General features: G+C 62.8%; 45 protein-coding genes. 36 read left to right on the forward strand and 9 right to left on the reverse strand.

Annotated features, from left to right (window positions below; all coding sequences use genetic code 11):
• Nucleotides 1-265 precede the first annotated feature (265 nt).
• The 6 genes from cuyB to B5D32_RS01730 all read left to right on the forward strand — a co-directional run bounded on the left by cuyB (nt 266) and on the right by B5D32_RS01730 (nt 5,931).
• On the forward strand, nt 266-1,009 hold the full coding sequence (gene cuyB, locus B5D32_RS01705) for a cysteate racemase (RefSeq protein ID WP_242943380.1): 744 nt from the start codon (nt 266-268) through the stop codon (nt 1,007-1,009).
• A 267-nt stretch (nt 1,010-1,276) separates the two neighbouring features.
• Entirely contained in the window at nt 1,277-3,298 is a 2,022-nt protein-coding gene (gene metG, locus B5D32_RS01710; protein ID WP_078783364.1) for a methionine--tRNA ligase, read from the forward strand.
• Between the two features lie 8 nt (nt 3,299-3,306).
• Nucleotides 3,307-4,251: a DMT family transporter gene (locus B5D32_RS01715; RefSeq protein WP_078783365.1), complete on the forward strand. Its 945-nt coding sequence runs from the start codon at nt 3,307-3,309 to the stop codon at nt 4,249-4,251.
• Nucleotides 4,248-5,039, forward strand: coding sequence for a TatD family hydrolase (locus tag B5D32_RS01720; protein WP_078783366.1), 792 nt, complete (start codon nt 4,248-4,250; stop codon nt 5,037-5,039). Before B5D32_RS01715 ends, B5D32_RS01720 begins: the two co-directional genes overlap by 4 nt.
• A gap of 112 nt (nt 5,040-5,151) precedes the next feature.
• Nucleotides 5,152-5,385: a methylenetetrahydrofolate dehydrogenase gene (locus tag B5D32_RS01725; protein ID WP_078783367.1), complete on the forward strand. Its 234-nt coding sequence runs from the start codon at nt 5,152-5,154 to the stop codon at nt 5,383-5,385.
• A 69-nt stretch (nt 5,386-5,454) separates the two neighbouring features.
• The gene (locus B5D32_RS01730; protein ID WP_078783368.1) at nt 5,455-5,931 is read left to right on the forward strand and encodes a GNAT family N-acetyltransferase; all 477 of its coding nucleotides are present in this window, start codon (nt 5,455-5,457) and stop codon (nt 5,929-5,931) included.
• Between the two features lie 2,029 nt (nt 5,932-7,960).
• Here the strand turns inward: B5D32_RS01730 and argS are convergent.
• From argS to B5D32_RS01750, 4 genes are all read right to left on the reverse strand, one after another.
• Nucleotides 7,961-9,718: an arginine--tRNA ligase gene (gene argS, locus B5D32_RS01735; protein WP_078783369.1), complete on the reverse strand. Its 1,758-nt coding sequence runs from the start codon at nt 9,716-9,718 to the stop codon at nt 7,961-7,963.
• Nucleotides 9,719-9,799: 81 nt separating this feature from the next.
• A complete protein-coding gene (locus B5D32_RS01740; protein WP_078783370.1) occupies nt 9,800-10,237 on the reverse strand; it encodes a YwiB family protein in 438 nt (145 codons plus the stop codon).
• A gap of 165 nt (nt 10,238-10,402) precedes the next feature.
• On the reverse strand, nt 10,403-11,218 hold the full coding sequence (gene murI, locus B5D32_RS01745) for a glutamate racemase (protein WP_078783371.1): 816 nt from the start codon (nt 11,216-11,218) through the stop codon (nt 10,403-10,405).
• The gene (locus B5D32_RS01750; RefSeq protein WP_078783372.1) at nt 11,218-12,327 is read right to left on the reverse strand and encodes a D-alanine--D-alanine ligase family protein; all 1,110 of its coding nucleotides are present in this window, start codon (nt 12,325-12,327) and stop codon (nt 11,218-11,220) included. Before B5D32_RS01750 ends, murI begins: the two co-directional genes overlap by 1 nt.
• Before the next feature lie 1,113 nt (nt 12,328-13,440).
• Here B5D32_RS01750 and B5D32_RS01755 point away from each other — a divergent pair.
• The 26 genes from B5D32_RS01755 to B5D32_RS01880 all read left to right on the forward strand — a co-directional run bounded on the left by B5D32_RS01755 (nt 13,441) and on the right by B5D32_RS01880 (nt 47,320).
• Nucleotides 13,441-14,358 carry a helix-turn-helix domain-containing protein gene (locus B5D32_RS01755; RefSeq protein ID WP_078783373.1) on the forward strand — a complete coding sequence of 306 codons (918 nt, stop codon included), beginning with the start codon at nt 13,441-13,443 and terminating at the stop codon, nt 14,356-14,358.
• Nucleotides 14,359-14,647: 289 nt separating this feature from the next.
• The gene (gene infC / locus B5D32_RS01760) at nt 14,648-15,214 is read left to right on the forward strand and encodes a translation initiation factor IF-3 (protein ID WP_370756331.1); all 567 of its coding nucleotides are present in this window, start codon (nt 14,648-14,650) and stop codon (nt 15,212-15,214) included.
• 29 nt (nt 15,215-15,243) lie between these two features.
• A complete protein-coding gene (gene rpmI, locus B5D32_RS01765) occupies nt 15,244-15,450 on the forward strand; it encodes a 50S ribosomal protein L35 (RefSeq protein WP_078783375.1) in 207 nt (68 codons plus the stop codon).
• 57 nt (nt 15,451-15,507) lie between these two features.
• Entirely contained in the window at nt 15,508-15,861 is a 354-nt protein-coding gene (gene rplT / locus B5D32_RS01770; protein WP_078783376.1) for a 50S ribosomal protein L20, read from the forward strand.
• 276 nt (nt 15,862-16,137) lie between these two features.
• On the forward strand, nt 16,138-16,905 hold the full coding sequence (locus tag B5D32_RS01775) for a TrmH family RNA methyltransferase (protein WP_078783377.1): 768 nt from the start codon (nt 16,138-16,140) through the stop codon (nt 16,903-16,905).
• A 154-nt stretch (nt 16,906-17,059) separates the two neighbouring features.
• Nucleotides 17,060-18,160: a DNA-processing protein DprA gene (locus tag B5D32_RS01780; protein ID WP_078783378.1), complete on the forward strand. Its 1,101-nt coding sequence runs from the start codon at nt 17,060-17,062 to the stop codon at nt 18,158-18,160.
• Between the two features lie 204 nt (nt 18,161-18,364).
• The gene (gene topA / locus B5D32_RS01785; RefSeq protein ID WP_078783379.1) at nt 18,365-20,449 is read left to right on the forward strand and encodes a type I DNA topoisomerase; all 2,085 of its coding nucleotides are present in this window, start codon (nt 18,365-18,367) and stop codon (nt 20,447-20,449) included.
• A 124-nt stretch (nt 20,450-20,573) separates the two neighbouring features.
• Nucleotides 20,574-21,887 (forward strand): methylenetetrahydrofolate--tRNA-(uracil(54)-C(5))-methyltransferase (FADH(2)-oxidizing) TrmFO, encoded by a 1,314-nt coding sequence (trmFO, locus tag B5D32_RS01790; protein WP_078783380.1) that lies wholly within the window; start codon nt 20,574-20,576, stop codon nt 21,885-21,887.
• Nucleotides 21,884-22,909, forward strand: coding sequence for a phosphate acyltransferase PlsX (gene plsX / locus B5D32_RS01795; protein ID WP_078783381.1), 1,026 nt, complete (start codon nt 21,884-21,886; stop codon nt 22,907-22,909). The genes trmFO and plsX overlap by 4 nt, the downstream gene beginning before the upstream one ends.
• Nucleotides 22,910-23,045: 136 nt before the next feature.
• Nucleotides 23,046-23,711, forward strand: coding sequence for a ribonuclease III (gene rnc / locus B5D32_RS01800; RefSeq protein WP_078783382.1), 666 nt, complete (start codon nt 23,046-23,048; stop codon nt 23,709-23,711).
• A gap of 140 nt (nt 23,712-23,851) precedes the next feature.
• The gene (gene smc, locus B5D32_RS01805; protein WP_078783383.1) at nt 23,852-27,409 is read left to right on the forward strand and encodes a chromosome segregation protein SMC; all 3,558 of its coding nucleotides are present in this window, start codon (nt 23,852-23,854) and stop codon (nt 27,407-27,409) included.
• Nucleotides 27,410-27,518: 109 nt separating this feature from the next.
• Nucleotides 27,519-28,517 (forward strand): signal recognition particle-docking protein FtsY, encoded by a 999-nt coding sequence (gene ftsY / locus B5D32_RS01810; RefSeq protein WP_078783384.1) that lies wholly within the window; start codon nt 27,519-27,521, stop codon nt 28,515-28,517.
• A complete protein-coding gene (gene rdgB, locus B5D32_RS01815; protein WP_078783385.1) occupies nt 28,514-29,143 on the forward strand; it encodes an RdgB/HAM1 family non-canonical purine NTP pyrophosphatase in 630 nt (209 codons plus the stop codon). The genes ftsY and rdgB overlap by 4 nt, the downstream gene beginning before the upstream one ends.
• 161 nt (nt 29,144-29,304) lie before the next feature.
• Nucleotides 29,305-29,607: a YhbY family RNA-binding protein gene (locus tag B5D32_RS01820; RefSeq protein WP_078783386.1), complete on the forward strand. Its 303-nt coding sequence runs from the start codon at nt 29,305-29,307 to the stop codon at nt 29,605-29,607.
• A complete protein-coding gene (nadD, locus tag B5D32_RS01825) occupies nt 29,604-30,203 on the forward strand; it encodes a nicotinate (nicotinamide) nucleotide adenylyltransferase (RefSeq protein ID WP_078783387.1) in 600 nt (199 codons plus the stop codon). The genes B5D32_RS01820 and nadD overlap by 4 nt, the downstream gene beginning before the upstream one ends.
• A 196-nt stretch (nt 30,204-30,399) precedes the next feature.
• A complete protein-coding gene (yqeK, locus tag B5D32_RS01830; RefSeq protein ID WP_078783388.1) occupies nt 30,400-30,966 on the forward strand; it encodes a bis(5'-nucleosyl)-tetraphosphatase (symmetrical) YqeK in 567 nt (188 codons plus the stop codon).
• Nucleotides 30,967-30,996: 30 nt separating this feature from the next.
• Entirely contained in the window at nt 30,997-32,931 is a 1,935-nt protein-coding gene (locus tag B5D32_RS01835) for an LCP family protein (protein ID WP_078783389.1), read from the forward strand.
• Nucleotides 32,932-33,128: 197 nt separating this feature from the next.
• Entirely contained in the window at nt 33,129-33,503 is a 375-nt protein-coding gene (gene rsfS / locus B5D32_RS01840) for a ribosome silencing factor (protein ID WP_078783390.1), read from the forward strand.
• Between the two features lie 200 nt (nt 33,504-33,703).
• Nucleotides 33,704-36,247 carry a leucine--tRNA ligase gene (gene leuS / locus B5D32_RS01845; protein WP_078783391.1) on the forward strand — a complete coding sequence of 848 codons (2,544 nt, stop codon included), beginning with the start codon at nt 33,704-33,706 and terminating at the stop codon, nt 36,245-36,247.
• 307 nt (nt 36,248-36,554) lie between these two features.
• The gene (locus tag B5D32_RS01850; RefSeq protein ID WP_078783392.1) at nt 36,555-37,499 is read left to right on the forward strand and encodes a glycosyltransferase family 2 protein; all 945 of its coding nucleotides are present in this window, start codon (nt 36,555-36,557) and stop codon (nt 37,497-37,499) included.
• A gap of 3 nt (nt 37,500-37,502) precedes the next feature.
• Nucleotides 37,503-39,068, forward strand: coding sequence for a glucosyltransferase domain-containing protein (locus B5D32_RS01855; protein ID WP_078783393.1), 1,566 nt, complete (start codon nt 37,503-37,505; stop codon nt 39,066-39,068).
• A 9-nt stretch (nt 39,069-39,077) separates the two neighbouring features.
• Nucleotides 39,078-40,403 (forward strand): MATE family efflux transporter, encoded by a 1,326-nt coding sequence (locus tag B5D32_RS01860; RefSeq protein WP_078783394.1) that lies wholly within the window; start codon nt 39,078-39,080, stop codon nt 40,401-40,403.
• A 173-nt stretch (nt 40,404-40,576) separates the two neighbouring features.
• Complete coding sequence (locus B5D32_RS01865; protein WP_078783395.1) at nt 40,577-43,348, forward strand: GH25 family lysozyme; 2,772 nt, start codon at nt 40,577-40,579, stop codon at nt 43,346-43,348.
• 495 nt (nt 43,349-43,843) lie between these two features.
• On the forward strand, nt 43,844-45,466 hold the full coding sequence (locus B5D32_RS01870) for an MBL fold metallo-hydrolase RNA specificity domain-containing protein (protein WP_078783396.1): 1,623 nt from the start codon (nt 43,844-43,846) through the stop codon (nt 45,464-45,466).
• A gap of 2 nt (nt 45,467-45,468) precedes the next feature.
• The gene (locus tag B5D32_RS01875; RefSeq protein WP_078783397.1) at nt 45,469-46,797 is read left to right on the forward strand and encodes a hypothetical protein; all 1,329 of its coding nucleotides are present in this window, start codon (nt 45,469-45,471) and stop codon (nt 46,795-46,797) included.
• Nucleotides 46,781-47,320: a DUF5662 family protein gene (locus tag B5D32_RS01880; protein WP_276327512.1), complete on the forward strand. Its 540-nt coding sequence runs from the start codon at nt 46,781-46,783 to the stop codon at nt 47,318-47,320. Before B5D32_RS01875 ends, B5D32_RS01880 begins: the two co-directional genes overlap by 17 nt.
• A gap of 43 nt (nt 47,321-47,363) precedes the next feature.
• Here B5D32_RS01880 and B5D32_RS01885 read toward each other — a convergent pair whose 3' ends face one another.
• Complete coding sequence (locus tag B5D32_RS01885; RefSeq protein ID WP_078783398.1) at nt 47,364-48,617, reverse strand: SGNH/GDSL hydrolase family protein; 1,254 nt, start codon at nt 48,615-48,617, stop codon at nt 47,364-47,366.
• A 166-nt stretch (nt 48,618-48,783) separates the two neighbouring features.
• Nucleotides 48,784-49,437 carry an ECF transporter S component gene (locus tag B5D32_RS01890; protein ID WP_078783399.1) on the reverse strand — a complete coding sequence of 218 codons (654 nt, stop codon included), beginning with the start codon at nt 49,435-49,437 and terminating at the stop codon, nt 48,784-48,786.
• 122 nt (nt 49,438-49,559) lie between these two features.
• On the opposite strand from B5D32_RS01890, the gene pdxR reads away from it, so the two are divergent.
• Entirely contained in the window at nt 49,560-50,951 is a 1,392-nt protein-coding gene (pdxR, locus tag B5D32_RS01895) for a MocR-like pyridoxine biosynthesis transcription factor PdxR (protein WP_078783400.1), read from the forward strand.
• 447 nt (nt 50,952-51,398) lie between these two features.
• On the opposite strand, the gene glyA is transcribed toward pdxR, so the two are convergent.
• Together glyA and hisB are read right to left on the reverse strand one after the other, a co-directional pair.
• Nucleotides 51,399-52,655, reverse strand: a complete 1,257-nt coding sequence (glyA, locus tag B5D32_RS01900) for a serine hydroxymethyltransferase (RefSeq protein ID WP_078783401.1) — start codon at nt 52,653-52,655, stop codon at nt 51,399-51,401.
• 112 nt (nt 52,656-52,767) lie between these two features.
• Entirely contained in the window at nt 52,768-53,355 is a 588-nt protein-coding gene (hisB, locus tag B5D32_RS01905; protein ID WP_078783402.1) for an imidazoleglycerol-phosphate dehydratase HisB, read from the reverse strand.
• A 211-nt stretch (nt 53,356-53,566) separates the two neighbouring features.
• Between hisB and dnaK the strand changes: the two genes are divergently transcribed.
• The 3 genes from dnaK (at nt 53,567) to B5D32_RS01920 (ending at nt 56,522) form a co-directional block, all read left to right on the forward strand.
• On the forward strand, nt 53,567-55,345 hold the full coding sequence (dnaK, locus tag B5D32_RS01910; RefSeq protein ID WP_078783403.1) for a molecular chaperone DnaK: 1,779 nt from the start codon (nt 53,567-53,569) through the stop codon (nt 55,343-55,345).
• Between the two features lie 159 nt (nt 55,346-55,504).
• The gene (locus B5D32_RS01915) at nt 55,505-56,200 is read left to right on the forward strand and encodes an AzlC family ABC transporter permease (protein WP_242943381.1); all 696 of its coding nucleotides are present in this window, start codon (nt 55,505-55,507) and stop codon (nt 56,198-56,200) included.
• Nucleotides 56,190-56,522: a branched-chain amino acid transporter permease gene (locus B5D32_RS01920; protein ID WP_078783404.1), complete on the forward strand. Its 333-nt coding sequence runs from the start codon at nt 56,190-56,192 to the stop codon at nt 56,520-56,522. The genes B5D32_RS01915 and B5D32_RS01920 overlap by 11 nt, the downstream gene beginning before the upstream one ends.
• 179 nt (nt 56,523-56,701) lie before the next feature.
• Here the strand turns inward: B5D32_RS01920 and B5D32_RS01925 are convergent, their stop codons facing one another.
• Nucleotides 56,702-57,445, reverse strand: a complete 744-nt coding sequence (locus B5D32_RS01925; RefSeq protein WP_078783405.1) for a TVP38/TMEM64 family protein — start codon at nt 57,443-57,445, stop codon at nt 56,702-56,704.
• Between the last annotated feature and the right edge of the window lie 226 nt (nt 57,446-57,671).

Raw genomic sequence — 57,671 nt, forward strand, 5'->3', positions numbered from 1 at the left:
AAGCGTGCGGGCCGGGCATGCCCGGCCCCTACTGGGTGGTTAAAGGAAAGCAGTCGGCAACAGGCAGGAATCCCTCCGGCGCTGCGGCGCCACCTCCCTTTGACAAGGGAGGCAGGGGGGCGGTCTGCAATATAATTGAATTGAAATTAGGTTCCACCACAGACACCTTGCATGAAAATGCAGGGCGTTTTTTATTGCGAATCTCCCGAAAACCGTCGCCCTTGCCCTTGCATAATTTCCGCGTTAGCCTTATAATATACTGTAAGTGTACTATAAGGAGGGGTGTGCCACGCTGCAGACAAAACCACAAAAACAGGTGCTGGGAATCCTGGGAGGGCTGGGACCCGCGGCCAGCTGTTATCTGTATCAGATGCTGATCGACCACACACCCGCGACGTGCGACCAGGACCATATCGACATTGTCATCTCGTCCCGCGCGTCGACACCGGACCGCACAGCGTTCATCATGGGTAAAAGCAAGGATGACCCGTTTGCTGTGATGGAGCAGGATGGCTTCAGCCTGGTACACTACGGCGCAACGGTGCTGGCGATTCCATGCAACACAGCGCACTATTTTTATGACCGCCTGGCCGAGGCACTGCCCGTGCCTGTGCTGAATATGCCGCGGCTGACTGTAGCGGATGCTAAGGCGGCAGGCTGCACAAAGCTGGGCATTCTGGCAACGGACGGCACGCTGGCCGCCGAGACGTATCAGCTCGCCTGCCAGGCGCAGGGCATTGATTGGGCGATACCGTCGGAGGAGCACCAGCAGGAGGTCATGTCGGTCATTTATGACGACATCAAGCAGGGCAAACGCGCTGATATGGCAAAGTTCGGCGCGGCGGTGCACGACCTGAAAAAGCAGGGCTGCGACATGGCCGTGCTGGGCTGCACAGAGCTGAGCCTCGTTAAGCGGGACGAGCACTTGGGCAAGTTCTTCATCGACAGCACCGAGGTGCTGTGCAGGCACGCGCTGGAGGCGTGCGGGGTGAAGCCGATAGGGTTCTAAAGGTGCGGGGCGGCGGCCAGAGGACCGACCGCCCTACGGGGGACACAGAGGCAACCCGGAATGCCCATTACGGCGGCATACGGCCAGAACCCTTCCGGCCATCGCTGCGCTCGGCCACCTCCCCTGTGAGGGGAGGCTTTTGCGGGCTTCGCCCGAATAAAGCACACACTGCTTGCGGGACGTCGGGGACGCCGCCCTCTGCAAGGCACGTCATAAACGTAAAAAGCACACCACACCGGTTTGTTTATATAAGGAGAGAAATCACAGATGAATCAGAAAAAATTCTACATTACAACGCCGATCTATTATCCCAGCGATAAGCTGCACATCGGCCATACCTACTGCACCGTCGCTACCGACGCTATGGCCCGCTACAAGCGGCTGCAGGGCTACAACGTCAAGTTCCTGACCGGCACCGACGAGCACGGCCAGAAGATCGAGCTGAAGGCCAAAGAGGCCGGCGTTACGCCGCAGCAGTTCGTCGATAACATCGTCGAGGGCCCCAAGGGCGTCAAGGATCTGTGGAAGCTGATGAACATCAGCTATGACCGCTTCATCCGCACCACCGACGACTACCATGTTGCCGCCATCCAGAAAATCTTCAAGAAGATGTATGAAAAGGGCGACATCTACAAGGGCAAGTATGTCGGCAAGTACTGCACCCCCTGCGAGAGCTTCTGGACCGAGAGCCAGCTCGTCAACGGCTGCTGCCCCGACTGCGGCCGCCCCGTTGTGGACGCCGAGGAGGAGGCCTATTTCTTCCGCCTGTCCAAGTACGCGGACCGCGTGCGTGACCTGCTCGTCAACACGGACTTCCTGCTGCCGCGCTCCCGCGTCAACGAGATGGTCCACAACTTCATTGACCCGGGCCTGGAGGACCTCTGCGTCTCCCGCACGAGCTTCAAGTGGGGCATCCCTGTTGACTTCGACCCCAAGCATGTCGTGTACGTCTGGATCGACGCGCTGTTCAACTACACGACGGCGCTCGGCTTCATGAACGACAAATATCCCGACAGCGACTACGAGACCTTCTGGCCTGCCGATGTACATTTCATCGGCAAGGAGATCGTCCGCTTCCACTCCATCATCTGGCCCGCGATGCTGATGAGCATGGATATGCCCCTGCCCAAGCACGTCTACGGCCACGGCTGGCTGCTGCTGGACGGCGGCAAGATGTCCAAGTCCAAGGGCAACGTCGTTGACCCGTATCTGCTGGCCGAGCGCTACAGCGCCGATGCGCTGCGCTACTTCCTGCTGCGCGACTTCCCGTTCGGCTCTGACGGCAACTTCTCCAATGAGCTGCTCATCAACCGCATCAACATGGATCTGGCCAACGACCTCGGCAACCTGCTGAGCCGCACTACCGCTATGGCCGACAAGTACTTTGGCGGCAATCTGCCCATTGAGCAGGACGAAGGCCCCGAGGACGCCGCGCTGCTCGAGAAGGCCAGGGGTCTGCGTGACCGCTATGAAGCCGACATGGAGGCGTATGCCTTCCAGAATGCGCTGGCTGACGTGTTTGAGGTCATCGACAACGCAAACAAGTATATCGACGCCACCGCGCCGTGGGTGCTGGCCAAGAGCGAGGACTCCAAGCCCCGTCTGGCCCGCGTGCTGTACAATCTGGCCGAGACGCTGCGCATCTGCACCGTCCTGCTGCAGCCGTTTATGCCCACCACCTGCGAGAAGATCTTTGCCCAGCTGAACGTGGAAGCTGACGGCAAGACCTGGGACAGCGCCACCGCCTTCGGCACGCTGCCCGTCAACGCCACCCTGCACAAGGGCGAGAACATCTTCCCCCGCATCGACGCCGCCAAGGAGCTGGCCGAGCTGGAGGCCCTGGAGGCTGCCCAGAAAGCCGCTGCCCAGGCTGCCAACGCCCCTGCCGAGGAGAAAGAGGAAAAGCCCGCCGAGAGCGGCGCAGCGTCCGCGGAACTCATCGGCGAGCATGAGGAAGAAATCACGTTTGACGACTTCTGCAAGGTCGAGCTGCGCGTGGCCGAGGTCCGCGCCTGCGAGCGCATGAAGGAGAGCAAAAAGCTGCTGCACCTGACCGTGTTCGACGGCGAGCGCGAGCGCTGCATTCTGTCCGGCATTGCCAAGTGGTTTGCGCCGGAGGATCTGATCGGCAAGAAGATCGGCATCGTCGCCAACCTGGCTCCGCGCCCGATGATGAAGGGCAAGTACGTCAGTGAGGGCATGATTTTTGCCGCTGACACCGACGTGGACGGCGGCTGCTCCATCGCGTTCTTCCCCGACAACACCCCCGCGGGCGCACGCATCCACTAAGGTGAAGCATGCAGAAATCTAAACTCGACCAATTCTTTTCCATCCCGGCGGCAGCGGTCCTGATGGCCATTGTCTGCAATGTGCTGTGGGGCTCGGCGTTTCCGTTCATCAAGCTGGGCTACCGACTGTTTGCCATTGATTCTGCCGATACCGCGTCGATTTTGTGCTTTGCGGGCGTTCGATTCATGATAGGCGCGGCGCTGGTCTGGCTGGCCGGTCTGGCGCTGAACCACCGTCCGCTGCCGATGCCGCGCGGCAAAACGCTGGCCTCGGCCTGCGGGCTGGGCCTGTGGCAGACCGCGGCGCAGTATTTCTTCTACTACTCCGCCGTCGCGCTGCTGACCGGCGCTATGGGCGGCATCCTGAACAGCACCCAGAGCTTTATGGGCGTCATTCTGGCGCACTTCCTCTACGGCAATAAGGATCGCCTGACCCCGCGCAAGGCGCTGGGCTGCGCGCTCGGCTTCGGCGGTGTGCTTGTCGCCACGCTGGGCAACCACGGCGGCGGCAGCGTCAAGGGCATGGTCTTTATGCTGATCGCGTCGGTCATCTTTGCGTTGGCCGGGCCGTGGAACAAGGCCGTCACCCAGCACGCGGACAGCTTCTCGGTCAGTGTGCTCAACCTTGGCGTCGGCGGACTGGCGCTGGCTGTTCTGGGCTTTGCGATGGGCGGCAGCCTGCACCCGCAGAGCGCCGCCGGTATCCCGGTGCTGCTGTTCCTTGCGTTCATCTCGGGCGCGGGGTATGTTATCTGGGCGCTGCTGATGAAGAACAACCCGGTGTCCCGCATCGCGGTGTTCGGCCTCATCATCCCCATTATGAACGTCCTGCTGTCGGCGCTGCTCAACGGTGAGCCGCTGTTTGAGTGGAACTATCTGGCCGCGCTGGTGCTGGTCTGCATTGGAATCTTCCTGGTCAACCGCGCCCCGCAGACGCAGGAGACAAAGGCATGAACAACATTTTTGACACCCACGCGCACTATTCCTCCCGCCAGTTCGACGCAGATCGCGCCGAGCTGCTGACGGCGCTGCCCGCGGGCGGCGTGGTCGGTGTGCTGGAATGTGCCACACATTCCGGCGATGCTGCGCAGGTTTTGGAGCTGGCGCACGCCGCGCCCTACTTCCACGCCGCGCTGGGCATCCACCCGGAGAGCCTGATCGAGGAGGACGCCGCCACGGTGGCCGTCTACCACGGGGACTGGCGTGCCGAGCTGGCCGCCATGCGCCCGCTGTTTGCGGATAAGGCCGTTGCGGCGGTGGGGGAGATCGGGCTGGACCATCACTGGCCCGTGCCGCGGCAGGAGCAGTACGACCTGTTTGAAGCACAATTGCAGCTTGCCAAGGAGCTCGACCTGCCCGTGTCGATCCATGACCGCGAGGCCCACGCCGAAATGTACGAGCTGCTGCGCAAATATAAGCCCCGCGGCGCGCTGCACTGCTACAGCGGCAGTGCCGACGACGCGGCCTGGCTGGTGGAGCAGGGCATGTATCTGGGTTTTGGCGGCGCTGTGACCTACAAGGGCGCGAAGCGCGCGGCCAGGGTGCTGGCGGCCATCCCGCATGACCGGGCGCTGCTCGAAACCGACTGCCCCTACATGGCCCCCGAGCCTGTGCGCGGCACCCGCAACGACAGCCGCAGCATTGCCCATGTGGCCGCGTATATCGGCACGCTCTGGGATATGGACGCCCAGGCCGTGCTGGACCAGACCGCGGCAAACGCCAGGGCTTGCTTTGGCGTGTAACCTTTTTTGGTATATTCGGTATGGCAAAAATCTGTGGGGGGGCGAGCATTGCCCGCCCCTACATGACAACATGCCGCGTATGTATAAACAAATTTTTCAGGAGTGACTTACTATGAAAGCACGCATCCCTAAGCATCGCGAATTTATCATTGATTTCCCGCAGGATATGGACCAGGCCAAGGCTGACGAGGGCTGGAACAAGCTGAACGAGATCGTCGAGGAGTACAAGAAGGCCCACAACGGCCAGAGCGTCTACTCTGCGACCTTCATTGAGGACTGCGAGCCTGCCGTCAAGAAGCTGCAGGAGGAGTACGGTTTCAAGTACACGATCCAGGAAATCAAGTGATTTGCACCGGCGGACAACTGCGTCCGCCGGTTTTTGGTTTACACGCATGTAGGAGAAGGGGAGGACAAGATGGCCGCAAAGACTGTGATACGCCCGGCGGCGGAGGCGGATATTCCCGCCATTCTCGCGCTGTACCGCCAGATGGACAGCGCTTTGGTAGCGATGCAGCCGGAGTTTTTCTGCGAGGGCCCGCGGGAGGAGGACGAGATCCGCAAGGCCATCCGTGCCGACGATGCGGATTTCCTGCTGGCGGAGCGCGGCGGCGCAGTTGTCGGCTTTGCGCTGGTCGGCTACGCGGGCTGGACGCCGGAGTTCAGCTGCGTTTTGCCCCACCGCTATGCGCGGCTGGAAGATCTGGCCGTGGACGAGGCCGTGCGCGGGCAGGGCGTCGGCGGCGAGCTTTTGGCCGCCGCCAAACGCTGGGCACGCAACCGGCGCTTGGAGTACTTAGAGCTGAACGTGCTGGCCCAGAACGAGAACGCTATCCGGCTGTATGAGTCGCAGGATTTTGTCGAGGCGACGAAGGTTATGCGGTGTATGCTGTGACAGAGAACGGGTGCCCCCCGGAAGGTGGTTCTTTCTTTTGCCAACAAAAGAAAGAACCAAAGAAAATTGCCGCTGTTTCGACGTGGTGCGGGGGTGTGCGCGTGGGGCCACAGTTGAGCGCAGCGAAACTGGGGAGCGCACAATGATTGCCCCCGCGGGGCAATCAACCACAAGAGCGTGTTTGCGAAGCAAACTGGCGGCGCTCGTTGTGCGCCGCCAAGCGGGACCCGCGACTTGGGGGCTGCACGCCCCCAAGACCCCCAATAAGGAAGTCGCAGAGGGCGCGGGCTACGCGAACGCAGTATTACTGTTCGCGCTTAACGCCCGCGCCCTCTGCTCCGATTTAAAATTCGGGAGTTCCCCCGAACCCCCGCAGGGGGGAGGCAAAGGCCCCCTTGTCAAAGGGGGCTGTCACCGTTAGGTGACTGGGGGATTCCGACGGGCTATGCGTTGCAACCCGTTCCCGGGCAACCGCCCGCCAACTGCAAAGGGGCGGGCTGCCGCCCTCCCTCGCCCCTCTCGTCCGCAACCCATTCACGCTACCTCGCCATTGCACCCCTTTATCCTTTGCATCGTAGGGAGGGGGCTTGACCCCTCCGCAACCTTCCGGCCAACTCCCGCTAACAGGTAACCCGTAGGGGAGAAATTCATCCCTCCCGCGTACCTTCCGCCGCCGCGCACCTCCGCGGGGCGTCGGGGACGCCGCCCCCTACAGCGGCGACCCGTAAGGCTTCGCATTGCCGTAAATCTCCGCGGTGGCCTGGGGGCAGGCCGCCCTACATCCCACTTTACTACATTCCGTAGCCACAGCCTCCCGTCATATCCCACTGCCGTTTAACCACCCATACCAAACAAAAAGCCGGGGCGAACATTTCGTTCGCCCCGGCGGTCTTACTTCTTCGGAGTCATAGCCTCATAACCCTTTTCGTTATTTTTCGGACTGCTTCCGCATCGTCATGGGAATCATCCTATCTTTACGCGAATTTTGTTTGCCCTTTCAAGACCTTAACTAACTGTTCATTGGACTTACCCTCTGGTTCGTTATTTGCTCAAAAGCATTTGTGGAACGGAGTAATGTTTGTTATTAAGATCGTTCTTGGGGTAGTGGGTCTGATGCCGAGGACCAAAGCCTCTTAACTCTAGTACATTGGAGTATCTCCTTATGGATCAGGTGAAGTTCAGGTACATCCTGTTCGGCGGAGTGGTGACGGTCATCTCTACCAGCCTTCTTTCATCCTAATCTATATCTCATGCGGGGGTCTGTGTTTTGACGGCCCCTGAGTCTGCTAAATAACTGCTAAGCAACCGTGCATCGCTGTTTTTAAATCTTTTACAAGTTATGACTTGCGGCTTCGGATGCGGTTCTTGCGTTTTCAGCAGGCCCAGGCCCGCCGGTGATGAATGGGATCTTTGAAGTTTGCCATTGGACTTGAGCCTCCTTTCTTACGAAATACTGCCGGCGGCCTTTACAATTTCTTTCCGGTCTCTTCCTTTGCCCTCGTGCTGCTGGATCGGAGTCCCTGAAGTGCTTCCTTTTTTCACTCCCCGACTTTGGGCAGCTTGCGGAAAATCTTCTTCAGGATGTCGATCTGTTCACGATGGGACTTTGCTGAAGAGCCTTTTGGAAAGTGGCTTCGCTTGGAGTTCTTATCTCCTTATCTCCGGCTGTTTTCTTTCTGTGACTATACTATACCACAGCCCTAAGGTTTCGTCTATTCGCAGACCGCACAACCTTTATATGCAAGATTTGTGCATAATCAGGATTGAATAACACATAGTGAAAGTGGTATAATAGATATGTTGGGCGCGTGTACGCCAACATAAAACCGCTGCTTCTTGGAAAAAAGAAGCAGCGGTTTTTCGCTATATTGGCTTCCCCCTCGGGGGAAGCTGTCGGCGGCCCCGCCCGCCGACTGATGAGGGGCAAACTTACTGTAATTGCCCATGAACGGGTTGCTGAGGCAAACTTGCCCCTCATCCGGCCCTGCGGGGCCACCTTCCCCCAAGGTGGAAGGCTTTAGCTTTACTTTTACATCGTCTCCGGTGCATTCACCTTGAACATCGTCAGAATGTTGTGGATGACCCCGCGCACGGCCAGGCAGAGCGCGATGCGGCCCTGCTGAACGGCACCCTCGGCATCCAGGATGCGGCAGGCGTTGTAGAAGCGGTGATACGCAGACGCCACATCGATGCAGTAGCGGGTGATGCGCGCCGGGTCGTACTTCTCGGCGGCGGCGGCGATCTCGGCGGGGAAGGCGGCCAGCAGGCGGATCAGCGCCTGCTCGGCGGGGTCGGTCAGCACGCTGGCGTCCACGGCGTCCGCGCCCTCAAACTTCACGCCCTCGCTCTCGAGCTTTTTCAGCACCGAGCAGATGCGCGCGTGGGCGTACTGCACATAGTAGACCGGGTTCTCGCTGTCGTTGCGCACGGCCAGGTCCAGGTCAAAGTCCAGCGTGGACGAGCTCTCGCGCTGGTTGAAGAAGAACCGTGCGGAATCAATGGGTACCTCGTCCAGCAGGTCGGTCAGGGTGATGGCCTTGCCGGTACGCTTGCTCATGCGCACGGGCTTGCCGTCGCGCATCAGGTTGACCATCTGCATCAGCACGATGTCCAGACGGCTGCCGTCCAGCCCGATAGCGTCCATCGCGCCCTTCATGCGGGCGACGTGGCCGTGGTGGTCGGCGCCCCAGACGTCGATGGCCTTGTCAAAGCCGCGCACGGCCAGCTTGTTGTAGTGGTAGGCAATGTCGGCGGCAAAATAGGTCGGGATGCCGTTGGCGCGGACGAGCACCTCGTCCTTGGCCTCCTCCTCGCTGCCGTCGTCGGTCTTGCGCTTGTTCACGACGCCGTACTTGGCGGCGTACTGGGCGCTGCGGTACATGATTGCGCCGTCCTCGGCCTTGTAGCACGCGCCGGTCTCCAGCAGCTTGTCCACCACGGCCTTGACTGCGCCGGAGCTGTGCAGGTCGCTCTCGTGGAACCAGACGTCGTACTTGATGCGATACTTGCCGAGATCGCGCTGCAAACCGGCAATGTTCTTGGGCAGGGCGTCGGCAACGATGGCCTTTTTCAGCTCGTCAAAGTCCTTGTTGACGTAAGCGTCGCCGTGGACCTCGGCAAACTCCTTGGCGCGGGCGATGATGTCCGCGCCCTGGTAGCACTCCTCGGGCAGCGGGCAGGCGTCCTCGCCCTTGTACAGCTGCAGATAGCGGATGGCCAGGCTCTTGCCGAACTTCTCGATCTGGTTGCCCGCGTCGTTGATGTAGAACTCGCGGGTCACGTCGTAGCCGGCCCAGTCCAGGCAGGCGGCCAGGCCGTCGCCCAGTGCGCCGCCGCGGGCGTTGCCCATGTGCATGGGGCCGGTGGGGTTGGCGGAGACGAACTCGACGTTATACTTCTTGCCTGCGCCCGCGTCGGTGCGGCCATATTCAGGGTTGGCGACAGCGGCACGCACGACGCTGGTGAACCAGTCCTGGCCCAGGAACAGGTTGATGAAGCCGGGGCCGGCGACCTCAAAGCGGTCAAACAGGCTGCCTTCCAGCTGCAATTTTGCGGTAATGGCTTCTGCGATCTGGCGCGGTGCCTTGTGGAAGGCGCGCGCACCGGCCATAGCCACGTTGGACGCAATATCGCCGTTTTTGACGTCAGCCGGGATCTCGACGATGAAGTCGGGCAGTGCGGCCTCGGGCAGGGTGCCGTCGGCGACAGCCGCCTTGACGGCGTCGGTCAGCAGCGTGCGCGCCTGTGCCAGCGCCGCCGCCCGCGGGTTGTAGTTTTTATAATCCATGATGAACCTCCTGTGGGGGATTTTCTATTGCAATAACGCGGTTGGGCCGGACATGTCCGGCCCCTACAGGGAAGCGAATTTTTACGCCTCCGGCAGTTTATCCACCGTAATATCGACTAAGTTCCGGCTGATGAAGCTCTCGGCGCCGGAATCGAGGGTGTAGCTGAATTTCAGACTGCCGCCGTTCTCGTCGAGCCGCTGCTCAATGACGTCGGCGGCCACGCCCAGACTCACAGAGCCGTAGCCGGTCTCATAATGGCAGAGATGGCGCGTGCCCTTCTCGATGATGAGCTGGCTCGACTGCTTGCCGAACCGCAGCATCGAGACCTTGCGCGCGTCCTCGGCCACCTTGACCGTCGTTGTGCAGCCCTCATAGCCGGTGGTCTCGGTCTCCTTGTAGACAATATAGTAGGCACCGTCCTTGTGGACGAGCGAGCCGCGGGTCATCAGCTCCACGGTATCCGTGTCGCCCCGCTGCTCCATCGTGCCCTTGATGGTGATCAGATAGTTTTCTTCCATGGTGTACCTCTACGCTAAAGCCTTCCCCCTCGGGGGAAGGTGGCCCGCAGGGCCGGATGAGGGGCGACCTTCCGTCATTGCTCGGTAAATGGGCGGCCACGGCAACCCGCCCCTCATCAGTCACCTTCGGTGACAGCTTCCCCCGAGGGGGAAGCCTTTTTTCCCCTAGTACGTCTCAATCGCGATTCTTTCCACCGTTCCGCCGGCGTACTCGCCCAGAAACGTGTGTGCCAATTCGTCAAAATTGTCGGGGGTGTCGCTGACAAAATACCGCGCGGTGCCGCCTGTTTTTTTGCCGTTCAGCAGCCCTAAATCGTCCAGCGCCGCCGCGGCGGCCTGCGCCGTGACCTTGCCGGAATCGACAAGATGCACCTCGTCGCCCATAAAGTCCCCGATCATCTTTTTCAACAGGGGATAGTGGGTGCAGCCCAAAATCAGCGTGTCAACGCCCGCGTCCTTCAGCTCCTGCAGATACTCCGCAATGATCAGCTTTGTGACCGGGTTGCCGTCGTTGAAATAGCCGTTCTCGACCAGCGGCACAAACATCGGGCAGGCGCGGGCAAAAATCTGCACGTCGGGCATCATGTCGCGGATGATGGCGGCATACGACCCGCTGCGCACCGTGGCCGCTGTGCCGATGATGCCGATTTTGCGGTTCCGCGTCGCGTCCACCGCCGCGCGGGCCGTGGCACCCACAACGCCGGTAAACGGCACGGGCAGCCTGGCGGCCTCCTCCGGCGGATAGGTCGAGGACACCGTGCCGCAGGCGGCAATGATAAATTTAACGTCCTGCTGCAATAAAAAGCGGATGTCCTGCCGCGCGTACTGGACAATGATGTCCCGCCCGCGGCTGCCGTAGGGCACGCGGCCCGTGTCACCGAAGTAGACGATGTCCTCACCGGGCAGCACGCGGCGCAGCTGGCGCACGGCGGTCAGCCCGCCCAGGCCGCTGTCAAACACGCCGATGGGCCGTGTGTCCATCAGTAGGCCCCCTTCCGGCGGTGGACGGCCAGCGTCAGCAGCTTGTCGACCAGCGCAGGATAGCTGTAGCCCTCGTGCTCCATCAGCTTGGGGTACATGCTGATGGACGTAAAGCCCGGCAGGGTGTTCAGCTCATTGCAGAGCACCCGCCCGGTGCTGCGCTCGACGAAGAAGTCGCAACGGGACAGGCCGGAGCAGCCCAGCGCCAGATACGCCTTGCGGGCCTCGGCGCGGACCTCGTCGAGCTTTTCCTCGCTCAGATGCGCGGGGATGACGGTCTGGGACACGCCGTTTTTGTACTTGTCGTCGTAGGTGTAGAACTCGGCCCCGGCCAGGATCTCGCCCGGGCGGGTCGTGGAGACGGTGGACGGGTCATCGGGGTTGCCGATGGCGGCGCACTCGACCTCCTGCGCGTCCACGAACTCCTCAAACACGACCTTGTCGTCCTCGCGCAGGGCGATTTCGACGCCCCTTTCCAGCGCGGCGCGGTCCGCAACCTTGGAGATGCCGACGCTGGACCCCGCGTTGGCGGGCTTGACGAAGATGGGGTAGCCGAGCTTTGCCTCGATGCCGTCCAGCACCACAGGGCCGTTCAGCTCCAGATCGGCGCGGCTGGCGGCGACCCACTTGCAGTGGGGGACCCCGGCGGCGTCCATCAGGGCGTTGGCGACGGCCTTATCCATGCAGACGGCGCTGCCCAGCACGCCGCAGCCCACATAGGGGATGCGGGCCAGTTCAAACAGGCCCTGGATCGTGCCGTCCTCGCCGTTTTTGCCGTGCATGACGGGTGCGCAGATGTCAATGTGGACCAGCTCCGCCCTGCCGTCCTTCAGCAGCCAGATGCCGTGGTCCTTCCGGTCCGGGCTGAGCACGCAGGGCGTGCAGTCGCCCTGCTCCCAGCTGCCGTCGGCCATAGCCTCGGGCGTGGGGCAGCAGGCCAGCCAGCGGCCATCCTTCGTGATGCCCACGGGGAAAACCTCATATTTGTCCGCGCAGGGCTTCTGACCCAGTGCGCGCAGCCAGGCCGAGGCCGACACGCAGCTGACGTCATGTTCACTGGAAACGCCGCCGAAGAACAGTGCGACGCGCAGCTTGGAATTTGTATTCATCAAAAAGACTCCCTTTGTTCAATGTGGCCGTGCCCTTTGGGCACACTACAAGTCTTCAGCTTATTATCATAACATATTATGCGTGCGTTGGCTAGATTATTTTTGGAAAATTTCTGAACCGGGAACGGCAGTCCGTAGGGGCCGGGCATGCCCGGCCCGCAGCCTTGCCGTTGCCGCCCATTTATCATTTGCATCGTAGGGAGGGGTCTTGACCCCTCCGCTGCCTTCCGCCGCCGTTCACCTCCGCGGGGCGTCGGGGACGCCGCCCCCTACAGCGGCAACCCGTAAGGCTTCTCATTGCCGCCAACCTCCCCGGCGGCCTGGGGGCAGGCCGCCCTACATCCCACATTACCATATTCCGTAGGGGCCGGGCACGCCCGGCCCGCAGCCTTGCCATCGCCACCCATTTATTTTTATATTGTAGGGAGGGGGCTTGACCCCTCCGCTGCCTTCCGCCGCCGCTCACCTCCGCGGGGCGTCGGGGACGCCGCCCCCTACAGCGGCAATCCGCATGGCTTCTCATTGCCGCTAACCTCCCCGGCGGCCTGGGGGCAGGCCGCCCTACATCCCACTTTATCACAGTTCGCAGGGTGGGGTGCCCTCACCCCGCCGCAACTCTGACGGCAATGCCTATGTTGCCTACACCAAGGACAGCAATGAGGCAGGTACCTACAGCGAAGTCTCTAAGACTAATAAGCTTGACGCTGGTTTTACGGCGAATGCTAATAGCACTTTGAACGGCAAGACTGGTAACGAAGCCTGATTTTGAGTTTCATTAAATTCCACCACCTCCCGTGGTGGGATTTTTTATACCCTCTACCTTATAATACCCGCTCTGTAGGGGCCGGGCATGCCCGGCCCTCAACCTTGCCATAGCCGCGCGGCCCCGGGTCAGCCGTAGGGGAGGGATTTATCCCTCCCGCAGAAAAGCCTCCCTTGTCAAAGGGAGGTGGACGCCGAAGGCGGCCAGAGGGATTCTGACGGGCCTTGCCCTGCACGTCCTCCCCCCGCAGCCGGGCAGGAATCCCTCCGCCTCGTTTACGCTCGGCACCTCCCTTTGACAAGGGGGGCCTTTCGACAATCCGTCCCTACAACCTCCGAAAGGCGGTTACCATGCCCCAAACTCCAAAGCTGTCTCCACAACAAAAGGTCGCGCTTGTGGAAAAAATCAAAGCAGGCGAGATCAGCCGTCAGGCCGCGGCGCAAAGCGTCGGCGTCAGTAACACCACCGTGCGCCAATGGCTGCGCATCTATGAATCCGAGGGTGCAGACGGCCTTGCACCCCGGGAAAAGTCCCGCCACCTTACTGCCGAGGAAAAGCAGGCCGCCGTGGCGGAGTACCTCGCGGGCGGGGTCTCACTGTTTGACGTCTGCAAAAAGTACGGCATCCGCAGCCCGCAAAACCTGCAAAAGCTCGTGGAAAAGGCGCAGGCGGGCGGCGAGCTGCGCGGCTACCACGGCGCGTCCCGCCACAGGGGCGGCGCGTACACCACCGCCGCGGACCGGGAAAAGATCGTGCGGGAATGCCTGGCCGACGGCTGCGATTACGGCGCAGCTGCGTTAAAATATAACGTCGATTACAAGGCGCTGGTGCATTGGGTGGGGCAGTACCGTGCGGGCGCGGCCCTGCACGACGCCCGTCACAGCAGCGAGGGCACAAGCCGCGCCAAGGGCCGCGCCCGCACCGTGCCGCCGATGCAGCGGATGGTTATGGTGCTGGACTGTCTGGAAAACCGAAAAAATTACGGCGCTATGGCGCAGAAATACGCGATAGCCTACCACCAGATCTACCGCTGGGTGCAGCGCTATCTGCAGGACGGCTGGCTCGGCATGAATGACCGCCGCGGCCCCGCCGACGACCCAGACCCAGCGGGGGAGTGGGGGAAGATCGCCCCCGCTGGTGAGGCCGACGCGGAGCTGTGGGTAGCCAAATGCAAAGGCGTACCGGAGGCTTTGCCCGCCATGCTGCGCCGCGCCGGGTACAGCTGGATGATGATTGCAAAAATTTTGTTTGATCTGGCGCGGATGTAGGGGCCGGGCATGCCCGGCCCTCAGCCTTGCGTAATTGCCCGTGAACGGGCAGCCGTCCACAGTTGCGGGCCGGGCATGCCCGGCCCCTACAGCGCTGCAAAAAACTTTCCAAATCCCCTTGACACGCCCTTGTTTTTATGATAAACTATCCCTTGTAAAAAAAGCAGCAACCGGCAGTAGGCCGTCGGCTCACCTTGAGGGTTTGCAAAAGCCCCGGGTCATACCATGATTACGCACAACAGGTGCGCAACTTCGTATGTTCGGCGGCTGCTTTCAATGGCAGCCGCTTTTGTCATTATCATACACTTGTGGGAGGTGTGTTACAATCGCCAGCAACAGCAAATCCAACGAACTGGAGATCAATGAGCAGATCCGCGACAAAGAAATCCGCCTGATCGGGGCAGATGGCGCGCAGATGGGCATTATGAGCCCGCGCGACGCACTGAAGATGGCTATCGACAAGGACCTTGACCTCGTCAAGGTCGCGCCGCAGGCCAAGCCGCCGGTGTGCAAAATTCTTGATTACGGTAAATACCGGTTCGAGATGCAGAAAAAGGAAAAGGAAGCCAAGAAGAACCAGAAAGTGGTTGAACTCAAGGAGATCCGCCTTTCCCTGAACATCGACACCAACGACTTCAACACCAAGGTGAACCAGGCTGCCAAGTTCCTGCAGCAGGGTCACAAGCTCAAGGTGAGCATCCGGTTCCGCGGCCGTGAGATGGCACATACCAGCCTGGGTCTGGATGTCCACAAGCGTTTTGCCGAGGCGTTGGAGGGCAAGGCCGTCATCGACAAGCAGCCCAAGCTTGAGGGCCGCAGCATGATGATGTTCATGTCCCCCGTTCCCAACAAGTAAGAAAGTAAACTCTCTAGGAGGAAACAACAATGGCTAAAATGAAGCTCAAGACCCTTTCCGGCGCCAAGAAGCGCTTCAAGATGACTGCTTCCGGCAAGATCAAGCGCAATGCGTCCAAGCGCCGTCACATCCTGACCAAAAAGACCACCAAGCTCACCCGCGGCCTGCGTATGCCCAAGTACGTCGACAAGACCAACGAGGCTGCCGTCAAGAAAATGATGCCCTACGGTGGCTAATCACTAAGACATTTAAAGGTCAGTTACTACCAGTTACAGACAAAGGAGATATAAAACATGGCTCGTATTAAAGGCGCTACCATGACGCACAAGCGTCGTGCTAAGACTCTCAAGCTCGCAAAGGGTTACTACGGTGCTAAGTCCAAGCACTTCCGCATGGCCAAGCAGGCCGTTATGAAGAGCGGCAACTACGCTTTCGTCGGCCGTAAGCAGAAGAAGCGCCAGTTCCGCAACCTGTGGATCACCCGCATCAACAACGCTGTTCGTGCTCAGGGTATGAACTACTCCACCTTCATGAACGGCCTGAAGAAGGCCGGCGTCGAGCTGAACCGCAAGATGCTGTCTGAGATGGCCATCCACGATCCCGCCAGCTTCAACGCTCTGGTCGAGACCGCCAAGAAGGCTCTGTAATAGCTTGCATAAAAGACTCGCGCACACGCGCGAGTCCTTTTGTGTTTAAAGGGGAAAATGGCAAAAAAGCGGGCAACCAAGGAAAGCTCTCCCCTCATCCGGCCTGCGGGCCACCTTCTCCCCCAAGGGGAGAAGGCTTGAGGCTGTGGAGCCTTCCCCTTCGGGGGAAGGTGTCGGCGGCCCCGACCGCCGACGGATGAGGGACGGCCTTCCGGCAGACTGCCGTTTCCCTTTATTCATACAAATCAGTTGATTTTATCCAAAAGGGGCGCTACAATGGAAACGATCACAAGCCGCGAAAACGCTAAGATCAAATACGCCTGCGCGGTGCGCGACTCAGAAAAGCAGCGCGCCGCCGACGGGCTTTTCTTTGCCGAGGGGCCGAAGCTCTGCCTGGAGCTGGCCAAAAGCTGCACGCCGCGTGCGATGTACGCCACGGCGGCGGCGCTGGCCAAAACGCCCGAGCTGGCCCAATTCGACCCCGCCGAGATCGCGCCCCATGTGGCCGAAAAATTAAGCGGCACCAAATCCAATCAGGGCGTGTTTGCCCTGTTTGAAACGCCCGTGCCGCCCGCGGACACGCTGGACACGGCCCGCCGCATTTTGATGCTGGAGGGCGTGCAGGACCCCGGCAACGTGGGTACGCTGCTGCGCAGCGCTGCCGCGTTCGGCTTTGATGCCGTCGTGCTGGGGCCGGGCTGCGCGTCGCCGCTGTCGCCCAAGACGCTGCGGTCCTCGATGGGCGCGGCGGGGCGGCTGCCGACGCTGCACAGCGACGATCTGCCCGCCGCGCTGGCCGCCCTGCGTGCCCGCGGCGTGACGACGCTGGCGACGGCACTCTACCGTTCGCGTCCGCTGGACGAGGCCGGGAACGATTTCCCGGGCGGGCTGTGCGTTGTCATCGGCAGCGAGGGGCAGGGCCTGACGGACAGGACCGTCGAGGCCTGCGACATGGCCGTCCGCATCCCGATGACTGACCGCGTCGAGAGTTTGAACGCGGCAGTGGCGGGCAGCGTGCTGCTGTGGCATTTCAGGGGTGTGTAACGCATTCCCGGCCCCCTTTGGGAGGGGGCTGCCGCGGAGCGGGTGAGGGGAGAGAACCTTGCCATTGCCGGAAAATTTCGGGTTGAGATGAAGTTCTCTCCCTCAGTCGCCTGCGGGCGACAGCTCCCTCGCAGAGGGAGCCAAGGAGTTGCCCATGGACAAAACACTTGCCTGGCTCTGGCTGGCGGATGCGGTCGGGTCGGCGTGCCAGTACGCACAGGAGCTGCTGGAACTCTACCCCGACCCGGTCGAGCTGTACGACCTCCTGCGCACGGGCAGCGAAGCCCCGCCCGCCTGCCTGACGCCCCACGCGCTGGCACAGCTGCGGGACACGACGCCCTTTGATTATGAGGAACGGCTCGACCACTGCCTGCTGTCAGGCATCGACGTGCTGACGCCCGACGAGGGCGTATACCCGGACCGTTTGCGGGACCTGCCCGACCTGCCGCTTGCGCTCTACGTGACCGGCGACATCGCCTGCCTGAACGGGCGGCGGTACGCGGGCATGGTGGGCACGCGGCGGCCCAGCACCTACGGGCGGCAGGCCGCGTTTGACCTGTCACTGTCGATGGCGCGGGCGGGCGTTGTGCTCGTCAGCGGCCTGGCCGACGGACTGGACAGCGAGGCACACCGCGCCGCCGTGCAGGCTGATGTGCCGACGGTTGCCTTTCTGGGCACGGCCATCGACAAGACCTACCCGGCGTCCAATGCGAAGCTGCGCACCGCCATTGAGAAGGGCGGCGGCGCGGTCTGCAGCGAGTATCCGCCCGGCTACAGCGGGCGCACGACGGGCACTTTTCTGGCCCGCAACCGGCTCATTGCCGCGCAGAGCGAGGCGCTCTGCGTCGCCGAGGCCCGCACCCGCAGCGGCACGCTGAACACCGTCGGCCACGCCGAGCGGCTGGGCCGCCCCGTGCTGGCCGTGCCGGGCAGCATCTACAGCGCTTTGAGCGAGGGCACAAACGAGCTGCTGCGCACCCACCGCGCCGAGCCGCTCTGCAAAGCCGCGGACGCGCTGGATATACTGGGTATTGGCGCGGAGACCGCCGCCCCGGCGCAGCAGCGGTTTGACCCGGCCACGGTCGGCGCCGATGCGCAGGCCGTCTACGCCGTGTTAAAGCCCACGCCCCAAAGCATCGACGCCCTGTGCGCCGCCGCAAGCCTGCCCGCCGGACGGGTGCTGGCGGCGTGTACCGAGCTGGAGCTGATGGGCGGAGCCCAGGCGCAGCCCGGAAGGCGGTACATTGCCAAATAATAAAGAATAAATAATAAATAATAAATAAGGTGGAGTTTGCGCCCGGGGGCGCAAACAAAACGGGGCGTCGGGGACGCCGCCCCCTACAACCGTTTAAAACGGGATCGTCGATTATTAAAAACGTGCCGCCGTGGGCGGCACACCAAATTTATTATTTATTATTTATTATCTATTATTTAAAAAACTAACACATTGAGGTAACTTATGCCAAAATTAGTCATCGTGGAATCCCCTGCCAAGGCCAAGACCATTGGCAAGTATCTGGGCCGCGGCTACAAGGTCACGGCCAGTATGGGCCATGTGCGCGACCTGCCCGCCAGCACGCTGGGCATTGATGTCGAAAATGGCTATACACCGAAATATATCACCATCAAGGGCAAGCAGAAGCTCGTCAAGGAGCTGAAGGCCGAGGCCAAAAAGTGCGACGGCGTCCTGCTGGCAACCGACCCGGACCGCGAGGGCGAGGCCATCAGCTGGCATCTGGCGAACATTCTGGGGCTGGACCCCAGCGCACCCAACCGCGTGACCTTTGACGAGATCACGAAGAAGGGCGTCAAGGAGGGCATGGCCCACCCGCGCGCCATCAATATCGATCTGTTCAACGCCCAGCAGGCCCGGCGCGAGCTGGACCGTCTGGTCGGCTACAAATTGAGCCCGTTCCTGTGGAAAAAGGTCCGCCGCGGCCTGTCCGCGGGCCGCGTGCAGAGCGTGGCCGTGCGGCTGATCCGGGACCGTGAGCTGGAAATTGAAAACTTCAAGCCCGACGAATACTGGAACATCGACGCGCTGCTGAACCCGCAGGGCGAGAAGGGCGAGTTCACGGCCCGCCTGGCCGCCACCGCCGACGGCAAAAAGCTGACCGTCACCAATAAGCAGCAGGCCGACGGCATCCTGGCCGCGCTGGACGGCAGGGACTATACCATCACGAAGATCGAAAAGGGCAAGCGCCGCCGCCAGCCCTCGCCGCCCTTCATCACGTCCACCTTGCAGCAGGACGCGAGCCGCGCGTTCGGCTTCTCGGCCACCCGCACGATGCGCGCCGCCCAGACGCTGTATGAAGGCATGGACATTGCGGGCCACGGCACGGTGGGTCTTATCACCTATATGCGTACCGACTCGCTGCGCATTGCCGCCGAGGCTCAGGCCGCGGCCAAGACCTTTATTGCGGAGCGCTGGGGCGACAACTACGTCTGCAAGACCGCCCGCAAGTGGAAAAGCCGCTCCGCCACCGCCGCGCAGGACGCCCACGAGGCCATCCGCCCGTCTATGCCCGAGCTGACCCCCGACGAGGTCGAGCAGAGCATCAGCGGCGACACCGCAAAGCTCTACCGCCTGATCTGGAGCCGCTTTATGGCCAGCCAGATGGCCGACTGCATTCAGGACACCGTCTCCGCGTCCATCACGGCAGGGGACTACCTGTTCCGTGCGTCGGGCTTCCGCGTCTCGTTCGACGGCTTCACCGCGCTGTACGAGGAATCCACCGACGACGCCAAAAAGAAGGAGACCGCCCTGCCCCCGCTGGAGGAAGGCCAGACCCTCAAACTCAAAAAGCTGACGGCGGACCAGAAGTTCACCCAGCCGCCGCCGCTTTACACCGAGGCCACGCTGATCCACGCGCTGGAGGAAAACGGCATCGGACGCCCGTCCACCTATGCGCCCATCATCACGACCATCGTGGACCGCGGCTATGTGGAGAAGGACCAGAAGAAGCTGAAAACCACCCCGCTCGGCCAGGCCGTCAACACGGTCATGATGGAGCAGTTCCCCGACATCGTCAACGTGAAATTCAGCGCTGACATGGAGAAAAAGCTCGATGTTGTCGAAGCCGGCCAGGCGGACTGGGTCAAGACCATCGACGACTTTTACCAGGGCTTTGAAAAGAGCCTGGAGCAGGCCGAGAAGAATATGGAGGGCAAGCGCATCAAGGTCGAGGACATCCCCACGGATGAGATCTGCGAAAAATGCGGGCGGCCCATGGTCATCAAATCTGGCCGCTACGGCAAGTTTGTGGCGTGCTCGGGCTTCCCGGAGTGCCGCAACGCCCACCCGCTGGTCAAGGACACGGGCGGCCTCTGCCCGCTGGACGGCGGCCACATGCTGGTGCGCAAGAGCGCCAAGGGCCGCGTCTACTACGGCTGCAGCAACTACCCCAAGTGCAACTATATGACCTGGGACGAGCCGGTGCCCGAAAAGTGCCCCCAGTGCGGCAGCACCCTCTTTAAAAAGAAGGGCCAGCTGTACTGCGCCAAAGAGGGGTGCGGGTTTGTGAAGGCGATTGAGAAGAAATGACCGCTTTCGGCACCTCTGTAGGGGTCGATGCTTGCATCGACCCGCGGACAGGCTGCCGACTTGCGGGCGGATGCGCGTATCCGCCCCTACAACCTGCGGAAAACAGAGACGTTACGGAGAAACTATGCAAGTGAAAATCATCGGTGCCGGTCTGGCCGGCTGCGAGGCGGCGCTTTGGCTGGCGGACCGCGGCGTGCAGGTCGAGCTGTACGAGCAGAAGCCTGCAAAATATTCCCCGGCCCATAAAAGCGCGGGCTTCGCGGAGCTGATCTGCTCCAACTCGCTCAAGGCCGAGCGCCCCGACTCCGCGTCGGGCCTTTTGAAAATTGAGATGAAGATGATGGGCAGCCATCTGTTGGACGCCGCCGAGACCGCCCGCGTGGCGGCGGGCGGTGCGCTGGCCGTGGACCGCGATGTGTTTTCCACCGCCGTGACCGAAATGGTGGAAAACCACCCCAACATTACGGTCCGGCGCGAGGAGGTCACGGCGCTGGACGAGAGCGCACCCGTGCTCGTCGCCAGCGGCCCGCTGACCGAGGGCGCACTGGCACAGGCCGTCGCCGCGCTGACCGGCGACCATCGGCTGAGCTTTTATGACGCTGTCGCGCCCATCGTGACCGCCGAGAGCCTTGACTATGACAAGGTTTTTGCCGCGTCCCGCTATGGCCGCGGCGAGGCGGACTACCTGAACTGCCCGTTCAATAAAGAGGAATACGAGGCGTTCCACGCGGCGCTCATTGCCGCCGAGCGCGCGCCGCTCCACGACTTTGACGGCGACCTGACCGTCTACGAGGGCTGTATGCCGATTGAGGTCATGGCCGCCCGCGGCGCGGATACGATCCGGTTCGGCCCCCTGCGCCCCGTCGGTCTGCGCGACCCGCGCACCGGCCACCGCCCCTGGGCCGCTGTCCAGCTGCGTGCCGAGAACACGGCCCGCACGCTCTATAACCTCGTCGGCTTCCAGACCAACCTGAAATGGGGCGAACAGAAACGGGTGTTCAGCATGATCCCCGGCTTGGAGCACGCCGAATTTGTGCGTTACGGCGTCATGCACCGCAACACCTTTTTGGAGAGCCCGAAAGTTTTGACGAAACAGCAGTTCTTGAAAGAACATCCCAACGTGTTTTTCGCAGGGCAGATCACCGGCTTTGAGGGCTATATGGAGAGCGCGGCGTCCGGCTTGCTGGCGGCGCACCAGATGCTTGCACGGCTCAAGGGCCGTGAGTTGCCGCCGCCCCCGGCGGCAACGATGTGCGGCGCACTGCTGGACTACATCACGACGCCGAACAAGGACTTCCAGCCGATGGGTGCGAACATGGGCATCCTGCCCCGCACCGAGGAGATCAACATCATCCGCGACAAGCGGGAGCGCTACATGGCGCTTTCGCAGGCCGCGCAGGACGCCATGCAGGCGTGGGTAAAGGAGTACGAAGCATGAAAATTTTAGTGGATGCCATGGGCGGCGACAACGCCCCGCTGTGCGTTTTGCAGGGCGTGAGCCAGGCCGCGGCGGAGTTCGGTGACGGCATGGAGCTGGTGCTGCTGGGTGAGGAAAAAGCCATCCGCGACTGCGCAAAAGAGAATAAAATCGACCTTGCACCGTTTGAGATCCTCAACTGCACCGAGACCATCGACATGCACGATGACCCGGTCAAGGCTGTGCGCCACAAAAAGGATTCCAGCCTTGTGAAGGGTCTGACCATGCTGAAGAACGGCGAGGCCGATGCCTTTGTCAGTGCCGGCTCCACCGGTGCGCTGCACGTCGGCACCAGTCTCATCGTGCGCACGGTCAAGGGTGTCAAGCGCCCGGCGCTGGCCACCCCGATGCCTGGTGCCAAGCAGAATTTCCTGCTGCTGGACTGCGGTGCGAACGTCGAGTGCCGCCCCGAAATGCTGAACGCCTTCGGCACGATGGGCAGCGTCTACGCCGAGAAGGTCATGGGCCGCGAAACGCCGAAGGTCGCGCTTGTCAACAACGGCGCGGAGGACACGAAGGGCACGCCGACCTACCGCGAGGCCCACAAGCTGCTGAAGGCAAACCCCTGCATCCACTTTGCGGGCAACATCGAGCCGCGCTACATCATGGACGGTGACGTGGACGTCGTCGTCTGCGACGGCTTTGTCGGCAACGTCGTGCTGAAATTGACCGAGGGCGTCGCCAAAACGCTGCTGGGGATGCTGAAAAAAATCTTCTTGCAGAACCTGATCACCAAGCTCAGCTATCTGGGCATCAAGGGTGGTCTGGGCGAGCTGAAACGTATGATGGACTCCGAGGAGGTCGGCGGCGCACCGCTGCTGGGCGCCGCGAAGCCGGTCATCAAGGCGCACGGCTCCAGCCACGCCAAGGGCATCAAGAATGCCATCCGTCAGGCCAAGCTCTGCGTCGCCAACGACCTGTGCGGCACGATGGAGAAGGCGCTGGCAGAGGTGGCCGCACAGAAGGAAGAAGCAGACGCTTAAAAGGTAAGCTGCCCTGTAGGGGCCGGACATGTCCGGCCCGCGGCATAAAAAATACCGCCCGTAAAAGGGCAATCGAGATAAGGTTGAGGGCCGGGTATGCCCGGCCCCTACGGACTAGCCGGAAAGGTGAAAGAATATGGCTCACAAACCGGAAGAACTGCAGGAGGTCCTGCACTATACATTCAAAAATCCCGCGCTGCTGCGCATTGCGCTGACCCATACCAGCTATGCCAACGAGAGCAAGGTCGCCACGACCCACAATGAGCGGCTGGAATTTCTGGGCGACAGCGTGCTGTCCGTCGTTGTAGCGGACTACCTGTTCCACCAGTCGGGCCGCCCCGAGGGCGAGCTGACCCGTATGCGCGCCAGCCTCGTCAGCGAGGATGCACTGTTCCAGTTCGCACAGGAAATTCAGCTGGGTGAGTATCTGCGCCTTGGCCACGGCGAGGACCTTGGCGGCGGACGCAGCCGCCCGAGCGTTGTCTCCGATGCGTTCGAGGCGGTCATTGCCGCGCTGTATCTGGACGGCGGCATGGAGGCCGCGCGCAATTTCATCCTGCCCTTCATCACCGAGGGCAAGACTGCCGAGGACGACTACAAGACCCGACTGCAGGAGGTCGTCCAGCAGGACCCGTCCGCCGTGCTGAAATACGAGGTCACCGGCGAGACCGGCCCCGACCACAACAAGCAGTTTACGGTCTGCGTCTGGCGCAACGGCGAGCTGCTGGCCGAGGGCCGTGGCCGCAGCAAAAAAGCCGCCGAGCAGCACGCAGCAAAGGTGGCGCTGGAAAAGCTGCAATAAGTGACGCCCTGTAGGGGCCGGGCATGCCCGGCCCGCGGCATAAAAATCGCGACCCGTTTACGGGTACATAAGGCGAGGTTGAGGGCCGGGCATGCCCGGCCCCTACGACCATTTTAAGAATTTTGAAAGGTACCCATGGAATGCGCCTGAAAGAACTGGAAATCCAAGGCTTCAAATCCTTCCCCGATAAGACAAAGATCGAGATCGGCGAGGGCATTACCGGCGTTGTCGGGCCGAACGGCTCGGGCAAGTCGAACATCTCCGACTCCATCCGCTGGGTTCTGGGCGAGACCAGCTCCAAGCAGCTGCGCGGCAGCGGCAAGATGGAGGACGTCATCTTCGGCGGCACCCAGTCCCGCGGTGCCATGGGCTATGCCTCCGTCGCGCTGACCATCGACAACAGCGACCACGGTCTGGACATGGACGCCGACGAGGTCACGATCGGCCGCCGGTACTACCGCAGCGGCGAGAGTGAATACTCCATCAACGGCCAGAACGTCCGCTTAAAGGACGTGTACGAGCTGCTGCTCGACACCGGCATTGGCCGCGACGGCTATGCCATCGTCGGGCAGGGCCGCATTGCCGAGATCGTCGGTGCAAAATCCGCGGAGCGCCGCGAAATTTTTGAGGAAGCGTCCGGCATCGCCAAGTACCGTTACCGCAAAAACGAGGCCGAGCGCCGCCTGGACGCCGCCGAGGGCAACTTAGAGCGCCTGCGGGACATTCTGGGCGAATTGGAAAAGCGCGTCGGCCCCCTGAAACGCGACAGCGAGAAGGCCCAGCAGTTTCTGGAATTGAGCGAGAAGCGCAAGACGCTGGAGATCACACTCTGGGTCGATGCCATCCGCCGCGCCAACGACTCGCTGCGCGACCAGCAGCGCAAGTACGAGGCCGCCCAGGCCGACTATGACCGCCTGAGCCGCCAGCTGGACGAGTTTGACGAAAAAAGCGCGTCCCTGCGTGCCGAGGCCCAGCAGCTGGTGCTGGCCGTCGAGCAGGCCAACGCCGACATCCGCGCCATCACCGAGGCAAACGCCGGCAGCGAGAGCGAGATCGCCGTCCTGAAAAACGAGAGCGAGCACAGCCGGTTCCGCATCGACGATGCTACGTCCGAATTGGAGCGCGCCGGGCAGGGCCGCGAGAGCATCGAGCGCGAGGCCGCAGACCACCGCGCCGCCATCGAGACGCTGAAAAGCGGCATGGCCGGGCTGGACGCCCGCGTGGCCGAGCTGCGCGAGGCCCTGCGTGCCCTTGAGGAAAAGGCCGCTGCCAGCGGCGAGCGCCGCGACGTCATTGACGCCGCCATGGCCCGCCTGCAGGACACCGCCACCGCCGCCAGGGTCAGCGCCGCGTCGGCGCAGTCGGCAGGGGAGGCTGCGGCCAACCGCCTGGCCGAGGCGCAGCGCCAGGCCGAGGAGCTGAAAGTCGGCGCCGCCGCCACCGACGAGGAACGCCGCCGCGCCGAGCGCCGCTTTAAGGACGCCGAGGAGGCCGTGACCCGCAACGACAACATCAAGGCGGGCCTGAAGCTGAAATTGGACAGCCGCCGCCGTCAGCAGGCCGAGGCTGCCGACAACCTGCAGAAGGCGGACCGAGAAAGGTCCGCCGCCGCCCAGCGCATCCACATTCTGGAAGATCTGGAGCGCAACATGGACGGCTACCAGCAGAGCGTCAAGGCCGTCATGCGCGCGGCGGGCGGCGGGCGGCTGCGGGGCATCATCGGCCCCGTGGCGGGCATCATCACCGTCGAAAAGGGCTACGAGACCGCCATTGAGACAGCGCTCGGCTTTGCGCTGCAGAATATCGTCGTCGAGGACCAGGGCTGTGCCCGCGCCGCCATCGGCTTTTTGAAGGACGAGCGCGCAGGCCGCGCTACGTTTTTGCCGCTGGACACCGTGCAGGGCTCCCGCTTCACGGGCCGCCTGACCGGCACGGCGGAGGTCGCCGCCGACCTGGTCAGGACAGACCCGAAATATCAGCATATCATCGACAATCTGCTGGGCCGCATCATCGTGGTCGAGGACCTGACCGAGGCGTCCGCCGTGGCGCGGAACCTCGGCTATCGGAACCGCATCGTCACGCTGGACGGCCAGGTCATCAACGCGGGCGGCTCGTTCACCGGCGGCTCCACCGCCCGCAGCGTCGGCGTGTTCAGCCGCAAGCAGGAGCTGGACGAGCTGCGCAGCAAGCTGGCGAAGCTCGAGCAGAAACGCACCGAGGCGGAAAAGGAATTGGCCGCCCGCAAGGCCGAGGTGGACAACCTCTCGGCCCAGCTGGCCGGTGCCGAGGGCGAGGGCATGAACGCCGCGACGGAGCACGTCCGCGCGAACCTCGAGCTCGAGCGCCTGACGAAGGCCGCCGCCCAGTACGACGAGACGGCCCGGAGCATCGAGGCCGAGATCGCCGCCCAGCAGGCCGCCGTGACCCGGAACGAGACCGCGCGCACCGAGGCCGAGAAAGCCCGGACCGACGCCGAGGCCGAGCTGGCGCAGTACACCGCCGAGCTGGCAGCCTTGGGCGAGAGCACGGGAAGCCTGACGGCAGAACGCGAAAAAATCACCGGTGAGCTGTCCGAAAAGCAGCTGCAGCGCCTGGCGGACGAGAAGGACGTCGGCCTGCATGAGGCCGCGCTGGAGGGCTTGCGGAGCCGTACCGGCGAGGCCGACGCCCGCGCCCGCGAGCTGCAGACGGCGATTGAGGCCGCCAAGGCAAAAATCGAGGCCAACGCGCTGAAAATCGCCGAGATGGAGCGCGTGCGCGGTGACAACCAGCAGAAAATTGCCGCCGCGGAGGAAACGATTCGATCTGCCAACGCGGCCCGCCTCGAAAAGGAGGCTGCGATCTCGAAGCTGGGGCAGGACAACCGCGCCCTGACCGACGAGCGCGAGCGGATGAGCGGCGAGATGGCCCGACTGGCCGAGCGCCGCACCGCCGCTGAGACCGAGCTGAACGACACCAACAGCAAGCTGTGGGAGGAATACCAGCTGACCGAGAGCGAGGCCCGCAGCCAGTGTGTGCCGTTTGAGAGCCTGACCGAGCTGCGCCGCAGCGTGACCGAGGTCCGCGGCAAGATCCGCGCCTTGGGCAACGTCAACGTCGGCGCGATTGACGAATATAAAGAGGTCAAGGAGCGCTATGACTTCATGAAGGCGCAGGTCACCGACGTCGAAAAGGCGAAGGCCGAGCTGACGAAGATGATCGCCGAGCTGTGCAGCGAGATGCAGGAGCTGTTCACGGCGAGCTTTAAGCAGATCAACGCGAACTTCCAGCAAATCTTCAAGGAGCTGTTCGGCGGCGGTCATGCGCGGCTGTACCTGTCGGATGAAGCGAACGTGCTGGAATCCGGCATTGAAATCGAAGTCTCGCCCCCGGGCAAGGTCATCAAGAACCTGTCCGCGCTTTCCGGCGGCGAGCAGGCGCTGGTCGCTATCTCGATCTATTTCGCCATCCTGCGCGTCAACCCCGCGCCGTTCTGCTTCCTCGATGAGATCGAGGCCGCGCTGGACGACGTAAACGTCGCGCGCTATGCGCAGTATCTGCGCCGCATGACGGACCGCACCCAGTTCATTGTCATCACCCACCGCCGCGGCACGATGGAGGCCGCCGACGTCCTCTACGGCGTCACGATGCAGGAGGACGGCGTGTCGAAGATTTTGCGCCTGGATCTGGATAATGTGAGCGCGGACCTTATTACCTGATGGCATGCAGGGGCCGGGCATGCCCGACCCGCCGCATAAATACGACCACCCGCCAATGGGAAGCCACACAAACCCGCGGGGCGGCAAATCAAAAGTAAGGAGGGCCACGATGGGCTTTTTCAACTTTTTCAAACGCGATATTTCCGAGGAGGAATTTCAGGAGCAGCAAAAGGTCAAGCGCGGGCTGGAAAAGACCCGCACGGGCTTTTTCCAGCGCATCGTCAATACGCTGACCAACGCGCAGATCGACGATGATCTGTACGACCAGCTCGAGGAACAGCTCATTCTGGCCGACGTCGGCCCCGCCTGCGCCGTGCGTCTGGTGGATGAGCTGCACGACGAGGTCGAGGAAAAACACCTGAAAACCGGTCAGGAGGCACTGGACGCGCTGCGCGGCATCATCTGCCAGGAGCTGACCCCCCGCTACCCGATGGAGCTGGACGGCAAGCCCGCCGTCATTCTGGTCATCGGCGTCAACGGCGTCGGCAAGACCACGACGATTGCCAAGCTGGCCGGCCTGTACAAAAAGCAGGGCCGCCGCGTCATGCTGGCAGCGGGCGATACCTTCCGCGCCGCCGCCAGTGAGCAGCTGGAGCTCTGGGCCGAGCGCGCCGGCGTGCCGCTGGTCCAGGCCGGCATGGGCGCGGACCCGGCGGCGGTCATCTTCGACGCCGTCAAGAGCGCCAACGCCCGCGGCTACGACATGGTCATTGCCGACACCGCCGGACGTCTGCACAACAAGAAGGGCCTGATGGACGAGCTGTCCAAAATCTCCCGCAGCGTCAAGAAGGCCAGCCCCGAGGCGAGCCTTGAGGTGCTGCTGGTGCTCGACGCCATCACGGGCCAGAACGCCATCAGCCAGGCCGAGGAGTTCTGCAAGGCCGCCAACGCCACCGGCGTGGTGCTGACCAAGCTCGACGGCACGCCCCGCGGCGGCTGCGCGGTCTCTGTGTGGGAGAACCTCGGTCTGCCCATCCGCTTCATCGGCGTCGGCGAGAAGATCGACGACCTGATGGAATTTGACGCACAGACCTTCGTCGAAAGCCTGCTGCCGGAATCCGCCCTGCAGAAGGACGGAAAAAAAGAGGAAGGGGAGAGCGAAGCATGATCGTTTGCGCCGCCAGCAACAACGCGGGCAAGCTGAAGGAATTGCGCCGCATTCTGGAACGCATGGGCCATGAGGTCAAGAGCCTGCGGGAGCTGGGGATAAACCTTGACCCCGAGGAAACCGGCACGACATTTGCCGAAAACGCCCGCATCAAGGCCGAGGCGTTCTGCAAGGCCAGCGGCCTGCCCACCGTGGCCGATGACTCCGGCCTCTGCACCGATGCGCTGCACGGTGCGCCCGGCGTCTACAGCGCCCGCTACGCAGGGCATCACGGCGACGACGATGCGAACAACGCAAAGCTGCTGCGGGAGCTGACCGACGTGCCGGAGGAACAGCGCGGCGCAAAGTTCGTGTCGGCGGTTTGCTTCATGCTGCCGAACGGACGCGCACTGGAGGTCGAGGGCGAGTGCCCGGGCCGCATTGCGTTTACATTGCAGAACGGCGACTACGGCTTCGGCTATGACCCGTTGTTTATCCCCGACGAGTACGGCGCACCCGACGGCAAGCGCCCGAACACCGAACGCCGCAGCTACGCCCAGCTCACCCCCGACGAGAAGGACGCCATCAGCCACCGCGGCCGGGCGATGGAGAAGCTGGAAGCGGAATTGCCGGCGTTTTTGGGGTGACATGTAAAAGCCTTCCCCTTTGGGGGAAGCATTTGTAGGGGCCGGGCATGCCCGGCCCGCAGCATAAAAGCAGCAACCCGTTTAAAAGGAAACCACACAGACTAGAGGGCCGGGCATGCCCGGCCCCTACCGAGATATATACAATAAAAAGGAGATAATTTATGGCACTTACCAGCAAACAGCGCGCGGCTCTGCGCAGCGCGGCGAACACGATGGACCCCGTTTACCAGATCGGCAAGGGCGAGATCGACGACACCCTCAAGCAGGGCATCGCCGACTGCATCGCCGCACGCGAGCTTATCAAAGTAAAGGTACTGGAAAACAGCGAATATTCCGCCCGCGAGGCCGCCGACATCCTGTGCGAGGCGCTGGACTGCGAGTGCGTGCAGGTCATTGGCCGCAAATTTGTGCTGTTCAAGCAGAAGAAAAAGGAAAGCGCCTACACCGCCGTGCTGGCAAAATGAAAACACTGCTCTACGGCGGGACGTTCGACCCGCCCCACAACGGCCACATGAACAACCTGCGCGCCGCGCTGGCACTGGTACAGCCGGACCGCGCCCTCGTTATGCCCGCGGGCACGCCGCCCCACAAGCACGCCAGCGCCACCCCGGCAGAGCTGCGCCTGCAGATGTGTGCCTGCTTTGCAGCGCTGTCCCCGGCGGTGCAGGTCAGCGATTGGGAGATACGCCGGGGCGGGCGCAGCTACACCGTGCACACGCTGGAATGGCTGCGCGGCCAAGACCCGGACGGCGCACTGTACCTCTGCGTCGGCAGCGACATGCTGCTGACGTTTCAGGAATGGTACCGCTGGCAGGATATGCTGAAAATGGCTGCCCTCGTCGTCGAGAGCCGCACCGGCACCGATGAGGCCGCCCTGCACGCCGCCGCCGCAGAACTGAAAAAGGCCGGGGGCCGCGTCCTTTTTGCCCGCGCCGAGAGCTACCCCTGCGCGTCGAGCGACATCCGCAGCGGGAAGATCCCGCGGGAGCAGTGGCCGGAGGTGCTGCCGCCGGAGGTGCTGGCAGTGATAAAGGAGCATCGGCTGTACGGGAGCCTGTAGGGCGGCCTGCCCCCAGGCCGCCGCGGCGGGGTGAGGGCACCCCGCCCTACGCATGACCCGAAAAGGCTGCTCTGTAGGGGCCGGGCATGCCCGGCCCGCAGCATAAAAATACACCACCCGTTCAAGGGCAATCACGGCAAAGTTGAGGGCCGGACATGTCCGGCCCCTACAGCCAGTCAGGAGAAGGAAAAACGCCATGGATTACTCCGAAGCCAAGAAGTTGGTCAAGGCCCGCCTGAGCGAAAAGCGCTGGACGCACACGAAAAATGTAAAAAAAATGGCTGTAAAACTTGCCAGGCGCTGGGGCACAGACCCGGAAAAGGCCGCTATGGCGGCAATTTTGCACGATTCCGCCAAGGAACTGCCCAAGCAGGAGTTGTTGCAGATTTTTGCCGATAATGCTATAATAGCAGAAAATGCCCCCGCGCGTCCGTCGCCGGTCTGGCACGGCATCGCCGCCGCCATCCTGGCCGAAACGCAATGGGGCATCACCGACCCGGAAATTTTGTCTGCCATCCGCTGCCATACTACCGGCAAGCCGGAAATGTCCAAGCTCGATAAGATCATCTATTTGGCCGATATGACCAGCGCCGAGCGCGACTGGCCCGGCGTAGACGACCTGCGCGCGCTGGAAATGCAGGATCTGGACCGGGCTCTTTGCGACGCACTCAAGCGCAGCATTGATTTTGTGGAAGAAAAGGGCGGCTCGCTGGACCCTGAAAGCGTCGCCGCTTATGAGTATGCAAAAGCACACCTTGAATAAAAACACTCCACAGAGCAGGGAGGAAATGTAATGAGCGAACCGCGTAAGCTGTATACCGGCAGTGCATCGGGCGGGCTGGATCAGGAGCAGTATGAGGCTGCCCGCCGCCGCGCCCAACAGCTGGCCGAACAGAATGCCCGCCGCCGCACCGTGCAGCAGCCCATGCGCACGGCCCAGGGACGGCATATCAGCCAGCGCCCCGTTGTGACCGAGCAGCCGGCCCCCGCACCCGAGCCGCCGGTACAGGAGCGTGCCCAGCAGGCTGCGCCCGCACCGGAAAAGCCCCGTGAGCTGACCTACGCCCAGCGGCAGGCCATGGCCTACCGCGCCGCTGCCGAGCGCAGATACGGCGATACCTTGCAGTTTCAGGTGCAGCGCCCCCGCCGCACCGTGAACCGCCCGCCGGAGCCGGAGCAGCGCGCCCGGCAGGCCGCCGCCCAGCTGTATGAGCAGCCCGCGGCTCCGCGGCAGGTGCAGCAGCCCGCCCCGCGCCCCCAGGCGCAGGCCCCTGTGCAGCAGGCGGCTCCCGGTGCCCCGGCCCCCGTCGGCGGCATCCGGCTGGAGGAGGCTGCCGCGCAGCCCCGCCGCGCAAAGCATGCGGATGCCCCGCAGTCCGCAGCCCATAAGCCCCGCACCGCCGCAGGCGGCAATGGCGGCAGCCGCAAGCCCCCGCGCGATGAGGACGATGCCCCGCGCAAGGCAAAGGGCAGAAAGTCCGGCAAAAAGGGCGGCAGCGGCAAGGGCGGAAACGGGAAAAAGAAGAAAAAGATCCGCTGGTGGCAGATCCTGCTGATCACGCTGCTGGTCATCGCGCTGATCTTCGGCGGTGCGTTCGCGCTCATCATGGGGGCCATCACCCCGGCGGGCGGCAACATCAAGCTGAACCAGCTCATCAACACGCCCAAGGAATTCCAGGGCAAGGAGTTCAACATCCTTGTCACCGGCGTTGACCGTTCGTCCACCGGCGATCTGTCCGCAGGTGCGGCCAATGACTCCAACGTCAACGACGGCATGACCGATATGATTTTGTACGTCCATTTCAACAATGAGACGGGCGAGATGAAGATGCTGCAGATCCCGCGTGATACGATGGTCACGACGGACACGAGCGTCTCCGGCAACTTCCGCATCAACGGCGTGGCCAAGACCCAGGGCAGCGACGGCAACAACAACATGGCCGCCCTGTGTGAGCTGGTCGCAGACCAGTACAAGCTGCCAATCGACGGATTTATGACGATCCGCCTGGAAATGCTGACCGAGCTGGTAGACCTGTTCGGCGGCGTGGAGATCAACGTCCCCATGGATGTAGACTACGCCGCGCTGGGGCTGGGAGACAGCGTCATTCACGCCGGCTACCAGACGTTGAACGGTGCGTCGATGGAGTTCCTGCTGCGTGCGCGTAAAATTTACCCCGACGGCGACATTGGCCGCCTGAACATGCAGCGCCAGTTCTACGCGGCACTGTTCCGCAAGCTCAAGAGCATCGGCAACATCTGGGACGTCGCCAAGCTGACCCCCGCCGTGCTGAACTATATGGAGACGAACCTCAGCGCGTCCGACCTCATCAGCTTTGCCATCAGTATGCTGAAAATTGATTCCAGCAAGATCATGATCTGCCAGATGCCGGTCATCAGCGGCCCGCAGTACAACGGCCAGTCGCTTTTGTACCCCGCGCGGCAGGCGGATGCGGACCTGCTGAACCAGTACTTCCGCGAGAACACCGGCCCCGTCGATGCCAGCCAGCTGAACCTGTGCGACAATGTCATTGACCTGTCCGGCTACACGGCCACCGACCCGAACATCCAGCAGATGGGCGGCCTGATGGCCGCGGCGGACGACGCGCAGAAGAACGAGAACCTCGACGGCTCCAACCAGGTCACCGACATCATGGCGTCCGAGTCCACGGCGGAGAGCGAGAGCACCGACACGGATTCCACCGATACCGAGAGCCAGCCGGCAGCGTAATACAGAAAAACTTCGGGTAAAGGCGAAGCTCTCTCCCTCAGCCGCCTGCGGGCGGCAGCTCCCTCGCAGAGGGAGCCGAGAAAAGAGCGCGGCGAAGCCGCCGCTCTCTTGCCTCCCTCTGCGAGGGAGGTGGCCCGCAGGGCCGGAGGGAGAGAACCTCCCGCAGCCCGAAACCTACCCCTTTAAGGAGAACATCTATGGAAAGCAAAGAACTTGCCATTCGTCTGGCGCGTGCGCTGGACGCAAAGAAGGCCGTCAACGTCCACATTCTGGCCGTGGAGGACCTGACCACCGTCACCGAATATTTCGTCATTGCCACGGGTATGTCCACCACCCATGTCGGCGCACTGGCCGATGAGGCTGAGTTCCAGCTGGACCGCGAGGGCGTCAAGGTGCTGCGCACCGAGGGCCACGACGGCAAGCGCTGGGTGCTGCTGGACTACGGCAGCGTCATCGTCCACGTCTTTACCCAGGAGGCCCACGACTACTACGACCTCGAGCACCTCTGGGCCGACGCCACGGTTGTGCCCGCCAGCGAGTGGATGCCGGAGCAGCCCGAGGACGAGCAGTAAAAATGCGGAATGGCTTCCCCCTCGGGGGAAGCTGTCAGCGGCCCCGACCGCTGACTGATGAGGGCAGATTTTCCCGCGGTAGCCTATAAACGGGCAGCGGCGGCACACGCGCCCCTCATCCGGCCCTGCGGGGCCACCTTCCCCCCAAGGGGAAGGCTTTAACGCTACCCATCTAAAATTCATCTGTGGGGAGAAGAATCATGAAATACGACTTTAAAACAGTTGAGGCCAAATGGCAGAAGGTCTGGGAGGACGAGGATACCTTCCATGCCGAGATCGACCATTCCAAGCCGAAATTCTACGCGCTGGTCGAGTTCCCGTACCCGTCCGCCGCGGGCCTGCACGTCGGCCATCCGCGCAGCTACACCGCGCTGGACATCGTCGCGCGCAAAAAGCGTCAGTGCGGCTATAACGTCCTGTACCCCATGGGCTGGGACGCCTTCGGCCTGCCTACCGAGAACTACGCCCTGAAAAACCACATCAACCCCGAGATCGTCACCGCCCAGAATGTGGCCCGCTTCAAGAGCCAGCTCAAGGCGCTGGGCCTGTCCTTTGACTGGGACCGCGAGATCAACACCACCGACCCCGAGTACTATAAGTGGACGCAGTGGATCTTCATCCAACTGTTCAAGAAAGGCCTTGCCTACAAGAAGGAGACCACCGTCAACTACTGCACCGGCTGCAAGGTCGTTCTGGCCAACGAGGAGGTCGTCAACGGCGTCTGTGAGCGCTGCGGCAGCCCCGTTGTCCAGAAGAACAAGAGCCAGTGGATGCTGAAGATCACGGCCTACGCAGACCGCCTGATCAACGACCTGGACGACGTCGATTACATCGACCGCGTCAAGACCCAGCAGCGCAACTGGATCGGCCGCAGCCACGGCGCCGAGATCAACTTCGACACCACCGCGGGCGACACCCTGACGGTCTACACCACCCGCGCGGACACGCTGTTCGGCGCGACCTACATGGTCATCAGCCCCGAGCACGCCTTCATCAAAAAGTGGGTCGACGCGGGCCTTATCCGGAACGCCGACGCCGTCGCCGCCTATCAGGAGGAGGCCGCCCGCAAGTCTGACTTCGAGCGCACCGAGCTGAACAAGGAAAAGACCGGCGTTGTCGTCGAGGGCGTCAAGGGCATCAACCCCGTCAACGGCAAGGAGATCCCCATCTTTATCTCCGACTACGTCCTGGCAACCTACGGCACCGGCGCCATCATGGCCGTGCCCGCCCACGACACCCGCGACTGGGAGTTTGCCAAAAAGTTCGGCCTGCCCATCATCGAGGTCGTCAAGGGCAATACCCCCAGCGACCTCGACAAGGAGGCCTTCACCGACGTGGCCACCGGCACGCTCGTCAACTCCGACTTCCTGAACGGCCTGTCCGTTGAGGATGCCAAGAACAAGATGTACGCTTGGCTTGAGGAGAACGGCAAGGGCCACAAGCAGGTCAACTTCAAGCTGCGCGACTGGGTGTTCAGCCGCCAGCGCTACTGGGGCGAGCCGATCCCCATGGTGTACTGCGACAAGTGCGGCTGGGTGCCCCTGCCCGAGAGCGAGCTGCCCCTGCGCCTGCCCGAGATCAAGGACTTTGAGCCGGGCGAGAACGGCGAAAGCCCGCTGGCGCGCCATACCGAGTGGGTCAGCACGACCTGCCCCTGCTGCGGTGCCCCCGCCAAGCGCGAGACCGACACGATGCCCCAGTGGGCCGGTTCGAGCTGGTACTTCCTGCGCTACTGCGACCCGAAGAACCACGACGCCATCGCCAGCAAGGAGGCGCTCGAGTATTGGAGCCCCGTGGACTGGTACAACGGCGGCATGGAGCACACCACCCTGCACCTGCTGTACAGCCGTTTCTGGCACAAGTTCCTGTATGACATCGGCGTTGTGCCCACCAAGGAGCCGTACCAGAAGCGTACCTCCCACGGCATGATCCTGGGCCTGAACCCCCATGCCTTTGAGAACCAGCCCGATGCCGAGCGCAAGCGCCTGCTGGCCGAGTACGGCGACGAGAAGGGCGCGCGCAAGGCCCTTGTCGAGAAGTACGGCGAGATGGCCGAGCACCCCATCGTCAAGATGTCCAAGTCCCTCGGCAACGTCGTCAACCCCGACGATGTGGTCAACGAGTACGGCGCCGACACGCTGCGCCTGTATGAGATGTTCATCGGCGACTTTGAGAAGGCCGCCCCGTGGAACACCTCCTCCATCAAGGGCTGCAAGCGCTTCCTCGATAAGATCTGGTCGATGAGCGAGAAGCTCGTTCCCGGCGAGGGCGTCCGCCCCGAGCTGGAGGCCGTTGCCAACCGCACCATCAAGAAGGTCGGTGAGGACATTGACGCGCTGAAGGCCAACACCGCCATTGCCCAGCTGATGATCTACGTCAACGCACTGAGCGATCAGGGGGGTGCGACCAAGGCAGAGTACGAGCTGCTGCTGCAGCTGCTGAACCCGTTTGCCCCCCACATGACCGAGGAGCTGTGGCAGCAGCTGGGCCACACCGAGCAGCTGGCCTACCACGCCTGGCCGACCTACGACGAGGCCAAGTGCGTCGAGCAGACGATTGAGATCGCCGTGCAGGTCAACGGCAAGGTCAAGGCCCGCATCAAGGTGCCCGCCGCCATCGAGAACGCGGACGCCATCGCCGCCGCCAAGGCCGAGCCCGCCGTAGCCGAAGCGATTGCCGGTAAGACCATCGCCAAGGAGATCTACGTCAAGGGCAAGCTGGTCAATATCGCGGTCAAGGGCTAAAATTTCATAGCATTTTAAGGCAGAGCGAAGGCTCTGCCTTTTTTGTGTTGCAGAAGCCATTCAGTCTGAGCGGCTTCCCTCTTGGGGGAAGCTGTCAGCGGCCCCGCCCGCTGACTGATGAGGGGGAACTTACCCACAGCAGTCCGTCTACGGGCGGCAATGGCACACCTGCCCCTCATCCGGCCCTGCGGGGCCACCTTCCCCCAAAGGGGAAGGCTTAGGGCTCCCACTACATCCGTTGTTTACAAACCGCCCAAACTACGCTATAATAAAACCATCAAAAACTTTGACGAAAGCAGGTCCTACCATGCTCATCAGTCTGATCGTACCCTGTTACAATGAAGAAGAAGCGATGCCGCTTTTTTATAAAGAAGCCTCCCGCGTGGCGGCGGAGATGAAAGCCAGCCACGGCGCGGAGTTTGAGTTTATCTTTGTGGACGACGGCTCCCGCGACGGCACGCTGCGCGTCGCGCGTGAGCTGCACGCGCAGGACCCCCGTGTGCGGTATGTCTCGTTCAGCCGCAACTTCGGCAAGGAGGCCGGTATCTACGCGGGTTTACAGGCCGCCAGGGGCGATTACGTCGCCACGATGGACGCCGATCTGCAGGACCCGCCCGCGCTGCTGCCGCAGATGCTGGACACGCTGCTGACCGGCGAGTACGACTGCGCCGCCACCCGCCGCACGACCCGCAAGGGCGAGCCGCCGTTGCGCAGCTGGTTTGCCCGCAAGTTCTACCAGATCATCAACAAGATGTCTGATACGGAAATTGTCGACGGTGCGAGGGATTTCCGCCTGATGAGCCGCAAAATGACCGACGCGGTGCTCAGCATGGCCGAGTACAACCGCTTCAGCAAGGGCATTTTCAGCTGGGTCGGCTTCAAGACCAAGTGGTTCGACTATGAGAACATCGAGCGCGTCGCCGGTACGACCAAGTGGAATTTCTGGGGCCTGTTCAAGTACTCCATCGAGGGCATCGTCGGCTTCTCGACCACGCCGCTGCTGATCGCGGCGGGGGCGGGCGTGCTGTTCTGCATCCTCGCGTTCATCGGCATCCTCTTTGTCGTCGTCCGCGCGCTGATGTTCGGCGACCCGACCTCCGGCTGGCCCAGCATGGTCTGCATCATTCTGCTGTGCAGCGGCGTCCAGCTGTTCTGCACCGGCATTGTGGGCGAGTACCTCGCCAAGACCTACCTGGAGGTCAAGCACCGCCCCATCTACATCGTCGCCGAGACCGAAGAGGACAAAAAATAAACGATGGACTGGCAGAAAAAAGTGAGTCTGTGGTGGGCGAAAAACTTCCGCCCGCTGGTCGTGGCGCTGCTGGTCGGTTGCGGCGTACATTACACGATTTATGCTAACCAACTCGGCAATTTTGATGCCGTACACATCGGTGCACTGTACACTGCCGATGGCTGGCCCGAGCATCTGTATTGGGAGACACAGCAGGGGCGTTGGGCGCTGCGCCTGGTGGATATGCTGCGCGGCGGCATCAATCAGCCTGCGCTTTCGGCATTGCTGATGCTGTTCCTCTACGCATTGGCGGGAGTGCTGCTAACGGATTTGTTTGCTGTGCGCAGCCGTGTGGCAAAATATCTCATCCCGCTTACACTGGTCTGTGCGCCCTATGTAGCGGAAGTTGAAACCTACCACTATTGCAGTGTATCCTATGCGCTGTCTTTCCTGCTAGCGGTGCTGGCCGTGCGATCCGCCGTCTGCGGCGTACGGTTTGTCTGGCTGATGGGTACGGTCTGCCTGGCGTTCGCGCTGGGAATGTATCAGGCCAATCTGGGCACAGCGGCGGGCTTGTGCGTCATGCTGCTGCTTCTGGCCGTTCTGCGCCGCCCCGGCGAATGGCAGGCCACCGGCCTGACTGCCCTGCGCATGGTGTTGATGGGCGGCAGCGGTGCGGCGCTGTATATGCTGATTTTAAAATTGTTCCTGCGGCTGTACGATGTGGGCCTATCCGGCATCAACGGTATCAACACCGTGGGAATGGAGACACTGCGCAATCTGCCGTTAGGCCTGAAAAACGCCTACTTTGATTTTTACGCCTACTTCTTCACCCACGGCATTGCCCAAAACCACTATGGGCAGATCGCGGGCTACCTGCTGCTGTTTGTGCTGGCGGCGCTGGCCGGGCTGCGGTGGCTCGTCGTGCTGCACGACCGCAAGGCCGCCGCTGTGGCGGTGGTACTGGTGGCCCTGCTGCCCGCCGCAGCCAATGTGACCGACGTTATCAACACCGGGGCCACTGTGGCGCTGCGGATGGCGGGCTCGCTGGCCATCGTGGTGCCGTTTGCCATCGCCGTGATCGACGCGGCTCCCGCACTGACGGAACGGGCGTTCTCCTGGGGAATGGCGCTCTGCACGGCGTTTTGCGCGGTGCTGCTGCGCGGGTTTGCCGTGCAGGTCAACAACGACGCGGCGGTCATGCTGAAACAAAAGACCACAGTTGTGAACCTCGCCAACCGCCTGTGTACCCGGCTGGAAGAAAACGCCGACTACCAGAACGGCGCCGAGGTCGTGATCCTGGGTGAGCCGAAGCGCGGCGCGTACCCGGAGGAATCCCCGCTCAAGCCTATGGCCGGGGAACTGGCGCAGTTCGGCCCGCTCTCCTTCGACCCGACGTTCAACGCCCACGGCTGGTATGTGCTGGTGTGGGACAAGCTGGGCGTCCAGCTCAACGAATGCGCGGACGAGACTGTCCGCACCATCAGCAATTCCGATGCGTTCAAGGCCATGCCCAACTACCCGGCAGATGGCTGTATCCAGACCATCGACGGCGTTGTAACGCTGAAGGTGGCAGATTTTCCGTTTTGAGAGCTGATAATGATGCGTGATATGACCAAGGGTGCCCCGCTGGGGCACCTCTTTCTGTATGCGGTGCCGCTGCTGCTGGGGAACTGGCTGCAGCTGGCGTACAATGCGGTGGATTCCATCATCGCAGGGCGGTTCATCGGGCGGGACGCGCTGGCCGCCGAGGGCGTGGCCGGGCCGGTCATGAATCTGGTGATTTTGGCCATCAGCGGCCTGTGCATCGGCGCGGGCGTACTGATGAGTGAGGCGTTCGGCGCAAAGCGGACCGCCCGCCTAAAAGAGACGTTGGCAACGACGCTGCTGTTCGGCGCGGCGCTCTGCTGTGCCGCCGCGGCGCTGGGCTGTGCGCTGACGCCGTGGATCCTGCGCGCGCTGGCCGTGCCGGACTCGATTTTTAGCATCACCGGCATCTACCTGCGCATCGCGTTCCTGGGCGCGCCGTTCACGTTTTTCTATAACGCGCTGGCGGCGGGCCTGAAAAGTGTCGGCGACAGCAAAACGCCGCTGAAATTCCTGGCGTTCTCCGCCGTGCTCAACGCGGTGCTGGATCTCATTTTAATTGGCGGGCTGGGCTTCGGCATTGTGTGCAGCGCCGTGACCACTGTCGTGGCCGAGGCTGCCAGCGCGCTGCTGGCCGCCGTCTACCTGGCACGCCGCGTGCCGGAGCTCTGCCCCGGGCAGGGGCAGTGGCGCATCCGCCGCGACCTGCTGGGGCCGATTTTGCGCTACGGCGCGGTGACGGCGGTGCAGCAGGCCGTGCAGCCGATCTGCAAGGTGCTCATTCAGGGGCAGGTCAACGCGCTGGGGGTCGGGGCTATCGCGGCGTTCAACGCGGTCACGCGGGTGGACGATTTTGCCTTCACGCCGGAGCAGAGCATTGCCACGGCCATTACGACCTACATTGCCCAGAACCGCGGCGCCGGGCAGACCGCCCGCATCCGCCGCGGCTTTGCGGTGGGCCTGCGGCTGGAGCTGGGCTATTGGCTGCTGATGGGCAGCCTGACGCTGCTGCTGCGCCGGGGCATCCTGTCCCTGTTTGTGGCAGGGGAGGGAGCCGCCGACGTCATTGCACTGGGCAGCACGTATCTGGGCTGGATGGCGGTGTTCTACGCCCTGCCCGCGCTGACGAACGGTTTCCAGGGCTTTTACCGCGGCATGGGCAAGATGACGACGACGCTGATCGGCACCTGCTTACAGGCGGGGCTGCGTGCTGCCGCTGCTGCGGTGCTGGCCCCGCGGGTGGGCCTGCCCGGCATCGCCTTTGCCTGTGCCTTCGGCTGGTGCGTCATGCTGGCGTTTGAGGTGCCGTATTATTTTTGGACGTGCAGGGAGTTATAAGGCTTCCTCCGAGGGGGAAGGCAAAGAACGGCGGTCAGGGAGCTGGCCGCCGCTTTTTTATTCTGTAAAATTTCCCCAATATCTCGCGTTTCCGATTGTAATTTCTTCGACAAAATGCTACACTAATACTATCTATCCACAGCATAAAATCTGCCCAAGAGAGGTAACGCACCGTGCCAGAAGAACGCAAAGTCTACCGCCGCCCTGCCCGGACGGCTGCGCCCGCCCCGCAGGCCGGGCAAACGGCCCCGCGCCCCGACGCGCCCCCGCCGCCGAAGAAAAAGAAACGTCCCGGCGCCAAACGCCGCCGCAGCCGCCTTGTGCTGGGGCTGTGTTTGCTCTGCCTGCTGGTCGTGGTCATTGTGTCGGTGGTGCTGGTGCGCTGCTCGGCAGAGGAGAAAGGCCCCGCCGAGGCGGACTTCGGCACGCCCGCCGCGGCCTGGCAGAAGAACGATCTGGGCTACTACTTCAACACAAGCGGCCGGGCCATGCCCGCCGCGGTGCTCAAAGGCATGGACGTATCCAAGTTCCAGGGCGAGATCGACTGGGAAAAGGCCAAGGCTGCCGGCATCGACTTTGCCATCATCCGCTGCGGCTTCGGCGGCGAGTGGGACGGCCAGGAGGAAAACTGGGCGCAGGATGACCCCCAGTGGCGGCGCAACGCCGACGAATGCACCCGGCTGGGCATCCCGTTCGGCGCGTACCTTTATTCCTACGCCACGACGGTGGAGGAGGCCCGCAGCGAGGCCGACCACGTCGCGCGGCTGCTGGGCCTGACCGCCCCGCCGCAGGAGGGGCTGGACGACTACACCGCCGCGCCCTACCGGCTGAGCTACCCGGTCTACTACGACCTCGAGGATAAGTACATCAGCGGCGTTTTCCCCTCCGAGATGGCCGAGATCACGCAGGCGTTCTTTGACCGCCTGACCGAGTACGGCTACATCGGTGCGCAGGGGCTGTATGCCTCCCGCAACTGGGTACGCGCCCGCATGACGGATCCAGCCTTTGACAAATGGCGCGACAACCTCTGGATCGCGCGGTTCTCCGACGATTTGGACTACGCGGGCACCTACGATATGTGGCAGTGCACCTTCAGCGCCCCGGGCGCGGACTACGGCGTCCAGAGCGAGACGGTGGATCTGGATTTTGTCATGAAACCGTTTAAATTTACCGGTGTGTCCGCCTGCAACGGCAAGACCGCCGCGCCGGTGCTCCTGAACGATACCTACACCGACGAGCTGCACATGGACGGCAAGGACGCCTACGCCACGCTGGCAACGAACGAGCCGGGCGAGAAGGACGGCGGACGCAGGGTCTACTGGACGACGAGCGACAAGACCGTGGCCACCGTGGACAAAAACGGCACGGTCCGCGCCCGCACCGACAGCGGGGAATGCACGATCACGGCCACGCTGGCCGATGGCACCGAGCGCCTGACCTGCCGCGTGCGGGTCGGGGACATCACGGTCCCGATCTTTGCCACGGCGGGCCTGCGCGGGGACCGCGCCACGCTGGCGGACGCCGCCGCGCTCAAGGGCGCGACCCCGGATTCCATCCTGCTGGACGCGGGCGACAGCCTGCACGGCACCGAGAGCGCCAGCCTGACCGGCGGCATGGATATGCTGTCGGCGTTCTCGGCGGCGGGGTACGACCTGCACGCCATGGCGCTGACCGACTTTGCCTACGGCACGACCCGCCTGGTCAGCGATGCCAACATGGGCAGCGGCCCGTCGCTGGCGTCCAATCTGCTGAACAACGAGGGCACCGCTGTGTTCTATCGCTCCACAAGCTGGAGCCGCAACCGCGTGACCAATGGCCGCTACACCGTCGTGGAGCGCGCGGGGTATAAAATCGGCTTCTTTGTGTTGAACGACCCGGCGCAGGCCGCGGTCATCTCGGCGTCCAACGGGGAGTTCATCACGGCCCGCGACTGGACCGACACCGCCGCCGAGCAGATCACCGCCCTGCAGAACGCCGGGTGCGATGCCATCCTTGCGATTGTCTCCACCGCCCCGGCGGGCGACTGGCAGAAGGCCCTGCTGAGCCAGGGTGTGACGGCCATTATTGACGGCACAACGGCGGAAAACGGCACGAACGTGCTGGGCGCGGATCTGGGTCTGACCGGTGTGGCACAGCTGGACCTGGTCTTTACCCAGGGCGGTGGCTGCCGCGTCGAGCTCCGGCAGCCTGTGGCGGCTGCCGAGATGGAGAGCCGCCGCGCCACCTGGCTGGCGATGAGCACTGCCGACGCCGCGCAGGCCGACACCGCTGCCGATGCCGCCGACCCCGGCAAGGACACCGAGGCCGTGGGCGGCAGTGACACCACCGCCCCCACCGAGACGGCAGACGAGGCCCAGCAGGCCGGTGCGGACGCCTATACCAGCGCCGCGGCGGAGATCGCCACGCTGGACGCCGACGACCAGAGCATCCTCTACACGCCGCTGTTCACCTACGCGGCCAACCCCGACGCCAACAAAACCATCAGCTTCGGCAACTATCTGGCGGCGCTCTACGCCGAGATCGTCACAAATGACACGGCCACGGGGCTGCCGGAGGGGGCGTCCGTCGAGGCTTTCGCGGGCGGTGTGACCGAGCCGGAATACGGCGAGATCACCCGCGGGGATTTGATGGCCGCCCTGCCCGCGACAGCGCGCATTCAGCTGGTCAGCACCACCGCAGAAGCCGCCCGGGCGCTGGCCGACGGCGGCACGGTCAGCCGCGTCTACCAGAACAGTCTGACCGAGTACGCCCCCGAGGGGGATGTAGTCTACATCGTCACCGACACGGCGACTCTGGCCGGTCTGGGTGCGGAGTACACGGTCCTGCGCGATTACGGCGATGTCTTTTGGAGTGTTCGGATGAACATCAACGACCTGACCGCTAACTTTACCACAGAGTTTGTGCTGCCGGAGGCCCCGCAGTACGGGGTCGGGAGACGCGGCTAAAGGATTAACGGCAGTCTCCCGGGAGGTTGTTCTTTCTTTTGGCAGCAAAAGAAAGAACCAAAGAAAACTGCCGCTGTTTCGACGCAGCGGACCCGCGACTTAGGGGCTGCACGCCCCTAAGAACCCCAAAGCGGAAGTCGGAAGTCTCGGCGGCTAAACGGACGCAGTATTACTGTCCGTTCTTAACGCCGCCGAGCCTTCCTCCACTTTTGAGTCGGGTGTTCCCCCGAACCCCCGCAGGGGGAGAGGGAGGCCCCCTTGTCAAAGGGGGCTGGCCGCGCTAGCGGCCTGGGGGATTCCGACGGGCTTTCCGTCGCCGCCCATCCCCGGGCTTCACCCGCCAACTTGGAAGGGGCGGGCTGCCGCCCTCCCTCGCCCCTCTCGTGCGCACCCATTCACGGCAGTCCGTAGGGGGCGGCGTCCTCGACGCCCCGCCAACCTCACGGCAACTCTCGTTCTCCCCGTAACATCCCTAAATAAAGGAGGTTCTCCCACATGAAGCTCACATTCTTAGGCGCTGACCGGGAAGTGACCGGCAGCTGCACACAGCTGGAGGCGGCGGGACACCGCTTTCTGATCGACTGCGGCATGGAGCAGGGCCGCGACGTGTATGAGAACGCCGACCTGCCCTGCGCGCCCGGCACCTATGAGGCACTGCTGCTGACCCATGCGCACATCGACCACTCGGGCCGCATCCCGTACCTGTACAAAAACGGCTACCGCGGCCCCATCTATACCACCGATGCGACCCGCGACCTCTGCGCCATCATGCTGGAGGATTCCGCTCACATTCAGGAGCAGGAGGCCGAGTGGAAAAACCGCAAGGCCATGCGCAGCGGTGCCGAGATGATCGAGCCGGACTACACCGTCGAGGACGCGCAGAACGTCATGAAGCAGTTTGTGCCCTGCCCCTATGAGACGTGGCAGACGCTGTTCGACGGGCCAACCGGCAAAATCGAGATGCGCTTTACCGATGTGGGGCACCTGCTGGGCAGCGCGTCCGTCTCGCTGCGCATTGCGGAGCCGGGCCGCACGCCGGAAATCATCGTTTTCTCGGGCGACATCGGCAACACCCATCAGCCGCTCATCAAGGACCCGTCCAACCCGGGCCACGCGGATTACCTTGTCATGGAATCCACCTACGGAGACCGCAGCCACGGCCCGAAACCGGATTATATCGGTGATTTGAGCGCCGTGCTGCAATCGACGTTCGACAAGGGCGGCAATGTCGTCATCCCCAGCTTTGCCGTGGGCCGCACGCAGGAACTTTTGTATTTTATCCGCCAGATCAAGGCCGAGGGCCGTATCAAGGGCCACGAAAACTTCCCGGTCTTTGTGGACAGCCCGCTGGCGAGCAAATCCACCACGATCTTCCGGGAAAACTTTGCCGAGTGCTACGACGACGAAGCCCTCGCCCTGGTGCAGAGCGGCCGGAACCCCCTGCAGTTCCCGGGTCTGCACGTCAGCGAGACGAAAGAGGAATCCATGGCCATCAACGGTGACCCGACGCCCAAGGTCATCATCTCCGCCGCCGGCATGTGCGACGCGGGCCGCATCCGCCACCACTTAAAATATAACCTCTGGCGGCCCGAGTGTACGGTGCTGTTCGTCGGCTACCAAAGCCCCGGCACCTTAGGCAACGCGCTGGTCAACGGTGCGCAGGAGGTCAAGCTCTTTGGCGAGCCGGTGCAGGTCAGGGCCCGCATTGCGCAGCTGGGCGGGCTTTCGGGTCACGCCGACAAGGACGGGCTGGAAGCCTGGCTCCGCGCCTTTGACGAAAAGCCGAAGTTCGTCTTTGTCAACCACGGCGAGGACGCCGTCGCCGAGCACTGGGCCAACCATCTGAAGGAGGAGGGCTACGAGGCCGACGCCCCCTACAACGGTTCGATCTGGATCGCCGCCGAGGGCCGCGTCGCCTGCGCCGAGGTCGGCAACACCCAAAAGATCATCAAGACGAAATCCGCCGAGACTGTGTGCACCAGCGCGGCCTATGACCGGCTGGCCAACATGGGCCAGCGCCTGCTGGAGGTCATCCGCCACAACCAGGGCGGGGCCAACAAGGACCTTGCAAAATTTGCCAGCCAGATCGCTGCGCTGTGCGACAAATGGGATCGATAACATTGACAAAAGCAAAAGGAATATGGCAGACGCTGCCCGCACCCCTGCGCGGCGCGGCGACCCTGCTGGCAGTGCTGGCGCTGGCCGCGCTGCTGACAACGGTGCGGCACAATGCCAGCGCCTACCTGACCGGCGTGTGGGATACAGGCTCCCAGACGCTCGTCTATGGCCGCATCCACCAGATGGAGCAGGGGCAGTACGCCCCCGGCGGCTTTCTGGGGGTCTACACCGACGATTGGAGCGACGACACGAACCGCGCACTGTTCCGGGACGACACCCCCACCGACGCGGCAGCGTTCCACCCCTACACCCACCAGTCGGGCTTACAGGGCTGGCTGTTCGGCAGGGTCAACCGTCTGCTGCGGCACCGGCTGCCCGACGGTCTGGCGCGGGAGACCGCCCTCTACTGGCTGAACAGCACGCTGTTCTACGCGGCGGAGCTGCTTGTGGCGCTGGCCGTGTGGGAAGAATTCGGCCCGCTGGCGGCAGCGTTCGGGTTTGCGTCGGTGCTGCTGGCCCCCTGGCTGCAGCGCGGCATGAAGGACCTGTACTGGTGCCTCTGGACCTGGCTGCTGCCGCTGCTGGCGGCGCTTTGGCTCTGCCATTGCACCCGCGTGCGCGGCAAAACGCCCCGCGGGTGCTGGCCGCTGGTGGCCGCCGCCTGCATGGTGCGCTGCATGTGCGGGTTTGAATTTATCACAACATTTTTGATCCTGTGTGAGATCCCGCTCTGCTACGCGGCAGCCAAGGCGTATTTTGTGCGGCGCGACCCGCACGGCGCGCTCGTCTGGCTGGGCCGCACCGTCGGGGCGGGTGTCTCGGCGCTGGGCGGTGTGACTGCGGCGCTGGCGCTCTGGTTCGCACAGGAATGGCTCTGCTTCGGCAGCGCGGCGGACGCCTGGCAGAACATGACCCGGGCCGTCACGGACCGCGTCAGCCTGACGGACGGCGCGGTGCGGGACGTGAACGTGCCGCAGGTGCTCGCGCAGTATTTCCGTGAGAGTACGGAGCCGCTTTTGCAGCTCGGGCCCGTCAGCGTCACGGCATGGCAGCTGCTGCTGTTTGCGCTGCTGGTCGGCGCGGTGAGCGTTGTTGTCTGCCTGCGCCGCGGCACGGCGGCGCAGCTGGTGCCGCCGTGCATCGTCTGGGGGCTGGGGCTGGCGGCCCCGGCGTCCTGGATGATGCTGTCCAAGGCGCACGCCGCGATCCATACCCACCTTGTACCGATGCTGTGGCACTTTGCGTTTGTGCCGATCAGCTGTATGCTGCTGCCGGTGCTGGCAAAACTCATGATCCCGGGGAGGAAAAAAGACCTTGTGGCATCCCATTAAACACTACAAAACGATCCGCCATCACAAAATGCTGGTGATGAAAAACTGCTTCCGCTGCGGGCTGTACTGGCAGGGCCTGACCCACGATTTAAGCAAGCTGGCCCCCGTGGAGTTCTGGGCCGGGGCCAAATACTGGCAGGGGACGTGCAGCCCCAACAACGCCCAGCGCCAGGCCGAGGGCTACAGCGCCGCCTGGCTGCACCATAAGGGCCGCAACAAGCACCATCTGGAATACTGGATCGACTACGCGCCGGACGGCGACCATGCCATGGCTGGTATGCGGATGCCCGCCCGCTACGTGGCCGAGATGGTCTGTGACCGCATTGCCGCCAGCAAGAACTATAAGGGCGACAAGTACACCGACGCCGCGGCGTGGGAGTACTATGACCGCAGCAGGGACCACTACATCCTGCACCCCGAGACCCGCAAGGAGCTGGAGACCTGCCTGCTGATCCTGCGCGACGAGGGCGAGGACGCCTGCTTCCGCTACATCCGCACCGAGCTGCTCGGCAAAAAAGCATAAGAAAAAGACCCCCGCAGCGTCAGGCGCTGCGGGGGTCGGTGTTTTATGTAGGTTGAGTTCCGTCATTCCCGGCGGAAACATCTGCATCGGAGGTGTTCTCCGGGGGCGTGGGTGTCGGCTCCGCGGTCGGCTCGGGGGGTGTCGGTGTCGGCTCAGTTGACTCCGGGGGAGTTGGTGTCGGCTCAGTTGACTCCGGGGGAGTTGGTGTCACCTCGGGCGTCGGGGACGGGGTGGCCGTGACCTCGGGGGTCGGCGTCGGCGTGGTCTCCACATAGCTGTCACTCGTGCTCTCGCTGTCGGCGGGCTCCTCCGTCGGCTCGGGCGTGGCCGTCGCCGTGGCGGTGCTGGAGGAGCTGACCACCGGCACCGTGTAGACTACGGCGTCCTTGTCGCCGGTGTGCTTCGGGATCGTCGTCAGCGCGGGGCGGTCATCTTCGGTAATGTAGCTGTGGGTGCGGATGTAGTTGAACAGCGCGTCCATCGCCGTGCGGGTCAGATGGATGCCGTCGCTCGTCTCCACATAGCCGCTCTTGGCGTAGCCGGTAACGGAATCCTTCAGCACCTCGGCGCTGTTTAGGAACTTCCAGCCCTTCTCCTGGCACATTTCGACGAGCGCTTTGTTGTACTCGTCCACCTGGGTCTGGGTCAGGCTCTGGTTGGAGTGCTGCTGCCCGATGGGCGGGATGGCGTTGACGATGATGTCCACGCTGGGGTAGGCGGTGACGATGGCCTCGATGCCGGTCCGGTAGTTTTTGACGAAGTCCGCGGCCTTATAGCCGGGGTTCAGGTCGTTCGTGCCGAAGGTCAGGATGACCCGGCGCGGCTGCAATTTCGCCACGGCCTGGGGCATTGTGATGTAGCCGGACGAAGTGCTTACCTGCACGCAGGCAAAGGTCGCCAGGCTCTTGGCGGTCATGCCCACCGAGCCGATGGCGTTGTCGTAGCTGCAATAGTCGAACATGCGGTACATGCGGGCTGTGTTGCTGTCGCCCAGAAACAGCGTCTCGTCCACATAGCTGTCGCCCGCGTCGGCGGCCTGCTCAAGGATCGTCGAGGTGTAGGCCTGGGTATCAATGGTGTTTTCCTCTTTATTATAGCCGCTCTCGACGACCATGGACGCGCTGTCCACGGTGGACACGCTCTGGGCGTCCGCGCCGCCGAGGTCGATGCCGCCGATGAGCACCAGCGAGATGCCGACGCTGACCAGCAGCATGACGCTGCACAGAGCCAGCACCAGATACATCTTGCTGCGCATATCCAGCGCTTTTTTCTTTTGTGATTTGGTTTTGCCTGCCATGAAAGGCTCCTTTCGCGTGGGAGCATGGAGTGTTTACACAATATGTAAATTCATTTTACACCATTTCCCACCGGAACGCCAGTCTTTTTGCAATTTTTACATAATTTGCCGCAAAACAAAAACCCCGCCGAAGCGGGGGTAAACAGAAATGAGGATGGTGTGGTTTTTACTCCTTCGGCAGCAGATGTGCCTTCTCCAGGGCGGGGCGCAGGGCGATGTACAGGACAACGGCGCAGACGGTGGAGAGCAGGGAATTGACCAGCGTCACACCGCTGGCGATCTTGGTCACGACGGAGACGAACTCCGCGGGCTGGCCAAAGATGTACAGGTTGCGGAAGTAGCCGATGAACGGGTCGGTGAACACGTTGACCAGCAGGCCGCTGAAGGCCGACGCCGTGACGGCGGCCACGTACTTGAACTTGCTGCCGGTGGGGAAGGTCCTGAGGTGGATGACCTTGTGGGACACCGCGCCGCAGACCAGACCGATGATGAATTTCAGAATAAAGGTCGTGATGGCGTAGCCCGGGTCACCGGCGACAACGTCGGCCAGCGCCAGGCCGATGGCACCGGCCAGACCGCCGGACACACCGTCCAGCAGCATGGCGGTCAGCGCCGTGAAGGTGTTGCCCAGATGGAAGCTGGACCCCGTGCCAAAGACGTTCGGGATGCGGAAGAACTCATACGCGACAAAGCTCATCGCGGCCATGATGCCGATGATGCTGATTTTCTGCACGGTGAATTTCGTTTTGGTCAGCGCTGCGATCAGCAGTGCCAGGGCTGCTACGACGAACAGCAGCAGCCACATCGTTGCGGTAGACATAGTTTCGTACACCTCTATTGACATTTTCCTTCCGGGAAGGTATGTTTTTATTATACTGATTTCTGGCTCTGAATAAATGCTCAGTTTTTAAATTTTTTATGGGGCCAGTGTGGAGGACTGTCATGATAGAGTTGGATGCCGACCAAAAAACGCCGCTGTATGAGCAGCTGTACGCCGCCCTGGCGGATGAGATCCGCACCGGCCAGCGCGCACCCGGAACGCCGCTGCCGGGCCGCCGCACGATGGCTGCGCAGCAGGGCGTCAGCGTCAACACGGTGGACGCCGCCTACCAGATGCTGGCCGCCGAGGGTCTGGCAGAGCCGCGCCCCCGCAGCGGCTTTTATGTGCAAAAGACCTACGGCATGCTGCACAGCCGCGCCCGCCGCGCACCCGCCGCCCCTGCACCGCAGCCGCCCGCCGCGACGCAGCCGGTCTACGACCTGTCCACCGGCAGCGTGGACACGGCGCTGTTCCCGGCGCGCAGCTGGGGACGCATCCAGAAGGAGCTGCTCTACCAGCGGCCCGAGCTTTTACAGCGCGGCGAAATGCAGGGCGACGCCCCGCTGCGCACGCAGATCGCGGAATATTTGTCGGTGTACCGCGGTGTGGAATGCACGCCGGAGCAGATCGTCGTCGGCGCTGGCATTGAGTATCTGCTCGGGTGCCTGGCGCACCTGTTCAGCGACGGCATGGCGGCCATCGAGAACCCCGGCTACTTCCGCACGCGGACGGTCCTGCAGAACAGCGGCATTCCCTGCACGCTGGTGGACATTGACCGCGAGGGTCTGCCCGCCGACGCGCTGGAAAAAAGCGGTGCAAACCTCTGCTATCTGACGCCCAGTCATCACTTTCCGACGGGTGTTACGATGCCTGCGACCCGCCGCGCCCAGCTGCTGGCCTGGGCAGCGGCCCAGCCCGGGCGATACATTTTGGAGGACGACTACGACTCGGAGTTCCGCTTTGATACGCGCCCTCTGCCCAGTTTGCAGGGCATGGCGGGCCCGGACGGCCCGGTGGTCTACCTGACGACGTTTTCAAAAAGTCTGGCCCCGGGCATCCGCATTGCCTGCATGGTGCTGCCGCAAAGCCTGCTGGCGCGCTATCGCCGGGATTTTGCGACCTACGCCAACACGGTCAGCCGCTTTGAGCAGCAGACGCTTTGCGAGTTCATGGCGGGCGGGTATTTCACGCGGCATCTTGCCCGGATGCGCCTTGCCTACAAGCGCCGTATGGAGGCGTTTGCGGCAGCGCTGCGCGCGGCGCTGCCGGGCGTGGAGCTGGACGGCGTACACAGCGGGCTGCATTTTCTGCTGACGCTGCCGGGGGCCGGCGGCGAGCGTGCCATGGTCGCCGCCGCGGCACAGCAGGGCGTGCGGCTGCGCGGCCTGAGTGAGTATTATCTCGCCCGGCCCGAGCTCTGCCGGGCGGATACCGTGGTAGCGGGGTACTCGGCCCTGAAGGAGGACGATGTGGAGAAGGTGGCACAGGCGCTGGCGAGGGCGTGGCTATCGTGAATGCCCTGTAGGGGCCGGGCATGCCCGGCCCGCAGCCTTGCCGCTGCCGCCCGTTTATCTTTCGCATGGTAGGGAGCGGTCTTGACCGCTCCGCGGGGCGTCGGGGACGCCGCCCCCTACAGCGGCGATCCGTAAACCTTCTGCTGCCGCACACGCCTGCGGGCGGATATGGAATCCGCCCCTGCGCACAAACAAAGCCACCCTGTAGGGGCCGGGCATGCCCGGCCCGCAGCCTTGCCGTTGCCGCCCGTTTATCTTTCGCATGGTAGGGAGCGGTCTTGACCGCTCCGCGGGGCGTCGGGGACGCCGCCCCCTACAGCGGCGATCCGTAAACCTTCCGCCGCCGCCAACCCCGCGGGCGGATAGGAAATCCGCCCCTGCGCACAAACAAAAGCCGCTGCCTATGTGCATTCCACAGGCAGCGGCTTTCTATTTTCCAATCAAGGCTTATTCATACAGCGGGAACTTCTTCGTCAGCTCCTCGACCTTGCTGGCGACCTCGTCCTTCTTGCTCGCAAAGTCAAGCACGCAGTCTGCAATGCAGTCGGCGATCACCTTCATCTCGTCGGGACCCATGCCGCGGGTCGTGACGGCGGGGGTGCCGATGCGCACGCCGCTCGTCACAAACGGGCTGCGCCTCTCGCCGGGGACGGTGTTCTTGTTCGCGGTGATGTGCACCTCGTCCAGATTGTGCTCCAGCTCCTTGCCGGTGCAGTCCTCGTCGGTCAGGTCGATCAGCAGCAGGTGGTTGTCCGTGCCGCCGGAGACCAGCTTCACGCCGCGGGCGGTCAGCTCGGCCTCAAGCGCCTTCGCGTTCTCAACGATTTTGCGGGCATACTCCTTGAACTCCGGCTTCAGCGCCTCGCCAAAGCAGACGGCCTTCGCGGCGATGACGTGCTCCAGCGGGCCGCCCTGCGTGCCGGGGAAGATGGCGGAGTTGATGCGCTTGATGATATACTCGTTGTTCGTCAAAATCAGGCCGCCGCGGGGGCCGCGCAGCGTCTTGTGGGTCGTGGTGGTGACCACGTCGGCGTAGGGCACAGGACTCTGGTGCTGGCCGCCTGCGACAAGACCTGCAATGTGCGCCATATCGACCATCAGCATCGCGCCGTAGCCGTGGGCAATCTCGGCCAGCTTCTCAAAGTCGATGGCGCGGGGATAGGCCGACGCACCGGCGATCAGCAGCTTGGGGCGGACCTTCGCGACCTGCTTGGCCAGTGCGGCGTAGTCGATGCGGCCATCCTCGGCGGAGACGCCGTAGGAGACAAAGTTGTAGTTCTTGCCGCTCATGTTCACGGGGGAGCCGTGGGTCAGGTGGCCGCCCTGGGACAGGTCCATGCCCATGACGGTGTCGCCGACGTTCAGCAGCGCAAAGTAGACGGCCAGGTTGGCCTGTGCGCCGGAGTGCGGCTGGACGTTGGCATACTTCGCACCGAACAGCTTGCAGGCGCGGTCAATGGCGATCTGCTCGACCTGATCGACGTACTGGCAGCCGCCGTAATAACGGTGGCCGGGGTACCCTTCCGCGTACTTGTTCGTCAGCACGCTGCCCATGGCCGCCATGACGGCGGGGGAAACGATGTTCTCGCTGGCGATCAGCTCAATGTTCTGCCGCTGGCGGCCCAGCTCACGCTGCATAGCCGCGCCCAGCTCGGGGTCGTAGCGCTCCACAAAGCCGATGGTGTCGATGATGTCCTTGTACATACTGCTTTCCCTCCTAATGTATATGCTGTCCACGGCGGGAAACGCCCCTACGGTGATCCATGTAGGGGCACATTCTATAGGCGCCCGTCGTTCCCGCCGCCGAGCATCTCCCTTACAGCGTCCCCTTGGTGGACAAAACGCCGTCGATCCGCGCATCTCTGCGCGTCGCGGCGTCCAGCGCCTTGGCAAACGCCTTGAACATGGACTCCAGCTTATGGTGGTCATTCTCCCCGTAGAGCACCTTCAGATGCAGATTCATCATGGCGCTGTACGATACGGCGTAGAAAAACTCCCGCGCCATCTGGGTGTCCATGCCGCCGCAGCTCTGGCCTGCAAAGCTGGCGTCGTACACAAAGTAGGGCCGCCCGCCCAGATCGACGGCGCAGAGTGCCAGCGTCTCGTCCATCGGCAGCATGCAGCTGCCGTACCGCACCAGCCCGGCCTTGTCGCCCAGCGCTTCTTTTATGGCCGTGCCCAGCGCAATGCCGATGTCCTCAATTGTGTGGTGGCAGTCTACGTCCAGGTCGCCGCGGCAGGTGACGCTTACATCAAACAGGCCGTGGCGGGCGAAGCCGTCCAGCATGTGGTCAAAAAAGCCGATGCCCGTGTGCAGGTCGGCCCTGCCGGTGCCGTCCAGGTCAATCGTCAGCGTGATCTGTGTCTCCCGCGTATTGCGGGTGACCGTCGCGGTGCGTGCCATAGGAATCCCCCTCTTTAGTGCTTTAAACTAACTATAGCACGTTGGGGCGTGAGCGTCAACATTTTCTTGGGCTTCCCCCGAGGGGGGAAGCCCCGCAGGTTTATAAAATTCTCCTCAATTTATTTACGAAATCGCAACACTTTTCCCGGCGGCAGGCGCTACAATAGAATTATGATTCAAAAGTGTCTTTTTTGAAAGGACAAGCACCACCATGGCAAAAATAATCGGAATTGACCTGGGGACTACCAACAGCTGTGTGGCGGTGGTCGAGGGCGGCAAGCCCGTCGTCATCCCCAACGCCGAGGGGCAGCGCACGACGCCCTCTGTCGTCGCGTTCACCAAGGTGGGAGAACGGCTGGTGGGCGAGCCCGCCAAGCGCCAGGCCGTGACGAACGCCCCCCGCACCGTGTCCAGCGTCAAGCGGCTGATGGGCAGCGAGACCCGCGTGCCCATCGACGGAAAATGCTACACGCCGCAGGAGCTGAGCGCCCTCATCCTGCAAAAACTGAAGGCCGATGCCGAGGCGTATCTCGGTGAGCCTGTCACCGAGGCGGTCATCACCGTGCCCGCCTACTTTAACGATGCCCAGCGCCAGGCCACGAAGGACGCCGGGCGCATTGCCGGGCTGGACGTGCGCCGCATCATCAACGAGCCGACAGCCGCGGCGCTGGCCTACGGGCTGGACAATGGCCGCACCCAGACCGTCATGGTCTACGACCTCGGCGGCGGCACATTTGACGTGTCGCTCATCCGCATCGGCGACGGCATCGTGCAGGTGCTCTCGACCTGCGGCGATAACTTTCTGGGCGGCGACGACTTTGACGAGCGCATCGTCAACTGGCTGGCAGACCAGTGCAGGGCCGAACACGGCGTGGACCTGACGAATGACCGCGTGGCGATGCAGCGCCTGCGCGAGGAGGCCGAAAAGGCGAAAAAAGCGCTTTCCAGCGCGAAGCAGACCGACATCAATCTGCCGTTCCTCACGATGGCGACAGACGGTGCGCTGCACCTGCAAACTACGCTGACACGCGCTAAATTTGAGGAGCTCTGCGCCGATTTGATCGAGCGCACCGCCTTGCCCGTGCGCAACGCCCTGAGCGACGCACGCCTTTCGGCCAGCGACCTGGATCAGGTTTTGCTGGTCGGCGGCTCGACCCGCATCCCGGCGGTGCAGGCCAAGGTCGTGCGGATGACCGGTCTGGAGCCGTCCAAATCGCTGAACCCCGACGAGTGCGTTGCACTGGGCGCGGCGGTGCAGGCCGGACGTCTGGGCGGCGAGATGCTCTCCGGCCCCGGCGAGGACCTGCTGCTGATGGACGTGACCCCGCTGACCCTTTCCATCGAGACCGTCGGCGGCGTGGCAACGCATTTGATCGAACGCAACTCCACAATCCCGACGCGGTTCAGCAAGGTATTCACCACCGCGGCGCCGTTCCAGAAAACGGTGCAAATTAAAGTGCTGCAGGGCGAGCGCGAGTTTGCCAAGGACAATAAGCTGCTGGGCACCTTCACGCTGCGCGGCATCAAGCGCGCCTGGGCGGGCGTGCCGAAGATCGAGGTCACGTTTGACATCGACGCCAACGGCATTGTCAAGGTCAAGGCGCGCGACATGGACACCGGCAAGCAGCAGAGCATCACGATCTCGGGCACATCGAACCTGACCGAGGATGAGATCAAACGCGCCAAGGAGAACGCCGCCGCCTTTGCCGGGCAGGACAAGGAGCGCAAGGCCGCGCTGGAGGCGCTGAACGCCGGAGAGGCCGCGCTTTACCGCGTGAACACCGCGCTGGGCAGCAAGGCCGGCAAGGCGCTGGACCGCGAGACCCGTACTAAAATCAAAGAAGCAGAAAGAACGCTGGAGCGCGTTCTGAAGCACAAAAAGGCCGACAAGCTGACCCCCGTGGACGTGAATGCCATCAACACCGCACGGGAGGCGCTTTCCGCTGTGGCCGCCCCGCTGGTGGCCCGGTGGGAGAGCGAGAAGGCGTAAAACGAGGCGGCAGCCGCAGGGTCCCCGGGGCGGTGCAAGCATCCGCCCGTGCCCGTTTGCGGTACTATTGAACAATGCCTTTTCCCCGCTTGCGCGGGGATTTTTTTTGTGCTATACTACCCAACATAGCACTTTAGTAGATTAAAGAGGAAAAGAAAAGTGAAAACGATTCGTTACGCCTTTGTGCGGTCCCTGCCCATCATGGCGGGGTATATCGTGCTGGGGCTGGGCTTTGGTGTGCTCTTGCAAAGCAAGGGCTACGGCGCAGGGTGGGCGCTGGTCATGAGCGGGCTGATCTACGCGGGCAGCATGCAGTATGTCGCAATTGACCTGCTGGCGGGCGGCGCGTCGCTGATCTCGGCGGCAATCATGACACTGATGGTCAACGCGCGGCATCTGTTTTATGGAATTTCGATGCTGGAACGCTATAAAGACACCGGCGCGGCCAAGCCGTACCTGATTTTTGCGCTGACCGATGAGACCTATTCCGTCGTGTGCAGCGGCGGCGTGCCCGAGGGCGTGGACCGGAAAAAATACTATTTCTGGGTGTCGCTGCTGAACCAGCTTTACTGGATCGCGGGCGGCGTGGCGGGCGCACTGCTGGGCAGTGTGCTGCCGTTTGACACGACGGGCATTGACTTTTCGATGACCGCGCTGTTCCTCGTCGTTATGACCGAGCAGTGGAAGGCCAGCCGCGACCATACCCCCGCGCTGGTGGGGCTGGGTGTGTCGCTGGTCTGTCTGCTGATTTTCGGCAGCAGCGATTTCCTGATCCCGTCCATGGTGGGCATCACGGCAGCCTTGACGGTGCTGCGCGGTTTTATGCAGAAAAAGGAGGCCGACCATGCCGTTTGATGTACACGGTGCGCTGCTTGTGGCCGTTGTGGCGGGCGTGACAGCGCTGATCCGGTTCCTGCCGTTTGTGGTGTTCGGCGGCGGGCGGCCCACGCCGAAATTTGTGGTGTATCTGGCCGGGGTGCTGCCCTGCGCCATCATGGCAATGCTCGTCGTCTACTGCCTGCGCGGCGTGGACCTGCTCGGCCCCACCCACGGCCTGCCGGAGCTGCTTGCCGGGGCCGCCGTGGTGGGGCTGCACCTGTGGAAGAAGAACACGCTGCTCAGCATCGCCGTGGGCACCGCCCTGTATATGGTGCTGGTGCAGGCGGTGTTTGTGTAACCAGAAAAAATGCGCGTCCCCAAAACCTCTTGGCCCCCTCTGCGAGGGGGCTCCGCCCGCAGGCGGTGGGGGAGAGAACCTAGCGGCAATCCGAAACATTTCGGGCTGTGGCAAGGTTCTCTCCCTCCGGCCCTACGGGCCACCTCCCTCGCAGAGGGAGGCAAGAAAAAAGCCGGAGCTTACGCTCCGGCCTTTTGGGTATGCCTGTTTTTGACCTCATGTGCCCACGCGATGAATTTTGTGCGGTTGAAGAACAGAATCCCCACAAAGCTGAACAGCACAATGCCGGTCAGCACGGTGAACAGCCAGTTGCCCTCCAGCATAAAGCTGCCTGCCGCGCAGGTCAGCAGGGTGGGGAAGGGCAGACTGATGAAGATGGCCGCTAAAAACTGCTTCGGGCGCATCCCCGCGTTGGCGGCGGCATAGGGAATGATGCCGTTGGGCAGCCCCGGCGTGATGAACGCCAGAATTGTGTAAAACCAGGGGTCCTTGCTGCTGCGCACGCTGTCCAGCAGCTTCGCAGCCTTGGGGGTGTCGGCGACAAGGCGGCGGATGACCGGCACGAGCCGCCGTGCAATGAGGTAGACGCTCATGTTGGCGACGGCGGAGGCCGAGAAGCTCGTCAGAAAGCCCATCCACGGGCCGTAGGCCAGCCCTGCCGCCAGCTGCACCGGCATGGCCGGAATGACGAGCGACAGCACCTGCACGACGGCCAGGAACCACAGCGTCAGAAAGCTGCGCAGCCGCCCCTGGCTGGCCAGGTATTCGCTCAGCGCCTGCTCATCCCCGGCAGAAAACGCGGACCAGAGCCCGGGCAGCAGCAGGCGGAACGTCTCCACGATGAGCAGCACCGTGAACAGCACCACCGCCGCCACGACCAGCATCGCCAGCCGCTTTTCTCTTTTATTGGCATGTTCGGACATGAAATAGTATCTCCTTGTGGTTAAAAAACAGAGAATACTATACCAAAAACAGCGGAGAAAAGCAAGAAAATTTTGGGGCCCCTTCGCTGGTCATGTGTAGGGGAGGAATTCATCCCTCCCGTGAACGCTGCGGCAGCCGTGAACGACCCGGGAGAGTCAAGACCCTCCCCTACAAACCGACACTCACGGCTGCTTTGTAGGGAACGGTCTTGACCGCTCCGGGGCG

It is taken from the genome of Gemmiger formicilis, from assembly GCF_900167555.1.
GTDB lineage: Bacteria > Bacillota > Clostridia > Oscillospirales > Ruminococcaceae > Gemmiger > Gemmiger formicilis.

Excerpts from the sequence above, each read along its gene's own strand:
- B5D32_RS01860 (WP_078783394.1), top strand. The coding sequence starts at position 39,078 with ATGATGCGTGATATGACCAAGGGTGCCCCGCTGGGGCACCTCTTTCTG.
- B5D32_RS01775 (WP_078783377.1), top strand. The coding sequence starts at position 16,138 with ATGGAAACGATCACAAGCCGCGAAAACGCTAAGATCAAATACGCCTGC.
- yqeK (WP_078783388.1), top strand. The coding sequence starts at position 30,400 with ATGGATTACTCCGAAGCCAAGAAGTTGGTCAAGGCCCGCCTGAGCGAA.
- nadD (WP_078783387.1), top strand. The coding sequence starts at position 29,604 with ATGAAAACACTGCTCTACGGCGGGACGTTCGACCCGCCCCACAACGGC.
- B5D32_RS01750 (WP_078783372.1), bottom strand. The coding sequence starts at position 12,327 with ATGAATACAAATTCCAAGCTGCGCGTCGCACTGTTCTTCGGCGGCGTT.
- argS (WP_078783369.1), bottom strand. The coding sequence starts at position 9,718 with ATGGATTATAAAAACTACAACCCGCGGGCGGCGGCGCTGGCACAGGCG.
- B5D32_RS01925 (WP_078783405.1), bottom strand. The coding sequence starts at position 57,445 with ATGTCCGAACATGCCAATAAAAGAGAAAAGCGGCTGGCGATGCTGGTC.
- trmFO (WP_078783380.1), top strand. The coding sequence starts at position 20,574 with ATGCAAGTGAAAATCATCGGTGCCGGTCTGGCCGGCTGCGAGGCGGCG.
- murI (WP_078783371.1), bottom strand. The coding sequence starts at position 11,218 with ATGGACACACGGCCCATCGGCGTGTTTGACAGCGGCCTGGGCGGGCTG.
- B5D32_RS01740 (WP_078783370.1), bottom strand. The coding sequence starts at position 10,237 with ATGGAAGAAAACTATCTGATCACCATCAAGGGCACGATGGAGCAGCGG.
- metG (WP_078783364.1), top strand. The coding sequence starts at position 1,277 with ATGAATCAGAAAAAATTCTACATTACAACGCCGATCTATTATCCCAGC.
- plsX (WP_078783381.1), top strand. The coding sequence starts at position 21,884 with ATGAAAATTTTAGTGGATGCCATGGGCGGCGACAACGCCCCGCTGTGC.
- B5D32_RS01920 (WP_078783404.1), top strand. The coding sequence starts at position 56,190 with ATGCCGTTTGATGTACACGGTGCGCTGCTTGTGGCCGTTGTGGCGGGC.
- topA (WP_078783379.1), top strand. The coding sequence starts at position 18,365 with ATGCCAAAATTAGTCATCGTGGAATCCCCTGCCAAGGCCAAGACCATT.
- B5D32_RS01890 (WP_078783399.1), bottom strand. The coding sequence starts at position 49,437 with ATGTCTACCGCAACGATGTGGCTGCTGCTGTTCGTCGTAGCAGCCCTG.
- ftsY (WP_078783384.1), top strand. The coding sequence starts at position 27,519 with ATGGGCTTTTTCAACTTTTTCAAACGCGATATTTCCGAGGAGGAATTT.
- pdxR (WP_078783400.1), top strand. The coding sequence starts at position 49,560 with ATGATAGAGTTGGATGCCGACCAAAAAACGCCGCTGTATGAGCAGCTG.
- B5D32_RS01780 (WP_078783378.1), top strand. The coding sequence starts at position 17,060 with ATGGACAAAACACTTGCCTGGCTCTGGCTGGCGGATGCGGTCGGGTCG.
- B5D32_RS01885 (WP_078783398.1), bottom strand. The coding sequence starts at position 48,617 with ATGGCAGGCAAAACCAAATCACAAAAGAAAAAAGCGCTGGATATGCGC.
- rpmI (WP_078783375.1), top strand. The coding sequence starts at position 15,244 with ATGGCTAAAATGAAGCTCAAGACCCTTTCCGGCGCCAAGAAGCGCTTC.
- B5D32_RS01730 (WP_078783368.1), top strand. The coding sequence starts at position 5,455 with ATGGCCGCAAAGACTGTGATACGCCCGGCGGCGGAGGCGGATATTCCC.
- smc (WP_078783383.1), top strand. The coding sequence starts at position 23,852 with ATGCGCCTGAAAGAACTGGAAATCCAAGGCTTCAAATCCTTCCCCGAT.
- dnaK (WP_078783403.1), top strand. The coding sequence starts at position 53,567 with ATGGCAAAAATAATCGGAATTGACCTGGGGACTACCAACAGCTGTGTG.
- B5D32_RS01870 (WP_078783396.1), top strand. The coding sequence starts at position 43,844 with ATGAAGCTCACATTCTTAGGCGCTGACCGGGAAGTGACCGGCAGCTGC.
- hisB (WP_078783402.1), bottom strand. The coding sequence starts at position 53,355 with ATGGCACGCACCGCGACGGTCACCCGCAATACGCGGGAGACACAGATC.
- B5D32_RS01725 (WP_078783367.1), top strand. The coding sequence starts at position 5,152 with ATGAAAGCACGCATCCCTAAGCATCGCGAATTTATCATTGATTTCCCG.
- rplT (WP_078783376.1), top strand. The coding sequence starts at position 15,508 with ATGGCTCGTATTAAAGGCGCTACCATGACGCACAAGCGTCGTGCTAAG.
- glyA (WP_078783401.1), bottom strand. The coding sequence starts at position 52,655 with ATGTACAAGGACATCATCGACACCATCGGCTTTGTGGAGCGCTACGAC.
- B5D32_RS01755 (WP_078783373.1), top strand. The coding sequence starts at position 13,441 with ATGCCCCAAACTCCAAAGCTGTCTCCACAACAAAAGGTCGCGCTTGTG.
- leuS (WP_078783391.1), top strand. The coding sequence starts at position 33,704 with ATGAAATACGACTTTAAAACAGTTGAGGCCAAATGGCAGAAGGTCTGG.
- B5D32_RS01720 (WP_078783366.1), top strand. The coding sequence starts at position 4,248 with ATGAACAACATTTTTGACACCCACGCGCACTATTCCTCCCGCCAGTTC.
- B5D32_RS01835 (WP_078783389.1), top strand. The coding sequence starts at position 30,997 with ATGAGCGAACCGCGTAAGCTGTATACCGGCAGTGCATCGGGCGGGCTG.
- B5D32_RS01855 (WP_078783393.1), top strand. The coding sequence starts at position 37,503 with ATGGACTGGCAGAAAAAAGTGAGTCTGTGGTGGGCGAAAAACTTCCGC.
- B5D32_RS01820 (WP_078783386.1), top strand. The coding sequence starts at position 29,305 with ATGGCACTTACCAGCAAACAGCGCGCGGCTCTGCGCAGCGCGGCGAAC.
- rdgB (WP_078783385.1), top strand. The coding sequence starts at position 28,514 with ATGATCGTTTGCGCCGCCAGCAACAACGCGGGCAAGCTGAAGGAATTG.
- rnc (WP_078783382.1), top strand. The coding sequence starts at position 23,046 with ATGGCTCACAAACCGGAAGAACTGCAGGAGGTCCTGCACTATACATTC.
- rsfS (WP_078783390.1), top strand. The coding sequence starts at position 33,129 with ATGGAAAGCAAAGAACTTGCCATTCGTCTGGCGCGTGCGCTGGACGCA.
- B5D32_RS01850 (WP_078783392.1), top strand. The coding sequence starts at position 36,555 with ATGCTCATCAGTCTGATCGTACCCTGTTACAATGAAGAAGAAGCGATG.
- B5D32_RS01715 (WP_078783365.1), top strand. The coding sequence starts at position 3,307 with ATGCAGAAATCTAAACTCGACCAATTCTTTTCCATCCCGGCGGCAGCG.